Raw genomic sequence first — 55,622 nt, forward strand, 5'->3', positions numbered from 1 at the left:
GCGCCCCCGCGCGGGGGGGGGGGGGGGGCCCCCCCTCGGGCGCGCCGGGCGCGCGCCTCGCGCGGTGTCGGCGGGGGGGGCGGCGGGCCCCCCGCGCCCCCGGCCGCGCCCCCCGCCAGTAGCCTCTACGGCGCCTCGGGTCGCCGCCACTCACCCGAACTCGACACGTGCCCCACAACCCCCACGGCCCCCTCCGGCTCAACCGGCGACGCACCCAGGCGGGCCGTGATCACCAGGGTCCCCTCCTCGATCTGATAGTCGAGGGGGAGGCCCAGGGCGCGCATCGCGGCGACCATGCCGGTGTTGGACGACTGCGTCACGGCGTACACGCTCTCGCAGCCCGCCTCGACCGCCATCCCCACCAGCCTGCGCAGCAACTCGCTGCCGATGCCGCGCCGCTGCCAGGCGTCCTCGACGAGTAGCGCGACCTCCGTCTCGTCGCCGTCCCACAGCAGGTGACCGAGCCCGACGATGCGGCCCGACGCCGTCTGCACGGTGAGCGTGCGGCCGAAGCGGGGGCTGAGCAGGTGGTTGAGATACCGGTCCGCGTCACCGACCGGCCCGTGGTACCGCATCCCGAGCGTCCGCGTCGAGCACCGCTCGTGCATCTCCTTCGCGGCCCGAACGTCACCGGTGTCCGCCCGCCGCACCGTGATGTCGTTGCCCTCGGGCAGCGTCAGCACGTCCTGGCTGCCCGGCACGCGCGGCCCGAGCCGGGCATCCAGCTCCACGAGGGCCCGCGCCCGCGCGAACTCGGTCGGGGTGAACGGCAGATACGGCCGCTCCACGGTGATCACTCCGCCTTCCGGCGCCCGCAGCCGCATCACCGTGTCCTCGAGCGCACCCTCCACCGGGACCGGTTCGGGTCCCCTTGCGCCCACGGCAGGCACTGCGGGCAGGGAGCGGATGGTGCACCGTCCGAGCAACTGCCGCAGCGCCAAAGGCAGTTCGGCGGCGTCCAGGGCGGTACGGGTGGCCAGGCCCAGCACCCGCGTCGGCGCGTCCACCAGGTCGTGGGCGTCGGCCCGCTCGATCCAGGTCCCGGAACCGCCGGCCTCCGAGACCGCACGGGAGATGTCGGCCGCCGTGAGCCCGCCGGGCGCACGGAGCAGGAACTCGTCCACCGTGCCCTCGGCCAGCGGATGCGTCTGCAGGCTCAGTATGTCCACCCGCTGCCCGGCGAGGGCCGTGCACAGCGCGGCCAGCGACCCCGGCTCGTCCTGCACCGTCGTCCGCATCCGCCAGAGGGCGCCCTCATCGGACACCGTCACGGACGTCTCCGGCGACCGGTCCGGCAGCCCGGCCTGCGCGTCGGAGCGCGGCCGGGCACCGGTATCGCCCGTCGGAGGCGCGTGACCGTGGCGGCGTGACCACCATGAGTGGAACCCCGCCGTGAAGAGTTCCGCGACCTGGGCGACGTTCCTCCGCCAGGGGTGGCCAGAACGTCCGGACTGCGCGCGCGTCACATCAGATATGTCTCGACTCATGCACCCACTGTGAAGGAACGGTGTTGCGTGATCACGAACGCTTTGTGACCGGGCGGTAAAGAACCCTTTTGTATTGTTTTTTACCTTCTCGTCGGGTCAGGCGGCCGCCAACGCGCTGCGCAGGCGCCGGGCCTGGGTCACCAGCCGGGACGAGCCACGGCGGTCCGCTGCCCGCGCCAGGTGCGGCAGTTCCTCGCGTGCCCCCGTTCGCTCGGCGCACTCCGCGGCGACCGCAATGAGATCCGCGAGGCCGCGTGGAGGCGCGGTCGCCCCACCGGCAGCGCCGTCGGCCGCAGCCCCGGTCGCCCCACCGGTAGCTCCATCCGATGCGAGGTCCGCGAGCAGGACGGGCAGGGTGTGCCGGAGCATCTCCCAGATGGCGGCGTTCGCCCCCGTGGCCGCAGCCGTACGCGCCGACTCCACGAGCCGCGACGGCTTCACGGCCCCGCGTCGCACCAACTGCCCCAGATCCGCGCCCATCCGGGCCGCGTCGAGCTGCCCGCGCGCCGCCAGCACCAGCAGGGCGTCCACGGCGGCGAGCCGGTCCTCCGGGTGCCGCGCACCGAGCCCGTACGCCACGGCCAAGTGCACCGCATCACCGGCCTCCCCGCCCGACTCGGCCAGCGCGGGCAGGACCGCCGTGTCGCCCCGGGCGTCGTCGACGGCGACCGCCGACAGTTCGCGCAGCATTCTGACCGCCACCAGTTCACGCTGCTCGGGCAACAGGGCCAGCCAGTGCCGGCGCATGCCGTCGTCCCAATGCCAGCAGTACCGGCGATCCCGGTCGAAGCTCACCGGCCGTCCCAACGGACGGAACCCGGCCGGGAAGTCACCCTGAAACTCGGCGATCTCCCCGGACTCGACGAGTATGCGGTCCCCGGACGTCTTCCGGTGGCACGCCGGCGCGGCTGGAGCCCCGGTTGTCAGCCAGTCGGCGAGACGCGTCCCCTCGGCCGTGCCCAGCGCCGCCGCCCGCTCCGCGGCCGCCTCGGCCAACGCACGGTCAGCGCGTCGGACCCTCAGCAGCGCCTGCGCGAAGTCGGCCTTCGACACCCGGGCGCCGAGCCGCCGGTACTCGTCGAGACGCGCCACCAACTCGTCCGGCTCCAGCAGACCTGTGCCCCACGTGGGCGTGGACAGCAGGAACGGCAGAGGCTCGGTGCGCATCCGGTACGCCATCTCCCAGATGCGGGTTTCGAAGGCCCGGGCGAGCGGGCTGTGGCCGCAGTCGCTCGTGACGGTCCCGCGCTGGACGGCCTTGTGGAGCGTCGCCGTGAGCACCTTCCCGCACAGCGTCGCCAGCAGGAGCTCAAGACCGTGTGCCGCGTTGATCAGGCCGTGGTGCCTGGTGAAGTAGTCGTCCGCACTGTAGGAGTACGCCTGCTCCCGGCCGTCCCACCAGCGGCGCGCGACGACGGGGTCCAGCGCCTCCACCAGCCCGTCCCGCTCGCGGTACGCGTGCCGCACGAGTCCGTCCAGGGTCCTCTCGAATGCCGCCACATCACCGTCGGACGCGAGCAATGCCCCGACTTCTTCAGCTAGTTCCTCCGCGGACTCGGGCGCGGGCGGGAGTCGCACGGGCTCAGGTGCGGGCGGCAACACCTCCTCGTACGGCACCGGCTCCGACGCCTCGGAGGACGCCCCCAGGCTCTGGGCCGCACGCATCCGGAGCGTGGGGATCAACTGTGCGGCAGCGGAGGCGAGTTCGTCCCGTGTCTCGGCCGTACCGGTTTTCCCCGCATGTCGTTCCACCAGCTTCAGCGCCCGCTCCTGTACGTCCGAGTCCTCGTGTCCGAAGGCCTGGGCGGCGGCGGGCAGTAGCTCATCGGCGGTGGAAGCGTCGCGGGCGAGAACCTTGCCCAGCAGCACCAGCTGGGCACGCACGAGCTTCTTCTCGGGGCGGAAGAGGACTGCGCCCGACATCTCGCCGAGTTGACGGGTGGTCAGTTCGTCGTCCAGGGCCAACGACGCCAGCACCGACTGAGCGTGCGCGGCCACGACGGACGCGGCGTCGGAAGCCAGGGCCAGCCACCCGGCCGTGTGCTCCCGCTCCTCGTCCCGGGTCAGCGCGAATGCGCGCAGCATGCGCAGGAACACCCGGTGGTCGGCGGCCGAACCGCCCCGCAGCAGCCGGGCCAGGCATGCGTCGACCGTCGCCTTCCGGTCCAGGACGCCTTCGGTGGTGAGCGTCGCCAGCGCCTCGGTCCAGCTGTTCGGGCCCTCGTCCGCGGTCCATGCCAGGCGGCTGCCGATGTCGTTCGTCTCGAAGAGCGCGGCCGTGAGCTGCGCGAGGTGCGGGTCCTTGCGCAGCCGGTCCAGGACCGTGTCACCGCGCTGCCAGACGTGGCCGATGTGCTGAACCCACCCGTGGACGTAGGCCTCCGTGGTCGGCACCGGACAGCCGGAGAGCCGTACCAGGCCCGCCATCAGCTCATACGGCACACGTGAGCCGGTCGGCCGCTCGGCCAGCCGGTGGGCCACGTCGCCGAGCCAGCCGGGGGACCGGTCGCCCAGGAGGTCGATCAGCACCGCTGGTGGAGCGGGCCACCAGCGCATGTCGGAGGCCGCCAGCCAACTCGCCACGCCGGCCGCACCGGTCTGGCATGCGGTCCCCGCCACATGCAGGGTGGGATAGGCGCTGCGGGCCTGAGCGGTCCACTGGTCCGCCCTCAGCTCCTTGCGCAGGGCCTTCAACTCCGGGAAGAGCGCCCGCCGTTCGGCATCCGTCATCCCGTCCAGCAGGCTCACCACCTCGGCCGTCCGCCCGGCCCGTACCGCTTCCATCAGCGAACTCATCGCGCACCCCCGTCGACTCGTGCCATGTCCCGCTCCGCAGCGGCGATGCCCCGCCGCACCATCCGTACCGCCAGCGCGTGCTTGCACGGTCCGCGCCCGCCCCGGTACTTCGCCCACCAAAGACAGCTGCAGCTGAGCACGCCCGCCTCGTCGCGCACCCGGTGCACGTGCCCGTCCTCGGCCGTCACCGTCCCCACGGCGCCGTCCAGCGCGACCGCGCCCGCCGCCACCAGCGCCCGCGCTGAACGCAGCCGCGGGTTGTGGCGCTCCACGCGCCCGGCGTCGTACGGCAGCTCCCGGTGGAAGTAGGCCGCCTCCGCCGTGTCGTATCCGACCCGCCCCGACGTGCCCAGGCGGACCAGCGCCGCCCGGACGCGCTCGGGCGTGAGTCCCGAGGCGGCGGCCAGGTCGGCCACGTCGACGCGGGGCTCCCAGGCGAGGAGCACCGCGATCAGCTCCGCGTCCTCGGCGGCCTCGTCCGCCGCGAGGGCGTCCAGGACACCGCCCTCGCCGGAGAAGCCGCGCGAGGCGTCGGGTGACAGCGTCAGCGTCAGCCGCATGCCCGGCAGGACCACCTCCCAGGCACTGGCCGTCGACGCGGCGCCGCCCGTGACCGAGGGGCCGTACACCCGCAGGGCCGTGGCATGCCGCAGCACTCGCTGGAGCGCGACCAGCCGCTCGGGGCCGGGCAGGCACACCGCGCCGGGCACCGCGCGCGTGGTCGGCCGCAGCCCGCTCCCCGCGGGCACCACCCATCGCGCGCCGATCGATGCGCCCCGCGCCCCGCCGCGCGGCAGCGCCCGCAGGAACCGCACGGCCTCCGCGGCCGGAAGCTCGGCCCGCAGGTCGAAGCCGGCCGCTATCACGTGGGCCTCCGCGAAGCCCCGCAGCCAGCGGTCGGGGAGTGGCACCTTCTTCTCCACGACCGGCCCGTCCAGCGTGGTCACCGCCAACTCCTCCGGGCCCACCCGCAGATGGAGGGGATCGTCCGCGCCGATCCTCGACAGGGCCTCGCGCAAAGGGTTGTTGACGTCGACGTTCGTCGTGCCGTGCCCCACCTCGCCGCCGTCCAGGCCCGACTCCAGCACGTCCAGACGGGCGTACACCCCGCAGCAGCCGGAGAAGGACTCGAAGCGCAGCCGGTCACCGTTCCCCGTCACCACCGGGTCGAGGGAGGCGTGCAGCTGCCGCTGGTAGTACCGGGCGGCCGCCACGTCGGCCACCGCGAGCAGTCCGGCGGAGGCCACCTGAGGAGACGTCAGGAAGCCCGCGAAGAACCGCGGGTGGTCCTCGACGCCCGACGGCGTCGCACCTCGTGAGGTCTCGAGCCCCAGGCGCTGTCCGTCCGCGGCGGACTCCAGCACGGAGGGTTGGCAATAGGCCACGGCCTGCAAAGATCGCGTCATGGAAAAACCGTAGAGGCGACCACTGACAATCGACCCTGACCTGCGAAAACACCCTCTGGGGTGGGGAGTACGACCGTGCCGCGCCCCGGGGGATGACGCCGGTGCGCGGCACGGATTCCAGGCTAAGGCCTCCCGGCCACGGGAGTTACTGACCGACCTGGCCCGGCTGCAGGACCTGTGTGAACAGCACGGTGCCGTCGGACTCGCGCAGCCGTACCGTCAGCTCGCCGCTGCCGCCGTCGATGTCGACCTCGCCGAAGAACTGGTAGCCGCCGGCGGGCGAGACGTTCGCTGTCGTCGGCGCCTTGATGAACACCCGGTCCGGACCGAAGGTGTTGTCGAGAGTGTTCGCCGGGAACGCGCCCGCGTTGAGCGGGCCGGAGACGAACTCCCAGAACGGCTCGAAGTCGGTGAACGAGGCCCGCGCCGGCTGGTAGTGCTGGGCCGAGGTGTAGTGCACGTCGGCGGTCAGCCACACGGTGCCGGTGATCCTGCGGTGCTTGATGAACCGCAGCAGCTCGGCGATCTGCAGCTCCCGCCCCAGCGGAGCCCCCGGGTCGCCCTGTGCGACGGCCTCGATGTTCGGCTTGCCGTCACCGGTGTCCGGCACCACGAGCCCCAGCGGCATGTCGGAGGCGATCACCTTCCACACCGCCCGGGAGCGGGCCAGCTCGCGCTTGAGCCACCGCAGTTGCTCGGTGCCGAGGATGCCCTGCGCGTCGGTGGCCTGGTCGTCGGTCGAGTTGGCGTTGCGGTGGGTGCGCATGTCCAGCACGAACACGTCCAGCAGCGGACCGTGGTTGACCACCCGGTACACGCGGCCGTCGGGGCGGCGCAGGGTGGAGATGGGGAAGTACTCCGAGAACGCCTGCCGGGCGCGTGTGGCCAGGACGTCGACGTTCTTCTCGGTGTAGCGGGAGTCGGCGAGGATCTCGCCGGGGTACCAGTTGTTGGTGACCTCGTGGTCGTCCCACTGGATGATGGAGGGGACCTGGGCGTTGAACCGCTTGAGGTTGTCGTCGAGCAGGTTGTAGCGGAAGTTGCCGCGGAACTCGGCCAGGGTCTCGGCGACCTTGGACTTCTCCTCGGTGGTGATGTTCCTCCAGGTGCTGCCGTCGGGCAGGGCGACCGAGGCCGTGATGGGGCCGTCGGCGTAGATGTTGTCGCCGCTGCAGAGGAAGAAGTCCGGGTTCAGCTCGGCCATCGCGTTGTAGATCCGGTAGCCGCCGAAGTCCGGGTTGATGCCCCAGCCCTGCCCGGCGAGGTCGCCCGACCACACGAAGCGCACTCCGTCGCGCCGCCGCGCGGAGGCCGTACGGAACGTGCCGGTGACCGGCTCGCCGGTACGGCGCGGGTCGTCGGGGTCGGCGAGCAGCACGCGGTAGTGGATCTGCTCGCCGGACGGCAGGCCGCGCAGCCGTGTCGTGCCGGTGAAGTCGGTGTCCGCGCCGAGCAGCGGGCCGTGCCATCGGTGCGGTGTGCGGAACGACTCGGTCGCGGACGTCTCGACGATCATCCGGGCCGGCCGGTCGGACCGCACCCACACCAGCCCTGAGTCGCAGGTCACGTCGCCCGTCTGTACGCCCCAGCCCGCCTTGGGACGTCCCGACAGGGCGAACGCCGGCGCCGAGCCGAGCGCGGTGGGCATGGTGAGCGCCGCCGAAGCGGCGAGCGAGCCGCGCAGAACGCTGCGGCGGCCCGGGGACGGACGGTGTGACATGGAGGCCTCCAGGGGCGGGATCCGGCCAGTGTGCAGTGCCACAACTACTGGTGCGCCGCAGCGCACACGGAAACCACAAGTGAACAACTGACCGCATGGGCAGGGGAACCGGCGTGCAGAGCCAGTACCACTCAGCGCGGACCCGCGACGACCGCGTCGGCCATGAGCCGTACGCCCGCCCGGATCCGCGTCGGCGCCAGGTGCGCGTATCCCAGGACCAGCCGCACCCCCGGGCGCCCGCCCTCCCCGTTACGGACGTGCCCGTAGTCCGTCAGAGGGCGCACCGCCACCCCGGCCGCGGTCACGCGCGCGAGGAACCGCTCCTGGGGTCCGTACCGCTCCGGCAGCGCGGCGATGACGTGCAGGCCCGCGGCGATCCCGGACACCTCCGCGCCCGGGAAGTGCTCCTCCAGGGCGGATACGAGGGTGTCGCGGCGCTCCCGGTACGCGCGCTGGCACCGGCGCAGCTGGCGGTCGTAGTCACCGCGCTCCACGAAGCGGGCGAACAGTGCCTGATCGAGGGTGGGATGACCGAGGTCCATGGTCCGTTTCCGCTCGACGACATCCTCGGCCAGCACCTCCGGCACCAGCAGCCAGCCGAGCCGGAGCCCCGGTGCGAGGGACTTGCTGACCGACCCCGCGTACGCGACGCGCTCGGGGTCGAGCCCCTGGAGTGCGCCGACGGGCGCACGGTCGTACCGGAAGTCGCCGTCGTAGTCGTCCTCCAGGAGGAATCCGTCGACGGACCGCGCCCAGTCGAGCAGCGCGGCACGGCGGCGCGCGGAGTAGGCGATGCCGGTGGGGAACTGGTGGGCCGGGGTCGTGACGACGGACCGTACGCCCGACTCCCGCAACGGGCCGAGGGCGAGCCCCTCGTCGTCCAGCGGCAGCGGCACGGTGGTCACCCCCGCTGCCGCGTAGAGGGCGTCGTGCTGCGGGCTCCCGGGGTCCTCCACGCCCACTTCGCGCAGCCCGCGCGCGTGCAGCACGAACCCGAGGAGCGTCGTCGCCTGCGCCACCCCGGAGACGACCACGATGCGCTCGGGGTCCGCGACGACGCCCCGGCGCCGCGCCAGCAGCTCGGCCAGCGCCGTACGCAGCCGGGGGAGCCCGCGCGGGTCGGGATAGCCGAGCTCGTGGTGCGGCAGCTCGGCCAGCACCCCGCGCTGCGCGGCGGCCCACGCGGCGCGCGGAAACAGCGACATGTCCGGCGTCCCGGGTACGAAGTCGGCGTGGGCGCCGGTGGCGCGTGGAGCGAGATCACGCGCGCGTGGCCGTGCGGCCCGTACGGCACTGCCCACCCAGGTCCCGGCACCCCGGCCGCTGCGCAGATAGCCCTCCGCCGTCAGCTGCTCGTACGCCTCGGTGATCAGCCCGCGCGACACGCCGAGGTCGGCCGCGAGATCCCGGCTCGACGGCAGCCGTGTGTCCGGCGCCAGCCGTCCCGACCGCACCGCCTCACGCAGCGCCGCCTGCAGCGAACGCCCACGCGCGCGTGCGGGCGCCGAAGCGGCGGGCAGCAGCAACTCCCAGGCAGCGGAATTCAGATGAGGCTGAGGGGCACCCGCGTCCGGCGTCGCCGGGCCCCGCGCTCGACGGGTCGGCTCCGCCGGATCGCCCGCGGAAGGCGTCGCAGTGTGCCGCGCCTGCCCACCGGGGCCGCTCGCCCGGCCTGCCCCAGCGGATGCGGCCGACGCGGCCGACCCGGCCGGATCACCTGCGCGCGGCCCCGCAGTGCGCCCCTCCTGCCCTGCGGAATCCCCCGTCGAGGCCTCCGACGTCGAGGCATCCGAGGCGTGCGGGGCCGTCCTCCCGGCCGGATTGGTCTGCGATGGCGTCATGAGAGTGGACCTTAATCCGGACCGCTGCGCTTCCTAGCGTCGCTTCCATGAACGCCAACGCCACGCGCGGAGCCCTCCTCGCCGCGCTCGCCTGCATCCTCGTCGGGGGATCCTTCACCGCCAACAGCCTCCTCGGCGACTACCCGTACGCCGGCGGTCAGTTCCTGCGGTACACGCTCGCCTGCCTCCTGCTCGTCCCGTTGGCCGGGCGTGACGCTGCGGCCCGGCTGCGTGCGCTCGCGGCCCGTCAGTGGGCCCGACTCGTGGTGCTCGCCGCCGTGGGCATGGTCGGCTTCAACCTGGCTGTGATCGCCGCCGAGCGGACGGCCGAACCGGCGGTTCCCGGGGTCTTCGTCGGCTGCGCGCCGGTGGTCGTGGCCGTCGTCGTCCCGCTGCTGGACCAGCGCCGCCCCCAACGGACGGTCCTGTACGGGGCGTTGCTCGTCGCCGCGGGCGCGGTCACGGTCCAGGGCTGGGGGCGTACGGACGGCGCCGGCATCGCCTTCTCCGTGTGCGCGCTGGTCGGCGAGGTCGGTTTCGCCGTCCTGGCCGTGCCCGTGCTGCGCCCGCTGGGCCCGCGGCTGCTGTCGGCCACGGTGTGCGGTGTCGCGGCGGTCGAGTCGGCGGCGGCCGGACTGCTCCTGGACGGCACCGCGTGGCTGCGGCGGCCCGACACCACCGAGGCGGCCGCTCTGCTGTGGCAGGCGGTGGTCGTGACCGTGGTGGGCTTCGTGTGCTGGTACATGGGCATGCAGCGGATCGGCGCCGAGCGCGCCACGCTCTTCTCCGGCCTCATCCCGGTGGCCGCCGCCTGCACCGCCCCGCTCGTCGGGACGGGCTCCTACGGCGCCGTACAGGCGCTGGGGAGCGCCCTGGTCGGTGCCGGAGTCGCCCTGGGGTCGGGCGCGTTGACACGCGCCCCGCGTGGGTCAGCGGCTGCCGTCGAGGATGACGCGCGCGACCAGCGCCGGGTCGTCGTTCATGGGGCAGTGGCCGCAGCCGGGCAGCCTGACGAGGCGCGCCCGGGGGATGATCTGCTTGGCGCGCACCCCCTGGCGGCGCACGAGCAGCCGGTCCCTGGTGCCCCAGGCCACGGTGACCGGGATCCCGGGGATGTCGTCGGAGAACCGGATGGTCCGGCCGGCGTCGAGGGTCTGGTCGAAGCCCGTGGCCCGCGCCAGCGCCAGGGTCTCGGCGACCACGGCCTCGGGTGACCGGCGGCCGGGGCGGGCGTAGATCGTGCTCGTCAGGACCGTACGGCCGGCCGCCGACCGGGACAGCTGCTCCACCAGCGGCAGCGGCAGCCGGCGCGAGATGTGCCGCATCGCGAGCAGCACGCCGAAGGCGTAGCGCCGCTCGGCCTCCGACCAGAACCCGGCCGGGGAGAGGGCGGTGACGGACCGCACGAGCTTCTCGCGGCCGAGTTCGAGCGCGATCAGGCCGCCCAGCGAGTTGCCCACCACATGCGGCCGGTCGAGCTCCATGGCTTCGCAGAAGGCGCCGAACACAGCCGTCGTCGTCGCCAGGTCGTAGGAGAGGGTGCTCGGCAGGCCCGGGGATGTTCCGAAGCCGGGGAGGTCCACGGAGATCACATCGCGCTCGGTCGCGAGGATGTCCACCACCGGCTCCCAGACCTGCCGGTGGTGCCCGATCCCGTGCAGCAGGAGCAGGGGTTCGCCGCTCCCCACGCGCGTGTAGTCGACGCTCACGCTCTGCGGGCCGTGGGGAGAGGCGACCTGGAAGGAGACGGTGGCGGACATGGGGTGCTCCTCGACTGGGACATGCTGACGGACGGCCGTAGACAGCTTGTCAGCAATTGCTACCGACGGGTAGACCCTGACGGTCGCGGACACCGGGCACGCGTGCCCCCTCCAACCCGCCCTGCGCCCCCCGAGGTTGAACGCCACAGGGCCGAGGGCGACGATTTCGCCTGGACACGGCCGTACGTGTCGGCTGGGATGGAGCGGTGACCACCGACACCGAGACCGACGTCTTCGAAGAGCACCGCCCCGTCCTCCTGGGGGTCGCCTACCGCATGCTCGGGCGGGTGGCCGACGCGGAGGACGTGGTGCAGGAGGCCTGGCTGCGCTGGTCGGGCGCCGATCGGTCCGAGGTGCGCGAACCACGCGCCTACCTGGTGCGCATCACGACCCGACTCGCCATCGACCGACTGCGCCAGGTCAAGGCGCACGGCGAGACCTACGTCGGCCCCTGGCTGCCGGAGCCGTACGTCACCGACTTCGGGGACGCCGTCCCGGACACCGCCGAGCGGGCCGTCCTCGCCGACTCCGTCTCCCTCGCCGTCCTCGTCGTCCTGGAGTCACTGTCGCCGCTGGAGCGGGCGGTGTTCGTCCTCAGGGAGGCCTTCAGCTACCCGTACGCCGAGATCGCCGCCATGCTCGAGCGGGGCGAGGCGGCGGTGCGCCAGCTGGCCGGGCGGGCCCGCAAGCATGTCGACGAGCGGCGGCCGCGGTACGAGGTGGACCCGGCCCAGCGACGCGATCTCACCGAACGGTTCCTGGCCGCAGCGGCGGGGGGCGACCTGGAGGGGCTCATGTCGCTGCTGGCCCCGGACGTCCGTCTCATCGGCGACAGCGGCGGCAAGGCCAAGGCGCCGGTGCGGGTCCTGGAGACGGCCGACAAGGTCGGGCGCTTCCTCGTGGGCGCCACGCGGAACGCCGTTCCCGACGTCACCTTCCGGTTCCTGGAGATCAACGGCGGTCCCGCGGTGCTGGTGCGGTCCGGCGACAAGCCCGACAGCGTCTTCCAACTGGACGTCCTGGACGGGCGGATCCAGTCGGTCTACATCATCCGCAACCCCGACAAGCTGACGTCACTGGCGACGGCGTAGCTCCCACCGCCCCGTCCCGGCGGTGGCGGCACGCCGGTCCCGTGAACGTTCCCGGCGATTGGTATTGACCAAGGGTGGGGGCCGCCCTATGGTCGCAGATAAGTGCAACAACCTTTAATAAACAAGGGCGCTAAAACGCCGACGGGCCACGGCGATTGCGGAGGACAGGGTGGGGACCACGCAGCTGGAAACGGTGCCGGAACCGAAGTACTGGCATCTGAGGACCGTGCTCAGTGAGGCACTGGACTCCGAGTTCACCGTGGGCGAGATTCTGCCCAACGAACGCGACCTGGCAGCTCGTTTCGGCGTCGCCAGGGCCACGCTCCGTCAGGCCCTGGAACAGCTCGAGCTCGAAGGCAGGCTGCAGCGCCGCCGCGGTGTCGGTACGACGGTCGCGCCGCCGCGCGTGGGTGTGTCCGTCGGGGGCGAGCAGCACGCCTGGCCGGGGGCGACCGACGACGTCTGGCAGCCCGTGGACTGCGCACTGGCGGCTGCGCCCGCATCCGTCGCGGACGCCCTGGAGAGCGGCCGGGACGAGGCCGTGCACACCGTGCGCCGCTCGCGCGTGACCCACGGTCAGCCGGTCGCCGCCGAACTGCTGTACATCCCGCAGTCGTCGGTGCCCGACCTCTCCGCCATCGACGCCCCGTCCGGAGCGGCACGCGCGCGTGCCGTGCTGCGCGAGCTGCAGCGCCTGGAGCTGGAGGGCCAGGACAGCGCCGTCGAGCTGGGCTCGGCCCGCGCGGACGACGCCAAGGAGCTGGACCGCCTGCCGGGGGCGCCCGTCCTCGTCGTGACCACCCGCTACCTCGCCGAGGGCCGTACCGCCGCGCTCTCCGTCGCCACCTACCGTGCGGACACCTGCCGGTTGACGTTCGGCGACTCCGGCGGCGTGGAGATCCACCAGGGCCCGGAGCGCCAGGCTTCCTGACGTCGTACCTGCACATGCCTCGCGCCCCGGATCCACTCCGGGGCGCGTCGCCTGTTCAGGAGCACATCAGGAGCACAAAGGGGGCGTCACTGCCGCCAGTGGCGCGCCGTGCCGATGCTGACCGCCTGCCCGTCAGCGTCGCCCCGTCACAGTCCCCTCCACCGCGAACAGCTGCTCCTCCACATGGTCGAGAGCGAGCCGCAGTGCTCCGGTCGCCACGGCGGCCTCGCCGAGGAGGGACAGCGCGACCTTCGGCGGGCGCAGGCAGTAGCGGGCCAGCTCGCGGCGCAGCGGCTCCAGTACGCCGTCCAGGCCGGCCGCCCAGCCGCCGACGACGACCAGCTCGGGGTCGAGGGCGAGGACGAGGGCTGCCACGTCGTGGACGAGGCGCTGGATGAATCGTTCGACGGCTGCGAGGGCCTGCTGGTCGCCGTCGCGTGCCTGGGCGAAGACCTTGGCGACGGCGTGCTCGTCGAGCGGGCGCAGGGGCTCGTCCGTGGTGGACAGCAGCGTCTCCGGAGTCGCCTCCCGGCCCAGCAGATGCAGCGCGCCGATTTCACCGGCCGCGCCGCCGTAGCCCCGGTGCAGCTGACCGCCGATCAGTGAACCGGCGCCCGGGCTCAGCCCGGCCAGTACGAACACCACGTCGTCGGACTCGGTGGCGGAGCCCTTCCAATGCTCGGCAACGGCCGCCGCGTTGGCGTCGTTCTCCACCAGGACCGGGCACTTGAAGGAACGGCTCAGCCGCTCGCCCAGCCTGAGCCCCGTCCACTCGGGCAGCGCGGCGCCCAGCCGCACGGTCCCGTCCGCCTCGACGATGCCCGGCGTCGCGACCCCCACGGCACGCAGCGAGTTGCGTGCCACACCGGCCCGGCGCAAGAGCTCGGCCACGCCCGTCCGCACCCGGTCGAGGCGCTCGTCGGCCGGAGCCGTCTCGTCGACGTCCTTGGCGATGGCGCCGAGGATCCGGCCGTCCAGGTCGGCGAGGAGCGCCGCGACCCGATGCGACCCGATCTCCACGCCGAGCAGATGTCCGGCCTCGGCCCGGAACCGGAACCGGCGCGCGGGTCGGCCCTGGCGCCGCACGACACTCTCGTCGGCCGCCTTCTCGACGACGTACCCCGCCTCGATGAGCCCCTCGACGACACCCTCGACGGTCGGCCGGGACAGCCCGGTCACCCGGGTGATCTCCGTCAGCGTGGCGGCGTCCGTGGCACGCAGCGCGTGCAGCACCACCGCGGAGTTGATCCTTCGCAGCAGCGAGGGATCCCCGCCGGTCAGTGGCCCCAACGTCCGTCCTCCCAGCTTGTGCGCATGTTGGGCGGATGGTACTCGCAGTGGCGAACCCGGGCGAGTGCCAGGGCACCCCCGGACCTACCGGTCGGTCCGTCCGGCTGTCCTCGCTTGGCCCGGGGGAGGGTTCACCCCGGCGCCACGAACCCCGACTCGTACGCCGTGATCACCGCCTGCGTGCGGTCCCGCGCCCCCAGTTTGGCCAGGACGGCGCTCACGTGGGACTTCACCGTCTCCGTCCCGACCACCAGCCGGGCCGCGATCTCCGCGTTCGACAGTCCGCGTGCCATCAGCCGCAGCACCTCGGCCTCCCGCTCGGTCAGCCGGGCCCGCTCCAACACGGCGCGCGCCGCCCGGTTGCCGCCGTCGTCGCCGTAATGCGCGGCCAGTTGCCGCACCGACGCCGGGAACAGCAGCGACTCGCCCTCGGCGACCAGCCGTACGGCGTGCACGATCTCGGCAGGGCGGGCCCGCTTCAGCAGGAAGCCGTCGGCACCGGCCCGCAGTGCCTCGTACACGTACTCGTCGTTCTCGAAGGTCGTGACGACAAGGATCTTCGGCGGCTCGTCGACCGTGCGCAGCACCGCGCGCGTGGCCTCGATCCCGTCCAGCAGCGGCATCCGTACGTCCATGGCGATCACGTCGGGCCGCAGCTGCCGCACCAGCGGGATCACCGCCGCCCCGTCGGCGGCCTCTCCGACGACCTCGATGTCGGGCTGCGCCTCCAACACGGCCCGCAAACCCGCGCGTACGAGGGGTTCGTCGTCGACGAGGAGAACGGTGACCGGCATCCGGTCAGCCTAGATCAACTCAGCGGCAGCTCAACATGTACCTGCCAGTCACCTTCGTCGGGGCCGGTTCGCGCATGTCCGCCCAGCAGGGCGGCGCGCTCGCGTATGCCGCGCAGGCCGCTGCCCCGGCCGGGCCCGGGTATGTCGGCGGTGAGCGGATTGCGGACCTCGAGGGCGAGTGTGCCGTCCGCGACGGCGATGCGTGCCCGGACCGGCACCGCGCCCGCGTGCCGCAGCACATTGGTCAGTGATTCCTGGAGGATGCGGTAGCCCTCCCGGGAGACAGGGCCGGGCACGGTGTCCAACGGTCCCGTCAGCTCGATGTCGACCTTCGCGCCCGACGCCCGTGCGGACTCCAGCAGACGGTCCGCGTCCGCCAGCGTCGGCCGGCTGCTGACCGGCCGCTCCGACTCGCGCAGGATGCCGAGGACCCGCTCCAGGTCCTCCAGGGCGGCCCGGCCGGTCTCCTCGATGGCGTCCAGGGCCCGGTCGGTGAAGGCGGGGTCGCGGGCCGCGCGCGCCGCACCCGCCTGCACGACGGCCACGGTCAGGGCATGGCCGATGGAGTCGTGGAGTTCACGGGCGATGCGCGTGCGTTCCAGGAGCTGTTCGGTCCGCTCCTCCAAGGCCGCGAGGCGCTCGGCCGGCGTGGGGCCCAGGAGGCGGCGGGCGAGCGCGGTGATGAGATGGCCGGAGGCGACCACCGTCACCGCCAGTGCGACCAGCAGCAGCGGCACCAGCAGGACGTTCCACCAGCTGGGGCCATCGAGGGTGAACAGTCCGCCCTCCTCGAAGCCCCGGTCGAACGGCGCCGTCAGCAGGTGCACCGTGCCGAAGAGCAGTTGGGTGACGCATATCGCGGTCGCGTAGCCGAGCAGGAGCCGTGCCTCCAGCCACACGACGAGCCGCCCGCGGTCTCCCCACGAGGCGGACGGCGCGACCACGATGTCCGTGCTCCCCTGGTCGTGCCGGAGCCCGGTCAGCAGCAGCCTCGCCTGGAGCCCCTCCGCGGTCCGCATCGCGGGCACCAGCGCGGCGGGGGCGAGCGCGGCTGCCGCCACCGGCCAGATCCACCACGCTTCCCGGACGAACAGCCACATGCTCGGCCACACGATGCCGATGAACAGATGCAGCAGCCGTGTGTACGTCACCGCCCGACCGAACGGGCGCAGCAAGCGGACCATTTCGTCATCGTGCCAGCCGCCACTGACAACGGACCTCCCCCGCACGGGGGAGACGATCTCCACGCGCGGGGGAAGAGCCGCGCCACCCCGGCGGCGAGGCTTACTGCCATGACCAGCATCGAAGTCCAAGCCCTCACCAAGGAGTACGGCAACCGGCGAGCCGTGGACGAACTCACCTTCACCGTCCTCCCCGGCCGCGTCACCGGCTTCCTCGGGCCCAACGGCGCCGGGAAGTCCACCACCATGCGGCTCGTCCTCGGCCTCGACCGGCCGACGTCCGGAACCGCCACGATCGGCGGTCGCGCCTACGCCGCACTCGACGAACCCCTGCGGCAGGTGGGCGCGTTGCTCGACGCCCAGGCCGCGCACGGCTCCCGGACCGGCCGGGACCATCTGCGCGTCCTCGCCGCGACCAACCGCATCCCGCGCCGTCGCGTCGACGCGGCGCTGGAGGAGACGGGGCTGGCGCCGGTGGCGGACCGCAGGGTGAAGACGTACTCCCTGGGCATGCGCCAGCGGCTCGGCATCGCCGCGGCCCTCCTCGGTGACCCGGAGGTCGTCCTGCTGGACGAGCCGTCCAACGGCCTCGACCCCGAAGGCATCATCTGGATCCGTGAGTTGCTGCGCCGGCTCGCGGGGGAGGGGCGCACGGTCCTGGTCTCCAGCCATCTCATGAACGAGACCGCGTCCTTCGCGGACCACCTCGTGGTCCTCGGCCGGGGGCGCCTGCTGGCCGACACCCCCATGCGGGAGTTCATCCACGCACGCGTGGAACCCCGCGTCCGTATCCGTACCTCGGACGCCACCGCACTGAAGACCGCGCTCGCCCGGCACGGTCACGACACCGTCCAGCACGAGGACGGGCACTGGAGCGTGCGCCACGCACGCGTGGACGACATCGGCCGCCTCATGTCCGAGGCCGGCGTCCCCATCCTCGAACTCGCCACCGAGGAGGGCACCTTGGAGCAGGCCTACCTCGATCTGACCGCGACCGAGGCCGAGTTCACCGCACAGCCCCAGGAGGCCTGAGTCATGGCATTCGCGCCCGTACTCCACTCGGAGTGGCTCAAGATCCGTACGCTGCGCTCACTGCCGGGAGCGCTGCTGGCGCTGTTCGCCGTGACCACGGCGTTCTCCGCGCTGGCCGGCACCGACGGGAGCTCCGACCCGGAGTTCGACCCGCTGTTCACGGCCATGTCCGGGATTCTGCCGGGCCAGATCGCCGCCATCTCGTTCGGGGCGATGGCCGTGTCGTCGGAGTACCACGGGGGTGCCCTCCGGCTGTCGCTCGCGGCGGTCCCGCAGCGCGGACGCTGGTTCGCGGCGAAGGTGACGGCCATCGCCGTCCCGGCACTGCTCGTGGGACTCGGCACCGCCTTCACCGCGCTGGTGGTGGCACGCGCGGGACTCGGCTCCGCGGCGAGCGGGCTCACCACGGCCGAGCAGGTGCGCGGGGTCGTGGGCTGCGGTATCTACCTCATGTTGATGGCGTTGTTCGCGGCGGGTCTCACCGTGGTGCTGCGCAGCGGTGTCGCCACGCTCTCCATCCTGATCCCGTTCATCCTCGTCGTGTCGTTCGTGATCGGCGACGCCGCCGGCACCGTCGCGGACTTCCTGCCCGACAGGGCAGGCCAGATCGCCCTTCAGCAGACCTACGCCGGCACCCTCGGACCCTGGTCGGGACTCGCGGTGACCGCTGTGTGGACGGCGGCGTCGCTGCTGGCGGGGGCGTGGAGCGTACGGCGCCGGGACGCCTGACGGCACACCAACTGTCAGTGCGGCCGGGTTTACTGGACCCCATGAACATCGCACGGCACATCGCCCTCATCGACGAGCTGTGCTTCCGCCCCTCTCCGGCGGGGCACGGCCCGTCGGACGTCGGCGACGGGGGGCCCGGGTATCACCTCGCGGCGTTGGAGAGAAGCGGGGACGACTGCGGGACGCGCGCGGCGACGGTGGAGCGCCGACCGGGGCCCGGCCGACGACGTCCAACTCCTCGCCGTGGTCACGGACGTCGATCCACCGTGACGCGTCAGGTGACGTCGGCCCACCGTGACGTGGTCAGGCCTGCTCCGCCGCCACCCGCAACCTGGCGAACTCCTCCGCCATCGTCTGCGCCGTCCAATGCGCGTTCAGCCCGCTCGGGTTCGGCAGCACCCACACGCGCGTGCCCCCGATCACCCGCTCCTGCGGCCCCACCTGCGCCTTGCGGTCGTCGAAGGCCGCCCGGTAGGCGGTCACCCCGACGACGGCCAGCCAACGCGGCCGCAGCCGAGCCACCTTTGTTGCCAGCAGCCGCCCGCCGTCGCGGTACTCCTGCGCGCTCAGCTCGTCGGCTCGCGCGCTCGCCCGGGCCACGACGTTCGTGATGCCGAGCCCGTAGGACAGCAACTCCTCCTGCTCCGACGGCTTCAGGAGCCTCGGCGTGAACCCGGACAGGTGCAGGACCGGCCAGAATCGGTTGCCCGGGCGAGCGAAGTGATGGCCGGTCGCGGCCGTCATCAGACCGGGGTTGATGCCGCAGAACAGCACATGGAGACCGTCCGCGACGACGTCCGGCACCAGACGGTCGCGGGCGGCCTCCAACTGCTCGGCGGTGAAGCGCGTCATGCCGTGGGCGACGTCAGAGGATCGCCCCGGGCGTGTAACCGGCGGCTTCCGGGCGCTGCTTCACGATCTCCTCGATCCGGCCCACGACGACGCCGACCTGGTCGGCCGCGGCACCCGTGAAGGACAGCTTGTCGGCCATCAGGGCGTCCAGGCCGGCGCGGTCGAGCGGGATGCGCTCGTCGGCGGCCAGCTTGTCGAGCAGTTCGTTGCGCTCGGCGCCCTGCTCGCGCATCGCCAGCGCGGAGGCGACGGCGTTCTCCTTGATCGCCTCGTGCGCGACCTCACGGCCGACGCCGGCGCGCACCGCGCCCATCAGCACCTTGGTGGTGGCGAGGAACGGCAGGTAGCGGTCCAGCTCGCGGGCGACGACCGCCGGGAAGGCGCCGAACTCGTCGAGCACCGTCAGGAACGTCTCCAGCAGGCCGTCCAGTGCGAAGAACGCGTCCGGCAGCGCGACCCGGCGCACCACCGAGCAGGACACGTCACCCTCGTTCCACTGGTCGCCCGCCAGCTCGCCGGTCATCGAGGCGTAGCCGCGCAGGATGACCATCAGGCCGTTGACGCGCTCGCAGGAGCGGGTGTTCATCTTGTGCGGCATCGCGGAGGAGCCGACCTGGCCCGGCTTGAAGCCCTCGGTCACCAGCTCGTGCCCGGCCATCAGACGGATCGTCTTCGCCAGCGACGAAGGCGCCGCCGCCAGCTGCACCAGCGCGGTCACGACCTCGTAGTCCAGCGAGCGCGGGTAGACCTGGCCCACCGAGGTGAACGCCTGTGCGAAGCCGAGGTGCCCGGCGATCCGGTTCTCCAGCTCCGCCAGCTTCGCCGCGTCCCCGCCGAGCAGGTCCAGCATGTCCTGCGCCGTACCGACCGGGCCCTTGATCCCGCGCAGCGGGTAGCGGCCGAGGAGCTCCTCGACCCGGCCGTACCCGACGAGCAGCTCGTCGGCGGCGGTCGCGAAACGCTTGCCGAGGGTCGTGGCCTGGGCGGCGACGTTGTGGGAGCGGCCGGCCATGACCAGCTCGCCGTACTCGCCGGCCAGCTTGCCCAGGCGCGCCAGCACGGCCACCGTGCGATCGCGCATCAGCTCCAGCGAGAGCCGGATCTGCAACTGCTCCACGTTCTCGGTGAGGTCGCGCGAGGTCATGCCCTTGTGGACGTGCTCGTGTCCGGCGAGGTCGTTGAACTCCTCGATCCGCGCCTTCACGTCGTGCCGCGTGACCTTCTCGCGCTCGGCGATGGAGGCCAGGTCGACGGTGTCGAGGACACGCTCGTAGTCGGCGAGCGCCTCGTCCGGCACCTCGATGCCGAGGTCCTTCTGGGCGCGCAGCACGGCGAGCCAGAGCTGCCGCTCCAGCTTCACCTTCTGCTCGGGGGACCAGAGCGTGGCGAGCTCGGTGGAGGCGTAGCGTCCGGCGAGGACGTTCGGGATGCGGGGCTTGGCGGGCGCAGAAGTCACGTGTCCAGATTCTACTGGCGATTCGTGCAGGCCAGCGCCGCGGCCCGGTTGGGCGGAACGTACGAGACGTGTGTCACGTCGCGCTGCCGGCTCCGGCGCTACTCCGCCGCCTCCTCGTACGGCAGCAGATCCGGCCGCTTGGCCGGGAGGCCGTCGCCGGAGGAGCGGCCCGTCAGCCGGCGTCCGATCCAGGGCAGCAGGTGCTGCCGGGCGAACCGGGCGTCGGCGACCCGCCGCGAGGTCCACCCCGGCGGCAGCGTGGCCGGCATCGGCGTGCGCCACTCGGTGTCCTCGGGGTCGTACCCGAGCGTCTGCCACACGGCCTCCGCGACCCTGCGGTGCCCCTCCGCCGAGAGGTGCAGCCGGTCCACGTCCCACAGGCGCGGGTCACTGAGCGACGGGGCGCCGTACAGGTCGACGACGACGGCGCCGTGCCGCGCGGCCAGCTCGTCCACGTGGGCGAACAGCTCCTCCATGCGCGGCCGGAACCGCTCCAGCACCGGGCCCTGGCGGCCGGGGCTGCGCATCAGGACCAGCTGTTTGCAGGACGGGGCCAGCCGCTCCACGGCCTCGGTCAGCAGAGCGCGCACGCGCACCATGTCGCACTTGGGCCGCAGGGTGTCGTTGAGCCCGCCGACCAGCGTGATCACGTCGGCCTGCATGGCCGCCGCGACCTCGACCTGCTCGTCGACTATCTGGCGGATCAGCTTCCCGCGCACCGCGAGGTTGGCGTACCGGAAGCCGGGCGTACGGGCGGCCATCCGGCCGGCGAGGAGGTCGGCCCAGCCCCGGTAGGAGCCGTCCGGGAGGAGGTCCGACATGCCCTCGGTGAAGGAGTCGCCGACCGCGACCAGGCTGCTGTGGGTGGGATTCGTCTGCATGGCGACAGAAATAGTATCCCGTGCACATACCCGTCGGTCGGTCGGCCTGCGTCCCCTGACCGCACGCCCGCTGCCCGCAACCTCACGCCCGCTGCCCGAACAGCTCCCGCAGCACGTCCTCCATGGTCACCACCCCGCCCAGCCGCCCGTCGCTCCCCAGGACGGCCGCCAGGTGCGTCCGGCTGCCGCGCATGGCGGTGAGCACGTCGTCCAGCGGGGTGCTCTCCCGTACGCGCGCGATGGGCCGCATGTCGTCCACCTGGAACGGCACGTCCCGCGGGGAGGCGTCCAGCGCGTCCTTCACATGCAGATAGCCGACGATGTGGCGGCCGGAGTCGACGACCGGGAAGCGGGAGAAGCCCGACTCGGCCGACAGCCCCTCCAGCTCCTCCGGAGTGACGCCCACGCGCGCGTAGACGACGCGTTCCAGCGGAAGCACCACGTCACGCACCGGCCGACGACCCAGTTCCAGGGCGTCGTGCAACCGCTCCCGCGCGCGCTCGTCGATCAGGCCGGCCTCACCGGAGTCCCGCACCAGGCGGGCCAGCTCGGCGTCCGAGAACGTGGCGGTGACCTCGTCCTTGGTCTCGACGCGCATCAGCTTCAGGAGCGCGTTGGCGAAGGCGTTGATCGTGAAGATCACCGGCCGCAGCGCCCGCGACAGCGTGACCAGCGGCGGGCCGAGCACCAGGGCGCTGCGCACCGGCTCCGCAAGGGCGATGTTCTTCGGCACCATCTCGCCGAGCAGCATGTGCAGATACGTGGCCAGCGTCAGGGCGATCACGAAGGACACGACGTGCCCCGCGCCCTCCGGCACGCCCACCGCGTGGAACACCGGCTCCAGCAGATGCTCGATGGCGGGCTCCGCGACCACACCGAGCACCAGCGTGCACAGCGTGATGCCGAGCTGTGCCGCGGCCATCAGCGCGGACACGTGCTGCAGACCCCACAGCACGCTCTTGGCGCGCCGGTCGCCCCGGTCGGCGTACGGCTCGATCTGCGAGCGCCGAACCGAGATGAGCGCGAACTCGGCGCCCACGAAGAAGGCGTTCACGACCAGCGTCGCGAAACCGATGAGCAGCTGTACGGCGGTCATCGCTCGCCCTCCTTCTCGTCCTGCTCCGCCGCCTCGTCCAGCGGCGCGTGCATCAGCACCCGCGCGGCCCTGCGCCCCGCGGCGTCCACCACGTCGAGGCGCCAGCCGGCGACCTCGACACAGTCACCGACCGCGGGGATCCGGCCGAGCTCCGTCGCGACGAGACCGGCCAGGGTCTCGTACGGCCCGTCGGGCGCCCTCAGCCCCACGCGCGCGAGCTGGTCCATCCGCGCCGAGCCGTCGGCCGAGTACAGCGCCCGGCCCTCGTCGTCGCTGCCCGCGTGGGCGAGGTCGGGTGTCTCGTGCGGGTCGTGCTCGTCGCGCACCTCGCCGACGACCTCCTCGACGATGTCCTCCAGCGTCGCCACGCCCGCCGTACCGCCGTACTCGTCGATCACCACGGCCATGGTGCGCTTGCCGGAGAGCCGGTCCAGGAGCCGGTCGACGGTGAGTGTCTCGGGGACGAGGAGCGGCTCGCGCATGAGCTCGGCCACGGAGACGCGCGGACGCGCATCGGCGGGCACCGCCAGGATGTCCTTGATGTGTGCGGTCCCCACGACCGAGTCGAGGCTGCCGCGGTAGACGGGGAACCGGGACAGCCCGGTCGCCCGGGTCGCGTTCGCCACGTCCTCACACGTCGCCTGGGCGTCGAGGGCGACGACCTGGACGCGCGGGGTCATGACGTTCTCCGCGGTCAGGTCGGCCAGGTTGAGGGTTCGTACGAAGAGCTCGGCGGTGTCCGCCTCCAGCGCGCCCTCACGGGCGGAGTGCCGGGCGAGGGCGGCCAGCTCCTGGGGGCCGCGCGCGGCGGCCAGCTCCTCGGTGGGTTCCACGCCGAAGCGGCGGACGATGCGGTTCGCCGTGTTGTTGAGGTGGGTGATGAAGGGGCGGAAGATCGCGCTGAACCAGCGCTGCGCGTTGCCGACCCGCTTGGCCACGGCCAGCGGCGAGGAGATCGCCCAGTTCTTGGGCACCAGCTCGCCGACGACCATCAGGACGATGGTCGACAGCGCCGTGCCGATCACCAGCGCGATCGAGCCGGCCGCCGAGTGGGAGACGCCGAGCGACTCCAGCGGGCCCGCGATGAGCCTCGCGATCGACGGCTCGGCGAGCATGCCGACGACCAGGTTGGTGACCGTGATGCCGAGCTGTGCGCCGGAGAGCTGGAACGTCAGATTCCGTACGGCCTTGAGGGCGCCGGACGCGCCCCGCTCGCCGCGTTCCACGGCCCGCTCCAGCTCGCTGCGCTCGACCGTGGTCAGCGAGAACTCCGCCGCGACGAAGGCACCGCAGGCGAGCGACAGCAGGATCGCCACCAGCAGGAGGAGCACTTCGGTCATCGGGTCACCTCCGTCCCATGGTCGGACAGGGTGGGGAGGATCGCGCGATGTCGGGTACTGGGAGGCTCGCCCATGGGCGGACGCTCACACCTTTCCTAAGAGGGCCGAAGTGGTCCAGCAATAGTAAAGGACGGGCAAAGTGATTCGGTATGTGATCCGTGTGTGATCCCAGTCCGAGGTGATTCAGTCGTTCAGCGGCTTCACCCACCGCCGCCAGTGATCCTCCGGCGAGTACCCGGCCGCGCGCCAGGCATGGTGCGCGTTCTCGTTGCGCTGGAGCACCATCGCGTCACCACGGCGCCCTCCCAGCCGTACGAACCGCTCCTCCGCCGCGGCCAGCAGCGCCGAGCCGATGCCGCGGCGGCGGCGCTGCGGGTGCACCGCCAGCCGGTACAGATGACAGCGCCAGCCGTCGAAGCCCGCGATCACCGTGCCGACCAGCTCGCCGTCCAGCTCCGCCAGGATCAGCGCCTCGGGATCGCGGGCGACCAGCCGCTCCACGCCGTCCCGGTCGTCACTGATGCTCGTGCCCTCGGCGGCCGTCTTCCAGAAGGCCAGCACGCTGTCGAGGTCGCCGGCCGTCGCGGGCCGTATCCGCAGATCAGTCATGCCGTGATCCCATCACGGGCCGCGGAACGGGAAGCGGAATTCCATTATCCGGACGGCTACTTGCCGCGCAGCCGCGCCATCACCGGGGCGAACGCCTCCATGTACGGCTCGAGGACCGTCAGATACGAGAATCCGTACCGCTCGCGCTGGGCCAGCACCTGCGCGGTGATCTGGTCCAGGGTGCCGGTCATGATGATGGGCAGCGCCAGGGCCTGCTCCAGGGTCAGCTCCGGCACCCGGTCGAGGAGCGGCTGGATCACGGCCTCGCGGTCCTCCGTGACGGTCACCATCTGCAGGAGCAGGTTCAGCTCGGCCGGTTCCGGCCGATCCGCCGCGAACTTCCGGTAGCGGGCGACCCGTTCGTCGAGCTGTTCGGCCGTGACGGGGAGCAGCCGCCCGGTCGAGCTCTTCGGGTCCGGGTAGGCGCCTCCGAACGCCGCGATGTCGGCGTGCTCGGCGGTCAGCCGCAGGACGCGGTCGCCGTTGCCGCCGACCAGCAGCGGCACTCGGGGCTGCTGCGTCGGCTGCGGCCGGTACGACTCGGCGACGAGCAGCCGCCCGAGTTCCTCGACCGTGCGCCGCAGGTGGTCCACGCGCTCGCGAGGAGTGCCGAACGGCAGACCCGCCGTATCGTGCTCCGCCTGCACGTAACCCGCGCCCAGCCCCAGTTCCAGCCGACCGCCCGTCAGCGCGTCGGTCGTCGCCACCTCCCGGGCGAGCAGGGCCGGGTTCCAGAACCCCGCGTTGAGCACGAACGTGCCCAGGCGCGGCCGCTCGGTCGCCCCGGCCGCCGCGACCAGGGCCGGGAACGGAGCCGGCATGCCCAGATGGTCCGGGACCAGGATCACGTCGTAGCCGAGTTCCTCGGCCCGGCGGCACTTGGCGCGCCACTCGTCGGCAGGGGCGGCGGTCATCAGGTTGACGCCGAAACGGAACGGACGGGGGCCCACCGGTCGCGACATGAACTCTCCTCGCCTTGACGGGACTTGAGCGGCTGCCGTGATTCCATCACTCGTGCGCGATGGCCGCCAGCACATTCATGCGCGATGCACGCAACGCGGGCAGCAGCGCCGCCACCACGCCCACCACCGCCGAGCCGATCACCACGGCCACGATCGTGCCCCAGGGGATCGCCAGCGCCGTCATGCCCTGCAACGCCAGCACCTGCTGGGTGCACACGCCCCACACCAGCCCCAGCGCGAGCCCGAGGACCGCGCCGAACACGGCGATCACCACCGACTCCAGGCGGATCATGCGGCGCAGTTGACGGCGCGCGAGCCCGATGGCCCTGAGCAGCCCGATCTCCCGGGTGCGTTCGACGACCGACAGCGCGAGGGTGTTGACCACGCCGAGCACCGCGATGATGATCGCGAGGCCGAGCAGGGCGTACACGAGGTAGAGCAGCACGGCGATCTGGTTGTGCACCAGTTCCTTGTAGTCGGCGATGTCCCGGACCTGCACCTGGGGGTACGGGTCGAGCGTCTTCTCCAGGCCGGCCCGCAGGTCGTCCGCGCTCGTGCCGGAGGCGGCGTTGACGTACACGGCGGCGTCCTGACCGCCCGGCGCGTACTTCTCCAGCGTGGCCAGGCCGAAGTAGATGCCGCCCTGGGAGCCGAACCCGTCGGCGGACTCCTGGTCGGTGAGGGCACCGACCGTCAGCTCGGCCCGCCGGTCGCCCTGGAACTCGACGGGGAGGGTGCCGCCGACGCGTACGCCGTGGTCCGCGGCGAAGTCCTTGTCCATGGCGAGGTGCCCGTCCGCGAGGGCCGCCGCGCTGTCGCCCTGTGCGTAGGTGATGTTGGCGACCTCGTCGAGCTGCGGTTCATAGGCCGCGGCGGTCGTCTGCACGCGGTCGCCGTCCGGAAGGCGCACCGCGATCGTGGTGAACTGCGAGCGTACGACGAGGCCCACGCCCTCGGTGTCCCGGATCCGGTCGGTGATCTCCCGGGGGAACGGCACGAAGTTGCTGTTCTGCACCACGAAGTCGGCGCCCAGCGTCTTGTCGATCTGCTCGTCGAACGACTTGGTCATCGAGGCGCTCGCCACCGACATCCCGCCGACCAGCGCGAGGCCGACCATCAGGGCGGCGGCCGTGGCGCCGGTGCGGCGTGGATTGCGCAGGGCGTTGCGCTGGCTCATCCGGCCGATCGTGCCGAACAGTGCGGGGAAGGCCCCGCCGAGGACCCGGATCACCGGCCGTACGAGCAGCGGGCCGGCGATCACGGTCGCGATGAGCGTCAGGATGACGCCGAGGCCCAGCAGGGACGCCGCCGTCGATGTCTTCGACGACACGACACAGCCCACGAGCGCCGCCGCCCCGGCCGCCCCGACCACCGCGCCGACGACCGCCCGCAGCCGCAGCGGCCGTCCGATGTCGGCGATCTCGGCGTCCGCGAGGGCCGCCATCGGCGACACGCCCGCCGCGCGCCGGGCCGGGAGGTAGGCCGCGACGAAGGTGACACCGAGACCGACGACGTACGCGACGACCGGCGTCCCCCAGCCGATGACCATCTCGGCGGCCCTGATGTTCATGCCCAGCAGGCCCATCAGCTCGATGAGCGCGACGGCCAGCCCGATGCCGGCCGCGAGCCCCAGCGTCGAGCCGACCAGGCCGAGCAACAGCGCCTCGGCGAGGACCGAGCGCCGCACCTGGCGCCGGTCCGCGCCGAGGGCCCGCAGGAGGCCCAGCTCGCGGGTGCGCTGGGCGATCAGCATGGAGAAGGTGTTGACGATCAGGAAGACGCCGACGAGTACGGCGATCCCGGCGAAGCCGAGCATCACGTACTTGATGATGTCGAGGAACCCGCCCAGCTGTTCGACGTCCGACTCGGCCTGCTCGTCGGCGGTGCGCAGTTCGTAGGCGCCGCTGTCACCGCCGAGCTGCTCGGCCACGCGCCGCTTGAGGTCCGCGTCGCTGATGCCCTCGGCCGCGTCGATCGAGATGCTGGTGGCCGCCTTCGGGTCGCCCAGGAGCTTCGTCCGGGCGGCCTCGGTGTCGAAGAAGACCAGTGCGGCGCCGGGGTTGGTGGTGGTGAAGGTGGCGATGCCGACGACCTCGACCGGGAAGGAGCCCTCCTGCCCGATGACCGTCAGGCGGTCGCCGATCCGTACGTCCTTGCTGTCGGCGGTCTCCGCGTCGAGCAGCACCTGCGCGTCGCCCTCGGGGGCGTGCCCGGACGTGAGTTCCACGGGGCTGCGTTCGGTCGGGTTCCAGGCGGTCCCCAGCGTCGGGGCGCCGGTGGTCGGGCCCACCGACTCGCGGTCCTTGCCGACGACGGTGAGGCCCTCGACGTCCACCTCCGGCCGTGCCGCGGCCACACCGTCGACCCGGGCCAGCCGGTCGGCGAGCGAGGCCGGCAGGGTCAGGGTCTGCCCGGAGGGGATCGTCTCGTCGAAGGTCTCCTTCGGGGTGACGGTCACGTCGGCGGCGGTCGAGGCGAAGAGCCGGTCGAACGTGCGGCTGACGGTGTCGGAGAAGATCAGGCTGCCCGCGACGAAGGCCACGGACAGGATGACCGCCAGCGCGGAGAGCAGCAGCCGCCCCTTGTGGGCGAGGAAGCTCCTGAGCGTCGCCTTGAGCACCGGGTCAGCGCTCCTCGGGCGGGGCGGGCCGCTCGGACGGCGCGGGCGAGGCGGACACCGGCCCGTTGCCGGGGATCGCCCCCGGTGCGGGGCCGCCGCCGTCGAACGGGCCGCGGGTCACGTCGAAACGCTTCATGCGCTCCAGGACGGCATCCGCCGTCGGCCGTTGCATCTCGTCGACGATCCGTCCGTCGCCCAGGAAGAGAACCAGGTCGGAGTGGGCGGCGGCGCCCGGGTCATGGGTGACCATGACGACGGTCTGCCCCAGCTGGTCGACGGCCTCGCGCAGGAAGCCGAGCACCTCCAGACCGGCGCGCGAGTCCAGATTGCCGGTCGGCTCGTCGGCGAAGATCAGCTCCGGCCGGGAGGCCAGCGCGCGGGCGCAGGCGACGCGTTGCTGCTGGCCGCCGGAGAGCTGGGACGGCCGGTGCTTGAGGCGGTCCCGCAGCCCGAGTGTGTCGATGACCTGGTCCAGCCACTTCTCGTCGGGCTTCCTGCCCGCGATGTCCATGGGCAGGGTGATGTTCTCGGCCGCGTTCAGGGTCGGGATCAGGTTGAACGACTGGAACATGAACCCGATCCGGTCCCGCCGCAGCCGGGTCAGCTCGCGCTCCTTCAGCCCGGTGATCTCGGTGTCGCCGAGCCACACCTGCCCCGCCGAGACGTCGTCGAGGCCCGCCAGACAGTGCATCAGCGTGGACTTCCCGGAACCCGACGGCCCCATGACGGCGGTGAAACGCCCGCGCGCGATGTCCACGTCCACCGAGTCGAGGGCGAGCACCGTGGTCTCACCCGAGCCGTACGCCTTGGTCAGAGCGCGGGCGCGGGCCGCGATGCCGTCGGCCGGCGCGGGGCCCGGGGCGTAACGGGAAGCTGCTGTGGACAAGACCGCCTCCTCATGGACGGAACGACTCGTCGTCACCGCCGAGACTAATGTGATCCACCGCACACCCGGTATCCCTCCGAGGTCCCGGTCGGTCTCCGCCGCAGGTCGGGTCCCTGATACCGATGTAAGGGGCACCCGTCTGTCCGGGGTGGTCCCTTGATCTCCGGTGGGCTCCGGAGCGGGCCCTTGCCGTGCTAGCGCGGTCGCGCTAGCTTCGAAGTATGGCGAAGACCCAGTTGAACGTGAGGGTGGACGAGGGCACGGCCCGCGCCGCCCGCGAACGCGCGCTGGCCCGAGGTGTGAGCGTCAACCGCTACATCGAGGAGCTGGTCAAGCAGGACACCGGCGAGGTCGGCAACACGTTCGTGGAGGCCGCCGCCGATTTCATGAAGCAGTACGAGTCGGTGTTCGCCGAGGAGTTCGGCGCGGACCGTGAGGGCACGCGCGAAGGTCGCCACTGATCCGTTGAGCCATCTGAACATCGACCTTGCCTGGCTGCTGATGCTCGCCGAACAGAACACCCCGGGGGACCCCCAGGTCACCGACTGGGGAGCCCTCGTCGCGGCCGTCGCACGCCATGAGGCCGAGATATTCGACGTCCCCGTCTACGACAGCCCGCAGGCCCGAGCCGCATCCCTGCTCCAACTCCTCATCCACGTCCCCGCGTTGGAGCGCTCCAACGCCCTGTTCGCCTCCGCCGTCGCCTACGCCTATCTCGTCGCCAGCGGCCTCAAGGTCGTCACCTCGCCCGAGCAGGTGCGCGACCTGGCCCGGCTGGTGAAGAGCGGCGAGGCCACGGTGCACGACATCGCGCGGGAACTTCGGCAGTGGAGCCTGTGACTACTCGCTGACCGGCGGACGCCACGCCGTCCCGAGAGCGCAGTACGACGAGGGCAATGTCGGCCCCTGCTCCGGCATCATCACCCGCCGGACGGGGCCGAGTTCGAAGCCGGCCCCGCGCAGCGCCCCGACCGGGTCGCGGGAGACATGGCAGCCGCCGCTCACCAGCGGCCACACCGTCCGGTCCAGGGCGCGCTGAGTGAGGAGCATGGCGCGCCCGCCGCCCCGCCCGTGCTCGAAGAACCGCACGACACCGCCGGGCCGCAGCACCCGCCGTACCTCACCGAGCGCACGCGGCACGTCCCGCACGCTGCACAGCACCAGCGAGAGCACCACGGCGTCGAAGGCCTCGCTCTTGACCGGCAGCGCCTCCGCCGCGCCCGGCACGACATCCACGGGCACGCCCGCGCGCAGCGCCGACTCCACCGCCAACTGCCGCAGCAGGCGCTCCGGTTCGATGGCGACGACCTCCGAGACGGCACGCGGATAGTGCGCGAAGTTCAGGCCGTTGCCCGCGCCGATCTCGATCACCCGGCCGGACAGCCCGGCCAGCAGCCGGTCGCGGACACCGCCCATGCCCATCCGGGTCTCGGCGCTGACGCTGGTCCGGGCGTAGAAGCGGGCGAACAGCGGGTGGTGCACCGCATCCCGTGGCACCTTGCCGGAGACGGCGGACCGTGGGGACCGTAGGGCCATGGGGACCTCCCGGGCGGGACGTGACTCACCCTGATTGTCCCCCGTGAGGGGCCGACGCACCCCCCGCCGTTGCGGTGGCTGCCGTTCCGGGCCGGCTCAGCCGATGAAGTCCCGGACCTGCTCGTACACGCCGTGGTCGTTGTTCATGTCGGTGTGCGAGACACAGCCGACTTCGACGTTCGTCGCGCCGCTCAGGATCGCCGTGGTGTCGGGCGTGAGCGCCTCGTCGCAGTTCGACCAGTAGCTGGCGTACGACACGCCACCCGGGGTCTCGTCGCCGGAGTTCAGGGCGGTGAGGAACGGGCTGCCGGTGTTCATCTCCGCGCAGGAGGTGTACAGCCACGCGCACCACGAGGCGGTGGACGTGCCGTGGTTCACCCCTGCCGTGGAGACGAAGTCGTCGACGTACGACGTACCACCGAGGTTCTTGAGGTAGTAGCGGGAACTGAGCGCGCCCAGCGAGTGGACGACCAGGTCGACCTTCGAGGCGCCGGTCCGGGCGAGCACGTTTCTGATCTCGGTCGCGAGCTGCTGGGCGGTGGTGGCGTTCGACTGGGCCCAGTCGTACGACCAGGCGTCCAGCTCGGCCGCCGCGTAACCGTCGGCCTCGAAGTAGCCGGCCCAGTCGTCCCAGCTGCTCGCCGAGCTGCTCAGGCCGTGCACGAAGACGACGGGGTCGTGGGCCGCGGCGTGCGCGGGTGTGGGGGAGAGGGGCAGTGACAGAAGGAGCGATGCGGCCAGGGCCGAGGCGGCCGTGGCGATGCGACGCTTGTGGCGCTGCATGATGCCTCCTGAAACGTGTGGGGTTGTCAGGAGTGTCGAGCCGGTCTACGCGCGCCGCATCGGTGAAATCGCCGGTCTTTACGGTTCAAATAACTCGCCAGTAACGTCATTCGTGTGGTGACACCGGTGAACCCCCCACCTCTTGACCGCACTTCGCCACCGCAGCGCACGGACGCGTGGCGAGAACGGGCCGCCACCCTTCCCGAAGGGGTCCGGGTACGGGTGCTGCGTGCCGTGTACGGCGATCCGCGCGCCGCCGCCGAACTGGTCCCGCGTCTGACCGACCGCCAGGCGAGGGGCCTCGACCCGCTGCCCACGGACCCGGCCGAGCTGGCCCCGGCCCTGCTGCGCGAACGCCGATCGGAGATAAGGGCGTTGCCGGACGACACCCGCCTGCTCCTGCTCCTCGCCGCGGCCGACCAGTACCCGGTCCCCACCGACGCCTTTCTGCGCGCCGTCATGGCCGCCAGCCTCGACACCCGGTCCCTGGACGCGGCCGACGCTGCCGGGATCGCGCATGCGGGTGCCGGCGGAGTGGTGTTCCGCGACGCGTGGACGCGGATCGCGGCCTACGAGACGGGCTCCCCGGCCGACCGCCGCGACGTCCACCGCCTGCTGGCCCGTGTGCTGGGCGGCGCGGGCGAGACACCGTGGCGCTCCTGGCACCGGGGTGCCGGCGCGCCCGGCCCCAGTGGCCGACTCGCGGCGGAACTCGGCGCCGCCGCGCGCACGGCAGCGACCGCGGGGCGGCTCCCCTTGGCGCGGGCATTGGCGGAACGGGCCGCAGCCCTGTGCCCCGAACCGTCCGAGCAGGCCCGCCTGCTGACCCGGGCGGCCGGGTACGCCTGGCGATCGGGCGACGGCGAACGGGCACGGCTGTTGGCGGCTGCCGGCTCCGAGGACGCCCTGAGCGGGGTGCTCGACCTGCGGGCGGGGAATGCGGGCGAGGCGTTCGACGCGTTGGTGTCGGCGGCGGTTCGGACGGGGTGTGATGCCGGGGCGCGAGAGGGCTCGCGGTCCACGGCCCGCACCCCGGCCCCCGCCACCCACCTCCTTGCCCGCGCCACCGAAGCCGCCATCTACACCGGAGACCTACGTCGCCTGCGCGAGGCCTCGCGTGTGGCCGACCGACTCGGGATCGTCCCGCCAGGGACGCTGGGCGGGCTCGTGGCGGCACTCGACGGGCGGTACGAGGATGCGCGTGACCTGCTGGAGGCGGCGGCCGGGCGATGTGGACCGGGTGGTGACCCCACCGTGCTCCTCCACGCCGGGATCGCCGCCCTGCTCCTCGGCGACCACCCCCGCGCGGCCACCGCGACCGTCCGTGCGGCCGCCTCCGCCCGGGCGCGGGGCGCCCCCGTGACCGTGCCGCAGGCGATGGAATTCCGTGTGTACGCCGACTTCTGGACCGGACGCCCCCGTGCCGGCGAGGCCGCCGCGACGGACGCGCTGTGGCAGGCCCACGCCACCGGTCAGGACAACGGCGCCTGTCATCTGCAGGCGGCCCTGGCCATGTTCGCGGCGCTCACCGGAGACGCGGACCTCTGCCGCGAACGCGCCGCGAGCGCACGGTCGTACGCCCTCGCCCGTGGCCTGGGCCTGCCCGCCGCGCTCGCCCAGTGGGCGCTCGCTGTCCTCGACCTGAGCGGCGGCCGCTTCGCCGCCGCGGCCGCCCGGCTGCGCGCCCTGGCCGGGTTCGGACCCGGGCACGGTCACCGGGCCGTCCGCCACCTGGCCACCCCGCACTACGTCGAGGCCGCCGTCCGCACCGGCGACACCCGGGTCGCCCGCGTCGCCCACGCCGACTACCACCGCTGGGCGAACGCTGTGCGCAGCCCCGACGACCTGGCCCTCAGCGCCCGCTGCCGAGCCCTCCTCACGTCCGGCGCGGAAGCCGTGGACCACTACCGCGTGGCCCTCGACCTGCACTCCCACGGCACCCGCGACTTCGAACGCGCCCGTACGGAGCTGCTGTTCGGCAGCGCGCTGCGCCGACTGCGCCGCCGTACGGAGGCACGCGACCGCCTGCACAGCGCCTTGGAGGCGTTCGACTCCTTCGGCGCCCCGCACTGCGCGGCCCGGGCCCGCTGCGAACTCCGCGCCCTGGGCACGCCGGCCACCCCCACGCGAACCGGCCCCGACAATCCGACCGGCCGCCTCACGGCCCAGCAGTTCCTGGTCGCCCGTATGGCCGCCGAGGGAGCCACCAACCGGGAGATCGCCGATCGCCTCGCCCTCAGCCCGCGCACGATCGACCACCACCTGCGGGGCGTCTTCAGCCGCCTGGGGATTCGTTCCCGTATCGAGCTGGTGCGGCTCATCGCCGAGGTCGACGAGAGCGAGGGAGGCGGGACCGGCTAGGCGTCGGCGAAGGCGCGGGCGAACCCGGCGAGGTTCCGCGGGCAGGTCCAGATCGCCCGCGTCATCCGGTGTTCGAACAAGTCCTCCGGCTCGGCGTCGGGCCGGGGATCGACATGGGCCAGTATTTCCAGGACATCGCGAAGGTTGTCCAGCTCGTCGTCGAGCGGCATGTCGTCACACGGATGCTCGTCATGGGCGCAGGTGGCCCCTCCGAGAGCCTGCTCGACGGCGCCCATCGCCTTCAGCACACGGGCCTCGGCCGCCGGATCCGGACGGGCGTAGATCACGTAGGGCCCTGTCAGCACCAGTCCGAGGGTCCACAGAGCGGTGTCCGGACCGCCGGCTCGGACGCTCGCTTCGAGGTTCCTCGCGCAGTCCAGTACCGCCTCCGGCGCATCGCCGAGGTAGTAGCCCTGGCGGATCTCGTCCCACGTGTCGATCAATTCGCCCCACTCCGCGGGAACGGCGGGCTTCACGGCGCCTCCCTCCCTCGGAACCCCTCCGCATCCCACGTCCCGAACAACCGCGGCGCCAGCCAACCCGGCGCCGCAGCACGGAAGTCGGCCGGTGCCAGCGCCCCCGCGCCGGTCGGCACCGCACCCAGCAGCGGGGCCCCCGCCACCTCGGGCAGGTCGGCGACATTGCAGCGCGACGCCAGATCCGGTGCCGCGGGCCAGCTGCCGATCACCACACCCAGCAAGTCCACTCGGCGTGAGCGCAGTTCACGCGCCGTCAGCTCCGTCGTGTTCAACGTGCCCAGACCTGCCGACGCCACCACGAGCACCGGCGCCGCCATCAGCTCGGCCGCGTCCGCCAGCGTGCCGCCCGTCTCGTCGAAGCGGACGAGCAGCCCGCCCGCCCCCTCCACCAGCACCAGGTCGTGCTCGGCGGCCAACTTGGCGGCCGCCTCGGCGATCTCCTGCGGGCGGACGGCAGGCCGAGCGGCTCGCCGCGCCGCCGTCGCCGGGGCCAACGGGTCGGGGTAGCGGGCGAGTTCGGCGGTCGTCACCACGCCCGCGAGCCGTGCCGTCTCCTCCGCGTCCCCGCTCTCGTCCGGCCCTACGCCGGTCTGCGCGGCCTTGAGCACCGCCACCGACCGGCCGGCGCCCATCGCCGTCGCGGCGACCGCGGCGGTCGTGACCGTCTTGCCGACCTCCGTGCCCGTCCCCGTGATCACCAGGATCGGCATGTTCATCCCTCTCGTACTGCCGCGCGCACCGCACGGCCGATCCGTGCCACGTCCGCGTCGTCCGTGACGTACGGCGGCATCGTGTAGACGAGGTCGCGGAACGGCCGCAGCCATACGCCCTCGCGCACGGCGGCCGCCGTCGCCGCCTCCATGTCGACGGCGTGGTCGAGTTGCACGACCCCGATCGCACCGAGCACCCGTACGTCCTTGACGCCCGGAATGTCGGCCGCGGGGGCGAGCCCCTCACGCAGCCCAGCCTCGATCCGCTTGACCTCGGCCGGCCAGTCCTGACCGAGAAGCAGCTCGATCGAGGCGCAGGCGACCGCGGCGGCGAGCGGGTTGCCCATGAACGTCGGGCCGTGGGCCAGAACCGGCACATCGCCCCGCGAGATCCCGTCCGCCACGCGCGAGGTGCACAGCGTCGCGGCCATCGTCATGTAGCCGCCCGTCAGGGCCTTGCCCACGCACATCACATCCGGCGTCACCGCCGCGTGGTCCGCCGCGAACAGCGCGCCCGTGCGCCCGAAGCCGGTCGCGATCTCGTCGAACACCAGCAGCACGTCGTGCGCGTCGCACGCCTCCCGCAGCACCCGCAGATACCCGGGGGAGTGGAACCGCATCCCGCCCGCGCCCTGCACCACAGGCTCGACGATCACCGCCGCCAGTTCGTCGGCGTGCCGCTCGATGAGCGAGCGCAGTTGATCGGCGTACGACTCCTCGTACTCGGACGGCGGCGGGTCCGCGAACACCTGGCGCTGGAGCACCCCGGTCCACAGCTCGTGCATCCCGCCCTCGGGGTCGCACACCGACATCGGCTGCCAGGTGTCGCCGTGGTAGCCGCCGCGCCAGGTCAGCAGCCGCTGCTTGCCGGGGCGACCCAGCGAACGCCAGTACTGCAGGCACATCTTGACCGCGACCTCGACGGACACCGACCCGGAGTCCGCGAGGAAGACATGCTCCAGACCGTCGGGCGACATGTCGACAAGGAGCTTTGCCAGGCGTACGGCGGGCTCGTGGGTGAGCCCGCCGAACATCACATGGCTCATCCGCGACAGCTGCTCGCGCGCGGCCTCGTTGAGCACCGGGTGGTTGTAGCCGTGGATCGCCGACCACCAGGACGACATACCGTCGACCAGTTCGCCCGTGTCGTCCGCCAAGGTCAGCCGCACCCCGCTCGCCGATTCCACGACGAGCGGCTCGATACGGCCGGGCATCGGGCCGTACGGATGCCAGACGTGCCGCCGGTCCAGCTCCAGCAGCTCGGGCACGGTCAGGCCGGCCCCGTGACGCGGGTCAGGCATTGGGCGCGAGGTCCGTTCCGGCGCCCCGGCGGCGCACGGCGACGAGGTCGGTGCGCGGCTCGGTGACCAGGTCGGTGCGCGGCTCGCCGGACGCCGCGGCGGGGTCGGCCGTACCGCACACACCGCCGCCTTCGTGCGATCCGCACCCGGCGCTCTCGTCCGATCCGCACCCGGCACCGTCGTGCGATCCGCACCCGGCGCTCTCGTGCGAGCCGCACCCGCCCCCGGCCGTCGCCCGGTGCTCCGGCAGCGTCACCTGGTCGGTGCCCTCCACCTCGAACCCGGCGTCCGCGATCATCTCCAGGTCGGCCTTGCCGGCCTGGCCCTCGGTGGTCAGGTAGTCGCCGAGGAAGATCGAGTTGGCCAGGTTCAGGGCGAGGGGCTGCATGGTGCGCAGGTGGACCTCGCGGCCACCGGCGATCCGGACCTCGACGTCGGGGCAGACGAACCGCACCATCGCCAGGATGCGCAGGCACCGCTGCGGGGTGAGGTTCCACTCCTTGGCGAGCGGGGTGCCCTCGACCGGGATCAGGAAGTTGACCGGCACCGAGTCGGGGTCCAGCTCGCGCAGCGAGTAGACGACGTCGACCAGGTCCTCGTCGCTCTCACCCATGCCCGCGATCAGGCCCGAGCAGGCCGAGAGGCCCGCCGCGTGCGCCTTGTTCACGGTGTCGACACGGTCGGCGTAGGTGTGCGTGGTCGTGATGTCCGCGTACGTGCTCTCGGAGGTGTTGAGGTTGTGGTTGTAGGCGTCCGCGCCCGCCTCACGCAGCCGCTCGGCCTGGCCGTCGGAGAGCAGGCCGAGGCAGGCGCACACCTCGACGCCCTCGTTCTCGTCCTTGATCGCCTTGATGGTCTTGGAGACCCGGTCCACGTCCCGGTCGGTCGGGCCGCGCCCGGACGCCACCAGGCAGACGCGCTTGGCGCCTCCCGCCAAACCGGCGGCCGCGGCCTGGGAGGCCTCGTCCGGCTTAAGCCAGGTGTACTTCAGGATGCCGGTGGTCGAGCCGAGCCGCTGCGAACAGTAGTTGCAGTCCTCCGGACACAGGCCCGACTTGAGGTTGACGAGATAGTTGAGTTTCACCCGTCGGCCGAACCACTGCCGGCGCACCTTCCCGGCCGCGGCCACCACATCGAGCAGGTCGTCGTCGGAAGTGGCGAGGACGGCCAAGGCTTCCTCGCGGGTCGGCAGCTCGCGCCGAAGCCCCTTGTCCACCAGCGTGTTCAGCAGGTCCATGGGAGCTGATCCTGACGTACGGAGGGCCTCGGAGCCAAGGAGAGTTTGCACAACCCTGTCCATTGGATGTGTGGGTATTGCCACACCGTGGGGGCCCGTCGCTGCGGCTAGTGTCTGTCCACTGCCTACAAAAGCCCGGAGGAGTCATGGCGTTCGGCTGGATCGACGAGCAGGCGGAGCTGCGCCGCCGCGCCGGACTCGTGCGGACGCTGCGCCCCCGCCCCGCCGAATCGCCGCTCCTCGACCTCGCGAGCAACGACTACCTGGGCCTGGCCCGCCACCCCGAGGTCACCGAGGGCGCCGCGCGGGCCGCGCGGGCGTGGGGCGGCGGCGCGACCGGCTCCCGGCTCGTGACGGGCACGACCGAGCTGCACACCGAGCTGGAGCGCGAGCTGGCCGACTTCTGCGGCGTCGAGGCGGCCCTGGTCTTCTCGTCCGGCTACGCGGCCAACCTCGCCGCGGTCACCGCGCTGGCGCCGCACGGCTCGCTGATCGTCTCCGACGCGGGCAACCACGCCTCGCTGATCGACGGCTGCCGACTGGCGCGCGGCACGACACAGGTCGTGGCGCACTCCGATCCGGACGCGGTGCGCAAGACGCTCCAGACGCACGACGGGCCCGCCGTCGTCGTGTCCGACACCGTCTTCTCGGTCGACGGCGACGCGGCCCCGCTGGCCCGGTTCGCCGAAGCGTGCCGGGAGCACGGCGCCGGTCTGGTCGTCGACGACGCCCACGGCCTGGGTGTGCTCGGCGCCGGCGGCCGCGGCGCCCCGCACGCGGCGGGGCTCGCGGGCGCCGACGACGTCGTCGTCACGGTCACGCTGTCCAAGTCGCTCGGCAGCCAGGGCGGCGCCGTGCTCGGCCCCGCCCGGGTGATCGACCACCTGGTCAACGCGGCCCGGACCTTCATCTTCGACACCGGCCTCGCCCCCGCGGCGGCGGGCGCGGCCCTGGCGGCACTGAGACTGCTGCGCCGCGAGCCGGAGCGCGCGGCGCGGGCCCGCGAGGTGGCGAGCGAGCTGCACGCACGCCTGACCGCCGCGGGTCATCAAGCCGTACGGCCGGACGCGGCGGTCGTCTCCGTCCGCGCGCCGTCCCCGGAGGAGGCCGTGCGCTGGGCGGCCGAGTGCCGGGCGGCAGGCCTGGCCGTGGGCTGTTTCCGACCTCCTTCCGTCCCCGACGGCATCTCACGGCTGAGGCTGACCGCCCGCGCGGACCTCTCCGAGGGGCAGATCGAACGCGCTGTACGGGTCATCGGCGAGACACGGCCATGAGTCGGCGTGACACGGCCCTGCCGTCGCGCCCGGCGGAACCGACCGGAAATGATCGGAATCGGTCAGGCTGATCGGGAAACTGTCAGGACTGGAGCGCCGCCGTGAAGCCCGCCCAGCTCTCGGGGGAGAAGAGCAGTGCGGGTCCGGCCGGGTCCTTGGAGTCGCGCACGGCGAGCAGTCCGGTCCAGGGACCCGAGTGCGGCCGCGCCATCTCGACGCAATTGTTGGCTCCGGTGCTGTAGCTGCTGCGCAGCCATCGTGCACCATGCACTTCGGTGCTTGAACTCACCTTCCGAGGCAGGGCGGTCATGGTGCCTCCTTACGCGCCGCCAGCCAGTGCGGCGATGTAATCCATCGATTCCTCGGGCGAAAGGGCGTGGATCCGAAGGGCGTTGAAGGCCTCCGTGTAGGCCTGGAGGTCTTCTTTCCGTTCGAGGTAGAGGCTACTCGTCAAGTGGTCGAGAACAACCACATCCAGATCAGAAGTGCGCGAAAATGAGAAGATAACGAAAGGCCCGGTGATGCCGATATGCTCGCCGGCCGCGAACGGCAGGACCTGCAGCCGGACTTGCGGCAATCGCGCCGCCTCCACCAGCCGCCTCAACTGTTGTTCCATCACCTCGGGCCCGCCGATCTCCCGGTGCAGCACCGCCTCGTCGAGCACCGCGCTCAGCTCCAGCGGCGGCTCGGCGCGCAGCACGTCCTGCCTGGCCAGACGGACGGCGACCAGCGCGTCCAGACGGTCGTCGGCGTCGTCGTCGAGCCCGCCCACCGCGGCCCGGGTCACCGCACGGGCGTACTCCGGCGTCTGCAGCAGCCCGGGCACCACGGAGGTCTCCAGCGTGCGCATCGCGCTCGCCTGGGACTCCAGGCTGATGAAGTCGCGGTACGTCGGCGGCAGCACTCCGCGGTACGCGTGCCACCAGTGATCCCGGCCGCCGCCCTCGTCGGAGCCCGCCAACACCAGCAGCAACTGACGTAGTCGGGCATCCTGTACGCCGTAGACGTCGAGCAGTAACCGCACATCGGCCGGTTTCACCCCGCTGGCGCCCGTTTCGATCCGGCTCACCTTGGACTGGTGCCAGCCCACCAGCCGGGCCGCCTCACCACTGGTGAGTCCCGCCCCGGTGCGTAACGCACGCAGTTCCGCGCCCAGTTTCCGGCGGCGCACCGCGGGACCGTGCTGCATGGGCAACTCCTTACTCCAACCGAGCCGCCCAAATACGGTCTGCCGTCGCAGAGTTCACCGCTTCGAGCGACAGATATATGCATATCTTGGGGGATCGGCACCGTGACGGCCCTGGTAATGGCAGTCTGGCGACGAAGCACCAGTCCGGGACCGTACTCGAACCCTCCGCTCCGTGTCGGACTGCGGTCCCGTTGGGAAAGGGACGACATCGCCATGGCAGATCATTTGGAAGCATCCGTCACTCTGCCGAGCGATCCCGCCTCGGTCTCCGCGGCCCGGATCTTTGTGGTCACCACCCTCGCGGAGTGGGGACTGCCACCGGACACGGAAGTGGCCGACACCATCCGCCTGATCGTCTCCGAACTCACCACCAACGCCGTACAGCACACCCTCGGGCAGTCACCCACCTTCACGGTGGACCTCGTGCTCGACCGTGACGAACACCTGCGCATCGGGGTCACCGACAGCCACCCACGCTTCCCCAAGCGGCTGCCCGCCGCCGTCCAGCAGGACAACGGCCGTGGCCTGGTCATCATCCGCTGGCTGACCGCTGAATGCGGCGGCAAGCTGAGAGTGCGCCCGACCCGCGAAGGCGGCAAGACCATCTCCATCGAACTGCCGTGGACGGTGCCCGCCGAACCCGTGCCGACCGCCGGACCCCAGGAACCATAGCCGCGAGCCCGCCCCTCAGGTCTGCCTCGACCGGCCGAACGTGCCGCGCAGCAAGGCCCGGAAGGCGTCCGCGGCCGGAGCCGCCTCCTCGCTCCGGTGGGCGACCGAGATCGTACGGCGCAGTTGTCCGCCCTCCAGCGCGCGCACCCCCACCGGTGTGACCGACGTACGCGCCACCATCTCCGGGACGACCGCGACCCCGAGTCCCGCACTGGCCAGCGCGCACACCAGGAGATACCCCGGCGTCGGCACCAGGACCGAGGGCAGGGCGCCTGCCCGGGCCAGCACCGCCTCCACGCCACGCCGGGCCGGAGCGTCCGGCGCCATGCTGATCAGCGGCTGCCCGGCGAGCTCGGCCAGCGGCAGCCGTGCGGTCCCGCTGGTGAGGGCGTGGCCCGGAGCGGACACCAGGACCAGCTCCTCGACGAGGATCGGTTCGACGCGGACCGAGGAAGCGAGCGGGATCGGGTCGCCCGGCTCATACGCGTGCGTCAGGGCCAGATCCACCTCACCGGTCGCCACGGCGGCGACGCCGGCCGACGGTTCGTAGTCGGCGACCGTCAGCTCCACGTCCGGATGGGCCCGCCGGAAGGCGCTGAGGGCGGGCGGCAGCAGATGGATGCCCGCGGTCTGGAAGGTGCCGAGCCGGAGCGTGCCGCCCGACAGGCCGGTCAGCCGGGCCAGCTCGTGCCGTGCCCGCTCCAGCTCGTCGAGCACCCGCCGGGCCCGCGCCACCAGCAGCTCGCCCGCTCCCGTCAGCCGCGCCCCGCGGTGGTGCCGTACCAGAAGGGCCGTGCCCGCCTCGCGCTCCAGCTTGGCCAGCTGCTGGGAGAGCGCGGGCGTGGTGTAGCCGAGCCGCTCGGCCGCCCGGGTGATCGAACCCGCCTCGGCGACCGCCACCAGGGCGGCGAGCCTGGTCGGGTCGTACATGCCGGGCTCCTCGTCCGCCGTATCCAGTCTGCCTTAACGAATGCTTTAGGGCAGCCCAGGATATTCGACATACCTGCTGAAGGCTGACGCGCGGCACGCTGGGTGCCATGGACGCTCAGCTCATCGCCTTCACCGGGGTCTCCGCAGGCCTCGTCGCCATGCCCGGCGCCGACTTCACCGTCGTCGTGCGCAACGCCCTCGTCTCCCGCCGGGCCGGCATCGCCTGCGCGTTCGGGATCGGGGCCGGGCTGCTGGTGCATGTGACGCTGGCGGTGCTGGGGGTCGCCGCGGTCCTGGCCGCCGTACCGGCGCTGTTCCGTGCGCTCCAAGTGGTCGGCGGGGTCTATGTGTTGTATCTGGGCGTCCAGACGCTGCGACAGCGGCGCAGTGAAGTGGCGGACACGCGCGAGGACTCCACCGGGCGACCGCTGCGGCAGGGCTTCGTCACCAACGCCCTCAATCCGAAGGCGTCCCTCACCTTCCTCAGCGTGCTGCCCCAGTTCGTGCCCGCGGGCGCTCCGGCCCTGCCCAGGACGCTGCTGCTCGCCCTGATCGTGCTCGCGATCGCGATGGTGTGGTTCCAGGTGGTCGCTCTGCTGGTGGACCGGCTCGGGCGGTGGCTGCGCCGGCCGCGCGCCTCCCGTGCTGTCACGACCGTCACCGGCGTCGCGCTGACGGCCTTCGGCGTGGGACTCCTCGCCGGGCCGCTGACGGCCGTCTGACGGCCTTTCCGGTGCCCCGAGGGCGATGACGGCGTGTCAGGCCGCCGCCATCGCCCCCGGGAGGGTCACTTGACCCGGCCGTACCAGACGCTCCTGGTCCAGATCTTCTGCAGCTTCACCACGTCCCCGCTCTTGGGGGAGTGCCAGATCTTTCCCTTCCCGGCGTAGATGCCGACGTGGTAGACGTACGACCCCGAGTGGAAGAACACCAGGTCTCCGGCCTTGCGGCTCTTGGCCGAGATGTGGCGGGTCTTGTTGTACTGCTGGGCCGCCGTACGGGGCAGTTTCTTGCCCGCCTTCTTGAACGAGTACAGCGTCAGCCCGGAGCAGTCGAAACGGGTCGGCCCCGTGGCGCCCCACTTGTACGGGGAGCCCTTCTTGGAGGCCGCGACCTGGAGTGCCTTCGTCGCCGGTGTGGCCGCCTCTGCCTCGGAGGTGAAGCCGGGCGCCACTATCGAGCCGCCCACTGCGGCGATGGTGAGAGCCGAGGCCGTGCCGGCCCGGGCCATGAGCGACGGGACACGATTGAGCGCAGTCATGCGCAACCCTTCGTCAGCCGCCTGTGAAGGATGACCTGTCGGATTCGGGCTGGCGAAGTTGCCCGGCCGCGTTGCCGCGGCTTCACCCCAAGGGCTGCTCGGATCGAACGAACGTCCGCTCCGGCGACCCGTCTTGCTCGGGTCCTCCACTCCTGCCGATCCACTCCTGTCGACCGGTCATCCGGGCGGCGGCAGGACTCGGCGTCCGCCCGGACCGCCCCGCCGCTGTGGCGGGGGCTTGTCGTCAGACAGGGATCTTGGCGCACGGATGAGCGAAATACCCAACGGAACCGGGGATTTGTGGTGTTAGTCACCACTCACCCGTTCGGGTGGGTACCCGCGTGTTCGAGAGGGTGTCCAGAGGGCGAAGGAGTCCCGGACCAGCGATGGAGCGCCTCGTTCCACCCTGGGCTCCTGCCCGTGGCGCAACCCTGACGGGCCCGCAAAAGGAGCCGCGGCTACGCCGATTGGGGGTACGCCGTTTGGTCCGTTTCAGCCTTGCTCCGGACGCCTCGTCAGTGGCATCGAGACGTCCGGGACCGGTCTGTACACGTCGTCAACTGTCGGAGCGCGGCGGCACCGTGACACGAGCCGTGCGGCGCTCCCCGTCCAGCACGCGCAGCGCACGCGCGAGCGTGGGGGCGTGCAGCTCCGTCTCGCCCCGCTGATGCATCAGCGCCAGCGCGTCCCGCAGCTCGGCCGCCTTGCGGACGAGCGCCTGGGCGGCACGCAGTCCGCGGTAGGTGTCGCCGTCCTGCGCCGGGTTGATCCGGCCGAGCAGGTCCACCACATCGAGATAACGGTCGATCAACTCGCCCTCCGCACGGGTCAGTGCGGGCAGGGGCGGCAGCTCGGGTGGCAGCACCGGCCGATCACCGCCCCGTGGGCGGCGCGAGGGTCGCCTTGCGGCTGGGGATGATCCGGTCCACCAGCCCGTACTCCAGTGCCTCCTGAGCGTTGAGGATCTTGTCCCGCTCGATGTCCTCGGTCACCTGCTCGCGGCTGCGCCCGGTGTGCCGGGCGAGCATCTCCTCCAGCCGGGCCCGAATCCGCGTCAGTTCGTCGGCCTGGATGGCCAGATCACTGGCCTGGCCCTCGATCGGCTCGGGCAGCCCCGGCTGATGGATCACCACCCGGGCCCCCGGCAGCGCGAACCGCTTCCCCGGGGTGCCCGCGGCGAGCAGCACCGCACCGGACGCGCCGGCCTGGCCCAGGCAGATCGTCTCCACGTCGCAGGTGACGTACTGCATCGTGTCGTAGATCGCCGACATGGAGCTGAACGAGCCGCCGGGCGAATTGATGTACAGCGAGATGTCCTGGTCGGGGTCCTTGTGCTCCAGGTACATGAACTGGGCCATCACGTCGTTCGCCGAGGTGTCGTCGATCTGCGTGCCGAGAAAGACGATCCGCTCCTCCAGCAGCTTCGAGTACGGATCCTGCGTCCTGAGGCCTGAACTCGTGCGCTCGGTGAACTCGGGCAGTACATAGCGGGCTGACGGTCGGGTCATGGCTCACGCTCCGTTGTCGAGGTGCCTGTAAAAAATGTACAGGACGTACATGACGTAATGTGGGGAGCATGGCCTACGAGATTCCGGTGACGCAAGCCAGGGCTGAGCTCGCCGACCTGATCAATCGCGTGGTGTACGGCGGTGAGCGCGTCGTCGTGACGCGCCACGGAAAGCCTCTTGTCGCCCTTGTCTCCGCCTCTGACCTCGAACGACTCGAGAAGCTCGGGGAGCCGGCGGAGCTCACCGAGGAGCAGGTGATCAGCGCGGTCTCCAGCGTCCGAGAGGTCGGATCCGCTCCCCGCGAACGACAGCGCTTCGGTATCGCCGCGGAGCATCGGGGTTCGAGCTCCTCGTAGGGCCGCCCTTCCGGACGCCGCCCCGGCTTCCGGGCGTCCGTCCGCCGCACCCCGGAACGACAGGACCGTGCACCCCCGTCCGCTACAGCGGGGGTGCACGGTCGGTTCGGTGTGGCCGGGCGGCGGCTCAGCCGACGGGGGCGAGCTCCCTCTCGGCCGACGGCTCGGGGCTCGGCTTACGGGACCGCAGGGCGCTCCCGAGCAGTACGGCGCCCAGTCCCAGCGCGGCCCACCAGGACAGCGTCATGGCGGGACCGATCGCCGCCGCGCCGTCGAAGAAGGACACCGAGCGCAGCAGGGTCGTGCCCGCCCCCGGCGGCAGCCACTGGCCGATGACGCCGGCCGGCTCGGGCAGCATCTGCGGCGCCGAGGCCGCTCCCGAGAAGGGGTTGCCGAGGAACATCACCAGGAACGACACGACGCCGATGCCCGCGTTGCCGATCAGCGCGGCGAGCCCCGCGACGGCCGCGCTCACGGCCAGCGTCGTCAGCGCGAACACCCCGGCCTCCGCCCACCAGTCGCCGGTGAGGATCCCCAGCCAGCTGTGCGCGAGCGCGGCCGCGACCATGCCGATCAGGGTGGCGGCGCCGGCCAGAGCGCTCACGGCCCGGATGCCGCGCAGCCCGAGCAGGGTCACCGCCGCGCCCGCCGCCATGCCGGCCAGGGCAAGTGGCAGGACGCTCGCGCCGAGGGCGGCGCCACGCGGGTCGTTCGCTGCTGTGGGGACGACGTCGACGGTCTTGACCTGGGTGCCCTCGGCGGCTGCCTGGTGCGTCACCGCCTGCTGCAGCAGCTGGGCGACGGCCGGGCTCGCGGCCGAGGCGGTCAGGAGCTCGGGGCCCTGCGGGGTCACGACGACCGCGCCGTATACGGCCCGGTCCTCGATCGCGTCCCGCGCGGCGGCCGCGTCGGCGTAGCGGTGGATCTCGAACGCGCCCTCGTGCCGGCCGAGTTGCTTCTCCACCTGGGCCGTGGCGGCGGCCGGTCCGGCCACCCCGAGCGGCAGGTCGCGGGGGGCGGTGCGGGCGGCGGGCCAGGCGAAGGCCCACAGGGCGAGGGCGGCGAGGAGGGGGACGAGGACGACGACCGCGATCATGCGCCTGGGTGTGGCGGCCCTCGGTGGCGTAGCGGACGAGGTGGGCATGGGGACTCCCGGCTAAAAAGAAGGATCGTTCGTTTTTGCTGACGTCCCCACCGTCCTGCTGATGCCGCTCCTTGTCAAGAAGGAATGTTCGTTTTACTTTGTGACCATGGCCCGCGTATCCCAGGAACACCTCGACGCCCGCCGCCGGCAGATCCTCGACGGCGCCGCGATCTGCTTCGCCCGCAACGGCTTCCACGCCACCTCCATGCAGGACGTGCTGAAGGAGGTCGACCTCTCGGCGGGGGCGGTCTACCGCTACTTCAGCGGCAAGGAGGCCCTGATCGGCGCGATCGTCGCCGAAGTGCTCGGATCGGTCCGCGGGGCCTTCGAGGAGGCGGCGCGGCAGAGCCCGCCCCCGCCGCCGGACGAACTGGTCGCCTCGGTCCTCGGCAGGACCCTCGCCGCCCGCGAGTCCCTGGTCGTCGACGGCAGGCCCGCGTTTCCGCGGCTGGTCATCCAGGTGTGGACGGAGACACTGCGCAACGAGGAGCTGGCGGCGATCCTGCGGGAGGGCTACGGCTCGGTGCGCACGGCCTGGGCTCGGATCGTCGAGGGCTACCAGGAGGCGGGGATGATGCCGGCCGACGCGGCGCCGGACCATGTGGCCCGCACGATGATCGCCGCGGTCCTGGGATTCATCGCCCAGCAGTCCCTCTTCGGGCCCGCCCCGGTCGAGGTGCTCAGGGACGGGCTGCGGGCGCTGATGAGCATGCGGGACGAGCGGGGAACGGCCGGTGGACCACAGCTTGGTTAACGTGCCCGAAACTCGGTCCAACTAGCCTGCCGATCCACGCCACCTGGCACTTTGCCCCGTGGCGGCTGCGGCAACCGGACCCCGCACGGTCCGGAGCGAGGACTGTGAGGTGGGACGTGCAACTGACCCCGCACGAGCAAGAGCGGCTGCTCATCCACGTGGCGGCCGACGTCGCCGAGAAGCGCCGGAACCGCGGGCTGAAGCTCAACCACCCCGAGGCGGTCGCCCTCATCACGTCGCACATCCTCGAGGGCGCCCGCGACGGCCGTACGGTCGCCGAGCTCATGTCCTCCGGACGCAAGCTGCTCACGCGGGACGACGTCATGGAGGGCATCCCCGAGATGATCCACGACGTCCAGGTCGAGGCGACCTTCCCGGACGGCACCAAGCTCGTCACCGTCCATGACCCGATCGTGTGAAGGGGCTTCGATGATCCCCGGAGAGATCCTGTTCGCCGACGGCCCGATCGCATACAACGAGGGCCGTGAGGTCATCCGGCTGACCGTCCTCAACGCCGCCGACCGGCCGGTCCAGGTCGGCTCCCACTACCACTTCGCCGAGGCCAACCCCGGACTGGACTTCGACCGCGCCGCCGCCCGCGGCAAGCGGCTCAACGTCGCCGCAGGCACCGCCGTGCGCTTCGAGCCCGGCATCCCCGTCGACGTCGAACTCGTCCCGCTCACCGGCGCCCGTGTGGTGCCCGGCCTGCGCGGGGAGACCGGAGGTGCCCTCGATGCCTGAGATCTCCCGTGCCGCGTACGCCGACCTGTTCGGCCCGACCACCGGTGACCGCGTCCGGCTCGCCGACACCGATCTGCTGGTCGAGATCGAGGAGGACCGCTCCGGCGGTCCCGGACTCGCCGGTGACGAGGCGGTGTTCGGCGGCGGCAAGGTCATCCGCGAGTCCATGGGCCAGTCGCGGGCCACGCGCGCGGAGGGCACCCCGGACACGGTCATCACCGGCGTCGTGATCATCGACCATTGGGGCATCGTCAAGGCCGACGTCGGCATCCGCGACGGCCGGATCACCGGCATCGGCAAGGCGGGCAACCCCGACACGATGGACGGGGTGCACCCGGACCTCGTCATCGGCCCCGAGACCGAGATCATCGCGGGCAACGGGCGGATCCTGACGGCCGGCGCCATCGATGCGCACGTCCACTTCATCTGCCCGCAGATCGCCGACGAGGCGCTCGCGTCGGGGATCACGACCCTGGTGGGCGGCGGCACCGGGCCGGCCGAGGGTTCGAAGGCGACCACCGTGACGCCCGGCCCCTGGCATCTGGCCCGGATGCTGGAGGCGATGGAGGGCCACCCCGTCAACTTCGGCCTGCTGGGCAAGGGCAACACCGTCTCCCACGAGGCGATGCTGTCCCAGATCCGCGGCGGCGCGCTCGGCCTCAAACTCCACGAGGACTGGGGCACCACCCCGGCCGTCATCGACGCCTCGCTGACCGTCGCCGACCGGACCGGCATCCAGGTCGCCATCCACACGGACACGTTGAACGAGGCCGGCTTCGTCGGTGACACGCTTGCCGCCATCGCCGGCCGGGGCATCCACGCGTACCACACCGAGGGCGCGGGCGGCGGGCACGCGCCGGACATCATGACCGTCGTATCCGAACCGCACGTGCTGCCGAGCTCGACGAACCCGACGCGCCCGTTCACCGTCAACACCGCCGAGGAACACCTCGACATGCTGATGGTGTGCCATCACCTCAACCCGGCGGTGCCGGAGGACCTCGCCTTCGCCGAGTCGCGGATCCGGCCGTCGACCATCGGGGCGGAGGACATACTGCACGACCTCGGCGCGATCTCGATCATCTCCTCCGACTCGCAGGCCATGGGGAGGGTGGGCGAGGTCGTCATGCGGACCTGGCAGACCGCCCATGTGATGAAGCGGCGGCGGGGCGCGCTGCCGGGCGACGGGCGGGCCGACAACCGGCGGGTGAGGCGGTACGTGGCCAAGTACACGATCAACCCCGCGCTCGCGCAGGGCCTCGGCAGTGAGATCGGCTCCGTGGAGAGCGGCAAGCTCGCCGACCTGGTGCTGTGGGAGCCGGCGTTCTTCGGGGTCAAGCCCCAACTCGTCATCAAGGGCGGGCAGATCGCGTACGCGCAGATGGGCGACGCCAACGCCTCCATCCCGACGCCGCAGCCGATCCTGCCCCGCCCGATGTTCGGCGCGATCGGCCGGGCGCCGGCGGCGAACTCGGTCAACTTCGTCGCCCCGCTCGCGATCGAGGACGGGCTGCCGGAGCGGCTTCAGCTCGGGAAGCGGTTCGTGGCCATCGAGTCGACGCGTGGCGTCACCAAGGCCGACATGCGGGAGAACGACGCCCGGCCCGACGTGCGGGTCGATCCCGACAGCTTCGCCGTGCACATCGACGGGGAGCTGGTGGAGGCCACGGCGGCCACCGAACTGCCCATGGCTCAGCGGTACTTCCTGTTCTGAGGGTTGGGTGGCTGTTCTGATGTCACGAGCTGCACTCCTCGTCCTTGCCGACGGCCGCTTTCCCGCCGGGGGCCACGCGCACTCCGGCGGGGCCGAGGCAGCCGTCAAGGCGGGGCGGATCACCGGGGCCGCGAGCCTGGAGGACTTCTGCCGGGGGCGGTTGCACACGGCGGGCCTGGTCGCGGGCTCGCTCGCCGCGGCGGCTGCGCTCGGGGGTGATGCGGTCGCCCTCGACGCGGCGGCCGACGCGCGTACGCCTTCGCCCGCCTTGCGGCTCGCCGCGCGGAAGCTGGGGCGGCAGTTGATGCGGGCCGCTCGGGCCACTTGGCCGTCCGAGGAGCTGGACGAGCTGGCCCGGCGGTTTCCCAAAGGGGCTCATCAGCCGGTCGTGCTGGGGGTCGCGGCTCGGGCCGCGGGGTTGGGGGCCGTGGAGGCGGCTTACTGCGCGGCTTACGAGTGTGTGAGCGGGCCGGCGAGTGCGACGGTGCGGTTGCTGAGTCTTGATCCCTTTGACGCCACGGGGGTGCTGGCTCGGTTGGCGCCTGAGGTGGACCGGGTGGTGGATCGGGCGGTCGAGGCGGGGCGGTGTGCTGTCGGTGACGGGGTCGATGCGTTGCCTGCCGCTTCTGCTCCGCTGTTGGAGGTGGGGGCGGAGGTGCATGCGGCTTGGGGCGTGCGGTTGTTTGCGTCGTGAGTGTTTTTCGCCCCCGCCGCCCCTACCCGTCCCGTACCTGGGGGCTGCCGCCCCCAGACCCCCGCTTCGGCCTGAACGGCCTCGTCCTCAAACGCCGGACGGGCTGAATATCCCTCGCATCAGAAGGAGTCGCTCATGCATCTCGACCACTCCCACCACGGCCCCTCCGCCGTCAGTGCCGATGCCCACCGCCCCGACGGGTCGCGGCGTGCCCTGCGGATCGGGCTCGGTGGGCCCGTGGGGTCCGGTAAGACGGCCACGGTCGCCGCGCTCTGCCGTGCACTGCGGGACGAGCTGTCCCTGGCCGTCGTCACGAACGACATCTACACGCGCGAGGATGCCGAGTTCCTGTTGCGGGAGGCCGTGTTGCCGCCCGAGCGGATCACGGCCGTGGAGACGGGGGCATGTCCGCACACCGCGATCCGGGACGACATCTCCGCGAACCTCGAGGCCGTCGAGGACCTGGAGGACGCGGTCGGGCCGCTTCAGCTCATCCTCGTGGAGTCCGGTGGGGACAACCTCACCGCCACCTTCTCCAGGGGGCTCGTCGACGCCCAGATCTTCGTGATCGATGTCGCCGGTGGGGACGACATTCCGCGCAAGGGCGGTCCGGGGGTGACGACCGCCGATCTGCTCGTCGTCAACAAGACCGACCTCGCACCGTACGTCGGCTCCGATCTGGCACGGATGGCGGCCGACGCCAAGGCGCAGCGAGCCGAACTGCCGGTCGTGTTCCAGTCGCTGAGGAACGAGCCCGGAGTCAGGGACGTCGCCGACTGGGTGCGGGCTCAGCTCGTGGCGTGGACGGCGTGACCGCCACCGCCGGTGGGGTGCGGGCCCGTGCGCGGATCGTCGCCCGGGACGACGGGCGAGGCGGCACCTCACTGCCCGTGCTCGACGGTGACGGGCCACTGGCGCTCAGGCGGACGCGGGGGAGCGGCGCCGAGGCGCGGGTGGCGCTCGTCGGGGCGATGAGCGGGCCGCTCGGTGGTGACCAGTTCGCCATCGAGGCCGACGTGGAGGCCGGCGCCCGGCTGCGCGTCCAGTCGGCAGCGGCCACCATCGCGCTGCCGGGACAGAGCAAGGGCGAGGCGCGTTACGACGTACGGCTGTCCGTCGCCGACGGGGGTGAACTGCACTGGCTGCCCGAACAGTTGATCTCCGCCCGGGGCAGTGATCTGCGGGTGACCACCCGCGTCGATGTCGGTGCGACCGGGCGGCTCGTCCTGCGTGAGGAGCAGGTGCTCGGGCGGGTGGGAGAGGAGCCCGGGCGGCTCGGGAGCCGGATCCGGGTGGATGTCGCCGGGCGGGTCGTCCTTGATCAGGAGCTGGCCTGCGGACCCGGTGCGCCGGGTGGCTGGGACGGGCCCGCAGGGCTCGGCGGGTTTCGGGCGATCGGGCAACTCGTCGTCGTACGGCCCGAGTTCGCGGACGCTCCGGTGCCGACTCGGGTGCTGGGGGAGAACGCCGCCGTCATGCCCCTCGCCGGGCCCGCCGCCCTGGTGAGTGCCGTGGCGGCGGACGCGTTGCGGCTGCGCAGGCTGCTCGACGAGGCGCTCGACGCCCTCGGCTGAGTCCCCCGGGGCGTGTCAACTTATGGGCAGCCGCGGCAGCTTGCGTTCCTTCGCCGCCTTGGCCTGGGCCTTGGCTGCGGCTTCCTGCTCCGCCTTGGCGACGGCCGCGTACTGGTCGACGTACTCCTGCTCGGACAGCGCCAGGATCGCGTACATGATCTCGTCGGTCACGGCGCGCAGGATCGCCTTCTCGTTCTCCATGCCCTCGTAGCGGGAGAAGTCGAGGGGCTCACCGAAGCGGATCTTCACGGGGTGGACGTTCGGGATGACCTTGCCGGGCGGCTGCGCCTCGAAGGTGCCGATCATCGCGCAGGGGATGACCGGGACGCGCGCCTTGAGCGCCATCACCGCGACCCCGACCTTGCCCTTGTAGAGCCGGCCGTCGTGCGAGCGGGTGCCCTCCGGGTAGATGCCGAGGAGTTCGTCCTTGCTCAGGACCCCGAGTCCCTCGCGGATCGCGGCCTGGCCCGCCTCCTTGCCGGTGCGGTCGACCGGGATCTGGCCGGCGCTGCGGAAGAAGGCCGCGGTCAGCCGGCCCTTGATGCCGGGGCCCGTGAAGTACTCCTTCTTCGCGAGGAAGGTGATGCGCCGCTTGAGTATCGCCGGCATCAGGAAGTGGTCGGAGAACGACAGGTGGTTGCCCGCGACGATGGCCGCACCCGTGGCCGGTACGTGCTCGAGGCCCTCTATTCGGGGCCGGAAGACCAGTCTCAGCAGAGGTCCCAACAACACGTATTTCAGTACGTAGTAGAACAAGGGGGCGCTCCTCACTCCGGCGGATCAGCTTGGGCCGCCGCGTTCTGGCAGGTCAACCAGCGTGCCGTGGGGCTGCCAGTGTAGGCGCAGGGGTGACAGGCCGGAACCGGGCCGGGACGGGCGGATGCCGACCGACAGAGACCGTTCTGAGTGGATGTCAGGTAGTGGGTGTGCGGCTTTTGCGGATGGGGAGGACCGCCGGACCAGCCTGGTGTCCGGGGTCGTTGTGCGGCAACTCGATGGCGGGGTTTGGCGTGATCACGATTGCTGCGTGGCAGGTGGGCCGCCCTTGCGGGGAGTCCTCGGGTCTGCTCGTCCATCACAGCCGCACGATGATCAGCGCCGTGTCGTCCGTCGCCCCGCCGGGCGGCAGGAGCTGCAGCAGGACGGCGTCGGCGAGGGCCTCGGGGTCGAAGGTGCGATGTCGCACGAGCGCGTCGGCGAGACGGGCCAGGCCCGTGTCGATGTCCTCGCGGCGGCGCTCGACCAGGCCGTCGGTGTACAGCGCGAGCGTGGCGCCGTCGGAGTAGGTGGTGGCGGCCTGCGGTCTCGGCCTCGGGTCGGGGCGGGCGTCCAGGGGCGGATCCGTGGCCAGATCCAGGAACTCCACCCGGCCGTCGGCGTGCACCAGCACCGGCGGCGGATGGCCGGCGCTGCTGTAGGTGATGGTGCGGGCGTCGAAGTCGATGAACGTCGCGACCGCGGTGGCCGACTCGGCGCCGTCGACGACATGGGCGTACCGTCCCAGCACGTCGAGCGCCTGCGCCGGGCCGTCCGCGACCCTGGAGGTGGCGCTGAGCGCGCTGCGCAGCTGGCCCATCACGCCGGCCGCTTCGAGGCCGTGGCCGACCACGTCGCCCACGGAGACGCCGATGCGGTTGCCGCCCACCAGGTCGATCAGGTCGTACCAGTCGCCGCACACGTTCAGCGCGCCGACCGCGGGCCGGTAGCGCACTGCGGCCCGGTGGTTGCCCACCTGCCGGCGCGCGGGCAGCATCGCCTCCTGTAGGGCCAGCGCCACCTCCCGTTCACGGGCGTGGGACTGCCGCAGCCGTTCGTTGAGCTCCTGCAGCTCCCGGGCGCGGGTGTACAGCTCGGCCTCCAGGACTCTCACACGACTGTCACCGCTGGTGCCGCCACCGCGCAGGCGGATGAGTTCGGTGACCTCCTCGACCCGGTGTGCGACGAATGCCACCTGCCCGTCGGGGTCGAACACGGGCGCGTTGATCGGGCTCCAGTAGCGCTCCTCCCAGTGGCCGGGCAGGGAGGCGTCCTCGACGTCGTAGCGCTGCAGCGCCATCGTGTCGCGCTCACCGGTGGCCACCACGCGCAGCATCGACGCCCGGACGTCACGCATGCCGGTGGCGGCGGGGTCGTTGGGGTTGTCGGGGAAGACGTCGAAGATGTACCGGCCCACGAGCTCCGCGCGGCTGCGCCCGGACAGGCGCTGGAAGTCCTCGTTGGCGTCGGCGTAGACCAACTCCGGGGTCAGCAGGGCCACCATTCCGGGCAGGCCCTGGAACACCGCCTCGTAGTCGATCGCCTTCTCGTTCATGGCTCCCGCCTCACCACCGGGATCACACCAGTTTCCCATGCTGCGTGTTGTATGTACCGATGTACTACATCTGTCGAGATTCGTCAGTTCAGGGCGACGGATCCGTCAATGACTGCTCGGCCCAGATGATCTTCCCGTCGGGGACGAAGCGGGTGCCCCAGCGCTGGGTGACCTGGGAGACCAGCAGCAGCCCGCGGCCGCCCTCGTCGGTGGTGCGCGGATGGCGCAGATGCGGGGCCGTGGCGCCGCCGTCGAAGACCTCGCAGACCAGTGCGCGCTCCTTGATCAGACGCAGTCGGATGGGGCCGTCCGAGTACCGGATCGCGTTGGTGACCAGCTCGCTGACGACCAGTTCCGTCGTGAAGATCAGTTCCTCCAGGCCCCAGTCCGCCAGCATGCGCGAGGCCGTCTTGCGGGCGTCGGCGACGGCGGCGGGGTCGGAGGGCAGGTCCCAGTCGGCGACCTGCTCGGAGCCCAGGAGCCGGGTACGGGCCATCAGCAGGGCCACGTCGTCGTGCGGGCGGTCCGGGGTCAGGGCGTCGACCACGGTCCGGCAGTGCAGCTCGATCGAGGTCGCGCGCTGCTCCAGGGCCTGCCGCAGCCGGTCCCGGTCGGTGTCCAGGGCCCAGTCGTCCCCGCGCGCCAGCAGTCCGTCGGTGTGCAACGCGAGCGTGCTGCCCTCCGCCAGCGCCAGCTCGACCGACTCGAAGGGGAGACCGCCCACGCCGAGCGGAGGGCCCTGCGGAAGGTCGACGAAGGCCACGGAGCCGTCGGGCATGACGACGGCGGGCGCCGGATGGCCCGCGGCGGCCATGGTGCACTGCCCGTCGACCGGGTCGTAGACGACGTACACGCACCCGGACCCCACGGACTGGGCGACGGCGGCCTCCTCCTCGCCCACCTGGACGCCCTCCTCGCGAGCCGACCTCGCGACCAGGTCGTCGAGATGGGCCAGCACCTCCTCGGGAGGCAGATCCAGCAGGGCGAGGGTGCGTACGGCGGTCCGCAGCCGCCCCATCGCCGCGGCGGCGTCGATGCCGTGGCCCGGCACCTCGCCCACCACCAGGGCGACGCGGGCGCCCGACAGTGGGATGACGTCGTACCAGTCGCCGCCGAGGCCGGTCAGCTCGTCGGCCGGCCGGTAGCAGGCGGACACCTCCAGTGCGGCCTGCTCGGGCAGGACGTGCGGCAGCAGGCTGCGCTGCAGGACCAGCGCCGCGTCGCGTTCGCGGGTGTAGCGCCGGGCGTTGTCGACACAGACGGCCGCCCGTGAGACGAGGTCCTCGGCCAGGTTCAGGTCGTCCTTTTCGAAGGCCTCCTGGCGGTGGCGCCGGAAGAAGGAGGTGACGCCCAGGGTGACGCCCCGCGCGCGGATCGGCACGATCATCACGCTGTGCAGGCCCAGTTCGAGAAAGATGGCGGCCTCTCCACCGCGCGCGTGCTCGGCCCATGCCTCGCCGAGCGGATCGAGTCTCTCCTCGCGCCAGGACTCGGCCGTCCTGAGGGAGCGGATGGGAGGTGAGCCCGCCGGGTAGACGACCAGGTCGCCGATCCCCACGACGGCCTCCGGCACCCGCTCGGCCGAACGATGTCCCGCCCGGCGCAGCGTCACCGGCTCCGTGTCGCCGAACGGCCCGGCTGCGGGCTCGCCGCCCCGCAGCACCGACTCCAGCAGGTCCACGGTGACGAGGTCGGCCAGTCCCGGTACGGCCACGTCCGCCAGCTCCTGGGCGGTGCGGTTGACGTCCAGGGTCCGGCCGATGCGCTCACCGGCCCGGTCCAGCAGCGCCAGCCGCTGGCGGGCCCGGTGCCGGTCGGAGATGTCCTCCACGGTGTAGTACACGCCCATGGGGTGGCCGTGGCCGTCGTCGAGCCGGGTGAACGACATCATGTGCGCGGTCTCGCGCAGCGGCTGGGAGCGGGCGTGGCCCACGTGTTCGTAGCCGACGATCGGTTCGCCGGTCGTCAGCGCACGGCGCATCTGCGCCTCGATGGACTCGGAGTCCAGTCCGGGCTGTATGTCGGCGAGCCGCAGGCCGAGCCGACGGCTGGGCGGGCCGCCCCCGTACCGGGCGAGGGCGTCGTTCGACCAGACGAAGCGCAGATCCGTGTCGACGATCGCTATCCCGACGGGGGAGCGGGCGACCATCTGCTCCAGCACGGCCCGGCTCATGTCCCAGCCGGGTGCCTCGTCCAGCTCCGACAGGAGGGCGAGCCACCGCGAGGAGCCCTCGGTGTCGAGGGCCGCGGTGATCCGCACCATGATCCCGGCGGTCCGCCCATCCCCGCGCAGGCCGGTCAGCAGCCCCACCCACCCGCCGTCCGCGCGGCAC

52 protein-coding genes, 1 pseudogene and 1 riboswitch (1 of these 54 running past the window's edge) are annotated in these 55,622 nt (G+C 72.1%); of the genes and pseudogenes, 19 read left to right on the forward strand and 34 right to left on the reverse strand.

Translation table 11 applies throughout. The annotated features are described in order from the left end of the window. Nucleotides 1–125: 125 nt before the first annotated feature. The 5 genes from ACWGDB_RS21945 to pdxR form a co-directional block, all read right to left on the reverse strand. Nucleotides 126–1,487, reverse strand: coding sequence for a GNAT family N-acetyltransferase (locus tag ACWGDB_RS21945; protein WP_453823938.1), 1,362 nt, complete (start codon nt 1,485–1,487; stop codon nt 126–128). Between the two features lie 96 nt (nt 1,488–1,583). Beyond that, entirely contained in the window at nt 1,584–4,283 is a 2,700-nt protein-coding gene (locus ACWGDB_RS21950) for a DUF7824 domain-containing protein (RefSeq protein WP_453823939.1), read from the reverse strand. Next, on the reverse strand, nt 4,280–5,689 hold the full coding sequence (locus ACWGDB_RS21955; RefSeq protein WP_453823940.1) for an SWIM zinc finger family protein: 1,410 nt from the start codon (nt 5,687–5,689) through the stop codon (nt 4,280–4,282). The genes ACWGDB_RS21950 and ACWGDB_RS21955 overlap by 4 nt, the downstream gene beginning before the upstream one ends. 145 nt (nt 5,690–5,834) lie before the next feature. Beyond that, complete coding sequence (locus ACWGDB_RS21960) at nt 5,835–7,409, reverse strand: alkaline phosphatase D family protein (protein ID WP_453823941.1); 1,575 nt, start codon at nt 7,407–7,409, stop codon at nt 5,835–5,837. Nucleotides 7,410–7,540: 131 nt separating this feature from the next. Continuing rightward, nucleotides 7,541–8,956, reverse strand: a complete 1,416-nt coding sequence (pdxR, locus tag ACWGDB_RS21965) for a MocR-like pyridoxine biosynthesis transcription factor PdxR (protein WP_453824044.1) — start codon at nt 8,954–8,956, stop codon at nt 7,541–7,543. Between the two features lie 341 nt (nt 8,957–9,297). Between pdxR and ACWGDB_RS21970 the strand changes: the two are divergent. Further along, a pseudogene (locus ACWGDB_RS21970) lies at nt 9,298–10,086 on the forward strand (EamA family transporter); the annotation flags it as partial. Between the two features lie 93 nt (nt 10,087–10,179). Here the strand turns inward: ACWGDB_RS21970 and ACWGDB_RS21975 are convergent. Next, entirely contained in the window at nt 10,180–11,010 is an 831-nt protein-coding gene (locus tag ACWGDB_RS21975; protein WP_383629331.1) for an alpha/beta fold hydrolase, read from the reverse strand. Nucleotides 11,011–11,216: 206 nt separating this feature from the next. On the opposite strand from ACWGDB_RS21975, the gene ACWGDB_RS21980 reads away from it, so the two are divergent. Further along, nucleotides 11,217–12,101, forward strand: a complete 885-nt coding sequence (locus ACWGDB_RS21980; RefSeq protein ID WP_453823942.1) for an RNA polymerase sigma-70 factor — start codon at nt 11,217–11,219, stop codon at nt 12,099–12,101. A gap of 169 nt (nt 12,102–12,270) precedes the next feature. Then, entirely contained in the window at nt 12,271–13,032 is a 762-nt protein-coding gene (locus tag ACWGDB_RS21985) for a GntR family transcriptional regulator (RefSeq protein WP_453823943.1), read from the forward strand. A 132-nt stretch (nt 13,033–13,164) separates the two neighbouring features. Here ACWGDB_RS21985 and ACWGDB_RS21990 read toward each other — a convergent pair whose 3' ends face one another. The 3 genes from ACWGDB_RS21990 to ACWGDB_RS22000 all read right to left on the reverse strand — a co-directional run bounded on the left by ACWGDB_RS21990 (nt 13,165) and on the right by ACWGDB_RS22000 (nt 16,300). Continuing rightward, complete coding sequence (locus tag ACWGDB_RS21990; protein WP_383599409.1) at nt 13,165–14,322, reverse strand: ROK family protein; 1,158 nt, start codon at nt 14,320–14,322, stop codon at nt 13,165–13,167. Nucleotides 14,323–14,453: 131 nt separating this feature from the next. After that, a complete protein-coding gene (locus ACWGDB_RS21995) occupies nt 14,454–15,116 on the reverse strand; it encodes a response regulator (protein WP_453823944.1) in 663 nt (220 codons plus the stop codon). Nucleotides 15,117–15,130: 14 nt separating this feature from the next. Further along, nucleotides 15,131–16,300: a sensor histidine kinase gene (locus ACWGDB_RS22000; protein ID WP_453823945.1), complete on the reverse strand. Its 1,170-nt coding sequence runs from the start codon at nt 16,298–16,300 to the stop codon at nt 15,131–15,133. 108 nt (nt 16,301–16,408) lie between these two features. Between ACWGDB_RS22000 and ACWGDB_RS22005 the strand changes: the two genes are divergently transcribed. After that, nucleotides 16,409–17,329 (forward strand): ABC transporter ATP-binding protein, encoded by a 921-nt coding sequence (locus tag ACWGDB_RS22005; protein WP_453823946.1) that lies wholly within the window; start codon nt 16,409–16,411, stop codon nt 17,327–17,329. Nucleotides 17,330–17,332: 3 nt separating this feature from the next. Continuing rightward, entirely contained in the window at nt 17,333–18,058 is a 726-nt protein-coding gene (locus ACWGDB_RS22010) for an ABC transporter permease (RefSeq protein ID WP_453823947.1), read from the forward strand. Between the two features lie 303 nt (nt 18,059–18,361). Here ACWGDB_RS22010 and mug read toward each other — a convergent pair whose 3' ends face one another. From mug to ACWGDB_RS22055, 9 genes are all read right to left on the reverse strand, one after another. After that, nucleotides 18,362–18,910 (reverse strand): G/U mismatch-specific DNA glycosylase, encoded by a 549-nt coding sequence (mug, locus tag ACWGDB_RS22015; RefSeq protein WP_369269659.1) that lies wholly within the window; start codon nt 18,908–18,910, stop codon nt 18,362–18,364. Nucleotides 18,911–18,923: 13 nt separating this feature from the next. Then, nucleotides 18,924–20,366, reverse strand: a complete 1,443-nt coding sequence (gene purB / locus ACWGDB_RS22020) for an adenylosuccinate lyase (protein WP_383629337.1) — start codon at nt 20,364–20,366, stop codon at nt 18,924–18,926. 98 nt (nt 20,367–20,464) lie between these two features. After that, nucleotides 20,465–21,247, reverse strand: coding sequence for an SGNH/GDSL hydrolase family protein (locus ACWGDB_RS22025; RefSeq protein WP_453823948.1), 783 nt, complete (start codon nt 21,245–21,247; stop codon nt 20,465–20,467). 82 nt (nt 21,248–21,329) lie between these two features. Then, nucleotides 21,330–22,343: a hemolysin family protein gene (locus tag ACWGDB_RS22030; protein ID WP_453823949.1), complete on the reverse strand. Its 1,014-nt coding sequence runs from the start codon at nt 22,341–22,343 to the stop codon at nt 21,330–21,332. After that, the gene (locus tag ACWGDB_RS22035) at nt 22,340–23,683 is read right to left on the reverse strand and encodes a hemolysin family protein (RefSeq protein WP_453823950.1); all 1,344 of its coding nucleotides are present in this window, start codon (nt 23,681–23,683) and stop codon (nt 22,340–22,342) included. Before ACWGDB_RS22035 ends, ACWGDB_RS22030 begins: the two co-directional genes overlap by 4 nt. A 183-nt stretch (nt 23,684–23,866) precedes the next feature. Continuing rightward, the gene (locus tag ACWGDB_RS22040; RefSeq protein ID WP_453823951.1) at nt 23,867–24,292 is read right to left on the reverse strand and encodes a GNAT family N-acetyltransferase; all 426 of its coding nucleotides are present in this window, start codon (nt 24,290–24,292) and stop codon (nt 23,867–23,869) included. A gap of 56 nt (nt 24,293–24,348) precedes the next feature. Continuing rightward, nucleotides 24,349–25,254 carry an LLM class F420-dependent oxidoreductase gene (locus ACWGDB_RS22045; protein ID WP_453823952.1) on the reverse strand — a complete coding sequence of 302 codons (906 nt, stop codon included), beginning with the start codon at nt 25,252–25,254 and terminating at the stop codon, nt 24,349–24,351. A gap of 46 nt (nt 25,255–25,300) precedes the next feature. Beyond that, complete coding sequence (locus tag ACWGDB_RS22050) at nt 25,301–27,874, reverse strand: ABC transporter permease (RefSeq protein ID WP_453823953.1); 2,574 nt, start codon at nt 27,872–27,874, stop codon at nt 25,301–25,303. Nucleotides 27,875–27,878: 4 nt separating this feature from the next. Beyond that, a complete protein-coding gene (locus tag ACWGDB_RS22055; RefSeq protein ID WP_453823954.1) occupies nt 27,879–28,760 on the reverse strand; it encodes an ABC transporter ATP-binding protein in 882 nt (293 codons plus the stop codon). Nucleotides 28,761–28,981: 221 nt separating this feature from the next. On the opposite strand from ACWGDB_RS22055, the gene ACWGDB_RS22060 reads away from it, so the two are divergent. Together ACWGDB_RS22060 and ACWGDB_RS22065 are read left to right on the forward strand one after the other, a co-directional pair. Continuing rightward, entirely contained in the window at nt 28,982–29,221 is a 240-nt protein-coding gene (locus tag ACWGDB_RS22060) for a toxin-antitoxin system HicB family antitoxin (protein ID WP_383599366.1), read from the forward strand. Between the two features lie 4 nt (nt 29,222–29,225). Then, on the forward strand, nt 29,226–29,600 hold the full coding sequence (locus ACWGDB_RS22065) for a fic family toxin-antitoxin system, toxin component (protein WP_453824045.1): 375 nt from the start codon (nt 29,226–29,228) through the stop codon (nt 29,598–29,600). Here the strand turns inward: ACWGDB_RS22065 and ACWGDB_RS22070 are convergent, their stop codons facing one another. Both ACWGDB_RS22070 and ACWGDB_RS22075 read right to left on the reverse strand, forming a co-directional pair. Beyond that, nucleotides 29,601–30,296: a class I SAM-dependent methyltransferase gene (locus ACWGDB_RS22070; RefSeq protein ID WP_453823955.1), complete on the reverse strand. Its 696-nt coding sequence runs from the start codon at nt 30,294–30,296 to the stop codon at nt 29,601–29,603. Nucleotides 30,297–30,392: 96 nt separating this feature from the next. Beyond that, nucleotides 30,393–31,079: an esterase/lipase family protein gene (locus ACWGDB_RS22075; RefSeq protein WP_453823956.1), complete on the reverse strand. Its 687-nt coding sequence runs from the start codon at nt 31,077–31,079 to the stop codon at nt 30,393–30,395. Between the two features lie 114 nt (nt 31,080–31,193). Between ACWGDB_RS22075 and ACWGDB_RS22080 the strand changes: the two genes are divergently transcribed. Next, entirely contained in the window at nt 31,194–33,440 is a 2,247-nt protein-coding gene (locus ACWGDB_RS22080; RefSeq protein WP_453823957.1) for a LuxR C-terminal-related transcriptional regulator, read from the forward strand. Here the strand turns inward: ACWGDB_RS22080 and ACWGDB_RS22085 are convergent. From ACWGDB_RS22085 to bioB, 4 genes are read right to left on the reverse strand one after another with little or no spacing between them, the layout of a single operon-like run. Then, a complete protein-coding gene (locus ACWGDB_RS22085; protein WP_453823958.1) occupies nt 33,437–33,916 on the reverse strand; it encodes a hypothetical protein in 480 nt (159 codons plus the stop codon). The two genes, ACWGDB_RS22080 and ACWGDB_RS22085, sit on opposite strands and share 4 nt — an antisense overlap. After that, on the reverse strand, nt 33,913–34,629 hold the full coding sequence (gene bioD, locus ACWGDB_RS22090; RefSeq protein ID WP_453823959.1) for a dethiobiotin synthase: 717 nt from the start codon (nt 34,627–34,629) through the stop codon (nt 33,913–33,915). The genes ACWGDB_RS22085 and bioD overlap by 4 nt, the downstream gene beginning before the upstream one ends. A gap of 2 nt (nt 34,630–34,631) precedes the next feature. Next, nucleotides 34,632–35,930: an adenosylmethionine--8-amino-7-oxononanoate transaminase gene (locus ACWGDB_RS22095; RefSeq protein ID WP_453823960.1), complete on the reverse strand. Its 1,299-nt coding sequence runs from the start codon at nt 35,928–35,930 to the stop codon at nt 34,632–34,634. Continuing rightward, nucleotides 35,923–37,167: a biotin synthase BioB gene (gene bioB, locus ACWGDB_RS22100; protein ID WP_453823961.1), complete on the reverse strand. Its 1,245-nt coding sequence runs from the start codon at nt 37,165–37,167 to the stop codon at nt 35,923–35,925. The genes ACWGDB_RS22095 and bioB overlap by 8 nt, the downstream gene beginning before the upstream one ends. Before the next feature lie 146 nt (nt 37,168–37,313). Between bioB and ACWGDB_RS22105 the strand changes: the two genes are divergently transcribed. Further along, nucleotides 37,314–38,441, forward strand: a complete 1,128-nt coding sequence (locus ACWGDB_RS22105) for an 8-amino-7-oxononanoate synthase (RefSeq protein WP_453823962.1) — start codon at nt 37,314–37,316, stop codon at nt 38,439–38,441. A gap of 82 nt (nt 38,442–38,523) precedes the next feature. On the opposite strand, the gene ACWGDB_RS22110 is transcribed toward ACWGDB_RS22105, so the two are convergent. Together ACWGDB_RS22110 and ACWGDB_RS22115 are read right to left on the reverse strand one after the other, a co-directional pair. Continuing rightward, a complete protein-coding gene (locus ACWGDB_RS22110; protein WP_453823963.1) occupies nt 38,524–38,751 on the reverse strand; it encodes a DUF397 domain-containing protein in 228 nt (75 codons plus the stop codon). Between the two features lie 9 nt (nt 38,752–38,760). After that, a complete protein-coding gene (locus ACWGDB_RS22115) occupies nt 38,761–39,630 on the reverse strand; it encodes a helix-turn-helix domain-containing protein (protein WP_453823964.1) in 870 nt (289 codons plus the stop codon). A 213-nt stretch (nt 39,631–39,843) separates the two neighbouring features. Between ACWGDB_RS22115 and ACWGDB_RS22120 the strand changes: the two genes are divergently transcribed. Then, the gene (locus ACWGDB_RS22120; protein ID WP_453823965.1) at nt 39,844–40,302 is read left to right on the forward strand and encodes an ATP-binding protein; all 459 of its coding nucleotides are present in this window, start codon (nt 39,844–39,846) and stop codon (nt 40,300–40,302) included. Between the two features lie 15 nt (nt 40,303–40,317). On the opposite strand, the gene ACWGDB_RS22125 is transcribed toward ACWGDB_RS22120, so the two are convergent. Then, a complete protein-coding gene (locus tag ACWGDB_RS22125; RefSeq protein ID WP_383599334.1) occupies nt 40,318–41,232 on the reverse strand; it encodes a LysR family transcriptional regulator in 915 nt (304 codons plus the stop codon). Between the two features lie 107 nt (nt 41,233–41,339). On the opposite strand from ACWGDB_RS22125, the gene ACWGDB_RS22130 reads away from it, so the two are divergent. Beyond that, on the forward strand, nt 41,340–41,954 hold the full coding sequence (locus ACWGDB_RS22130) for a LysE family translocator (RefSeq protein ID WP_453823966.1): 615 nt from the start codon (nt 41,340–41,342) through the stop codon (nt 41,952–41,954). Between the two features lie 65 nt (nt 41,955–42,019). Here the strand turns inward: ACWGDB_RS22130 and ACWGDB_RS22135 are convergent, their stop codons facing one another. The 3 genes from ACWGDB_RS22135 to ACWGDB_RS22145 form a co-directional block, all read right to left on the reverse strand. Beyond that, nucleotides 42,020–42,493, reverse strand: a complete 474-nt coding sequence (locus ACWGDB_RS22135; RefSeq protein ID WP_383599328.1) for a C40 family peptidase — start codon at nt 42,491–42,493, stop codon at nt 42,020–42,022. A 3-nt stretch (nt 42,494–42,496) separates the two neighbouring features. Further along, nucleotides 42,497–42,629, reverse strand: a riboswitch (cyclic di-AMP (ydaO/yuaA leader). A 420-nt stretch (nt 42,630–43,049) separates the two neighbouring features. Next, the gene (locus ACWGDB_RS22140; RefSeq protein ID WP_369269637.1) at nt 43,050–43,358 is read right to left on the reverse strand and encodes a hypothetical protein; all 309 of its coding nucleotides are present in this window, start codon (nt 43,356–43,358) and stop codon (nt 43,050–43,052) included. Between the two features lie 7 nt (nt 43,359–43,365). After that, nucleotides 43,366–44,001, reverse strand: a complete 636-nt coding sequence (locus ACWGDB_RS22145; RefSeq protein ID WP_453823967.1) for an ATP-dependent Clp protease proteolytic subunit — start codon at nt 43,999–44,001, stop codon at nt 43,366–43,368. A 68-nt stretch (nt 44,002–44,069) separates the two neighbouring features. Here ACWGDB_RS22145 and ACWGDB_RS22150 point away from each other — a divergent pair, with 68 nt between their 5' ends. Next, a complete protein-coding gene (locus tag ACWGDB_RS22150) occupies nt 44,070–44,357 on the forward strand; it encodes a type II toxin-antitoxin system Phd/YefM family antitoxin (protein WP_453823968.1) in 288 nt (95 codons plus the stop codon). A gap of 127 nt (nt 44,358–44,484) precedes the next feature. On the opposite strand, the gene ACWGDB_RS22155 is transcribed toward ACWGDB_RS22150, so the two are convergent. Beyond that, nucleotides 44,485–45,501: an ABC transporter permease gene (locus ACWGDB_RS22155; RefSeq protein ID WP_453823969.1), complete on the reverse strand. Its 1,017-nt coding sequence runs from the start codon at nt 45,499–45,501 to the stop codon at nt 44,485–44,487. A gap of 106 nt (nt 45,502–45,607) precedes the next feature. Between ACWGDB_RS22155 and ACWGDB_RS22160 the strand changes: the two genes are divergently transcribed. From ACWGDB_RS22160 to ACWGDB_RS22190, 7 genes are all read left to right on the forward strand, one after another. Next, entirely contained in the window at nt 45,608–46,255 is a 648-nt protein-coding gene (locus ACWGDB_RS22160) for a TetR/AcrR family transcriptional regulator (RefSeq protein WP_453823970.1), read from the forward strand. Nucleotides 46,256–46,371: 116 nt separating this feature from the next. Further along, complete coding sequence (locus ACWGDB_RS22165; protein ID WP_453823971.1) at nt 46,372–46,674, forward strand: urease subunit gamma; 303 nt, start codon at nt 46,372–46,374, stop codon at nt 46,672–46,674. Nucleotides 46,675–46,684: 10 nt separating this feature from the next. Then, on the forward strand, nt 46,685–46,996 hold the full coding sequence (locus ACWGDB_RS22170; RefSeq protein ID WP_453823972.1) for an urease subunit beta: 312 nt from the start codon (nt 46,685–46,687) through the stop codon (nt 46,994–46,996). Beyond that, a complete protein-coding gene (locus tag ACWGDB_RS22175; RefSeq protein ID WP_453823973.1) occupies nt 46,989–48,710 on the forward strand; it encodes an urease subunit alpha in 1,722 nt (573 codons plus the stop codon). The genes ACWGDB_RS22170 and ACWGDB_RS22175 overlap by 8 nt, the downstream gene beginning before the upstream one ends. A 19-nt stretch (nt 48,711–48,729) precedes the next feature. Then, entirely contained in the window at nt 48,730–49,404 is a 675-nt protein-coding gene (locus tag ACWGDB_RS22180) for an urease accessory protein UreF (RefSeq protein ID WP_453823974.1), read from the forward strand. Between the two features lie 135 nt (nt 49,405–49,539). Further along, the gene (gene ureG, locus ACWGDB_RS22185) at nt 49,540–50,217 is read left to right on the forward strand and encodes an urease accessory protein UreG (RefSeq protein WP_453823975.1); all 678 of its coding nucleotides are present in this window, start codon (nt 49,540–49,542) and stop codon (nt 50,215–50,217) included. Then, entirely contained in the window at nt 50,205–50,978 is a 774-nt protein-coding gene (locus ACWGDB_RS22190) for an urease accessory protein UreD (protein ID WP_453823976.1), read from the forward strand. Before ureG ends, ACWGDB_RS22190 begins: the two co-directional genes overlap by 13 nt. A 15-nt stretch (nt 50,979–50,993) precedes the next feature. On the opposite strand, the gene ACWGDB_RS22195 is transcribed toward ACWGDB_RS22190, so the two are convergent. The 3 genes from ACWGDB_RS22195 to ACWGDB_RS22205 form a co-directional block, all read right to left on the reverse strand. Further along, on the reverse strand, nt 50,994–51,734 hold the full coding sequence (locus tag ACWGDB_RS22195) for a lysophospholipid acyltransferase family protein (protein WP_453823977.1): 741 nt from the start codon (nt 51,732–51,734) through the stop codon (nt 50,994–50,996). A gap of 319 nt (nt 51,735–52,053) precedes the next feature. After that, entirely contained in the window at nt 52,054–53,289 is a 1,236-nt protein-coding gene (locus tag ACWGDB_RS22200) for a PP2C family protein-serine/threonine phosphatase (RefSeq protein WP_453823978.1), read from the reverse strand. Between the two features lie 88 nt (nt 53,290–53,377). Further along, nucleotides 53,378–55,622: the 3' portion of a SpoIIE family protein phosphatase gene (locus ACWGDB_RS22205; RefSeq protein WP_453823979.1), read on the reverse strand. 212 nt of this gene lie beyond the right edge of the window; 2,245 of the gene's 2,457 nt are visible here — the last part of the coding sequence; its start codon lies beyond the right edge, outside the window; the stop codon is at nt 53,378–53,380.

The organism is Streptomyces sp. NPDC055013 (assembly GCF_053608645.1).

What these genes read in the sequence shown, in the direction of transcription:
- ACWGDB_RS22200 (WP_453823978.1), bottom strand. Translation starts at nt 53,289, where the DNA reads ATGAACGAGAAGGCGATCGACTACGAGGCGGTGTTCCAGGGCCTGCCC.
- ACWGDB_RS21955 (WP_453823940.1), bottom strand. Translation starts at nt 5,689, where the DNA reads ATGACGCGATCTTTGCAGGCCGTGGCCTATTGCCAACCCTCCGTGCTG.
- ACWGDB_RS22170 (WP_453823972.1), top strand. Translation starts at nt 46,685, where the DNA reads ATGATCCCCGGAGAGATCCTGTTCGCCGACGGCCCGATCGCATACAAC.
- ACWGDB_RS22005 (WP_453823946.1), top strand. Translation starts at nt 16,409, where the DNA reads ATGACCAGCATCGAAGTCCAAGCCCTCACCAAGGAGTACGGCAACCGG.
- ACWGDB_RS22120 (WP_453823965.1), top strand. Translation starts at nt 39,844, where the DNA reads ATGGCAGATCATTTGGAAGCATCCGTCACTCTGCCGAGCGATCCCGCC.
- bioD (WP_453823959.1), bottom strand. Translation starts at nt 34,629, where the DNA reads ATGCCGATCCTGGTGATCACGGGGACGGGCACGGAGGTCGGCAAGACG.
- ACWGDB_RS22150 (WP_453823968.1), top strand. Translation starts at nt 44,070, where the DNA reads ATGGCCTACGAGATTCCGGTGACGCAAGCCAGGGCTGAGCTCGCCGAC.
- ACWGDB_RS22095 (WP_453823960.1), bottom strand. Translation starts at nt 35,930, where the DNA reads ATGCCTGACCCGCGTCACGGGGCCGGCCTGACCGTGCCCGAGCTGCTG.
- ACWGDB_RS22125 (WP_383599334.1), bottom strand. Translation starts at nt 41,232, where the DNA reads ATGTACGACCCGACCAGGCTCGCCGCCCTGGTGGCGGTCGCCGAGGCG.
- ACWGDB_RS22160 (WP_453823970.1), top strand. Translation starts at nt 45,608, where the DNA reads ATGGCCCGCGTATCCCAGGAACACCTCGACGCCCGCCGCCGGCAGATC.
- ACWGDB_RS22115 (WP_453823964.1), bottom strand. Translation starts at nt 39,630, where the DNA reads ATGCAGCACGGTCCCGCGGTGCGCCGCCGGAAACTGGGCGCGGAACTG.
- mug (WP_369269659.1), bottom strand. Translation starts at nt 18,910, where the DNA reads ATGACGCGCTTCACCGCCGAGCAGTTGGAGGCCGCCCGCGACCGTCTG.
- ACWGDB_RS21960 (WP_453823941.1), bottom strand. Translation starts at nt 7,409, where the DNA reads ATGTCACACCGTCCGTCCCCGGGCCGCCGCAGCGTTCTGCGCGGCTCG.
- ACWGDB_RS22030 (WP_453823949.1), bottom strand. Translation starts at nt 22,343, where the DNA reads ATGACCGCCGTACAGCTGCTCATCGGTTTCGCGACGCTGGTCGTGAAC.
- ACWGDB_RS22000 (WP_453823945.1), bottom strand. Translation starts at nt 16,300, where the DNA reads ATGGTCCGCTTGCTGCGCCCGTTCGGTCGGGCGGTGACGTACACACGG.
- ACWGDB_RS22060 (WP_383599366.1), top strand. Translation starts at nt 28,982, where the DNA reads ATGGCGAAGACCCAGTTGAACGTGAGGGTGGACGAGGGCACGGCCCGC.
- ACWGDB_RS22070 (WP_453823955.1), bottom strand. Translation starts at nt 30,296, where the DNA reads ATGGCCCTACGGTCCCCACGGTCCGCCGTCTCCGGCAAGGTGCCACGG.
- bioB (WP_453823961.1), bottom strand. Translation starts at nt 37,167, where the DNA reads ATGGACCTGCTGAACACGCTGGTGGACAAGGGGCTTCGGCGCGAGCTG.
- ACWGDB_RS22145 (WP_453823967.1), bottom strand. Translation starts at nt 44,001, where the DNA reads ATGACCCGACCGTCAGCCCGCTATGTACTGCCCGAGTTCACCGAGCGC.
- ACWGDB_RS22040 (WP_453823951.1), bottom strand. Translation starts at nt 24,292, where the DNA reads ATGACTGATCTGCGGATACGGCCCGCGACGGCCGGCGACCTCGACAGC.
- ACWGDB_RS22010 (WP_453823947.1), top strand. Translation starts at nt 17,333, where the DNA reads ATGGCATTCGCGCCCGTACTCCACTCGGAGTGGCTCAAGATCCGTACG.
- ACWGDB_RS22155 (WP_453823969.1), bottom strand. Translation starts at nt 45,501, where the DNA reads ATGCCCACCTCGTCCGCTACGCCACCGAGGGCCGCCACACCCAGGCGC.
- ACWGDB_RS22110 (WP_453823963.1), bottom strand. Translation starts at nt 38,751, where the DNA reads ATGACCGCCCTGCCTCGGAAGGTGAGTTCAAGCACCGAAGTGCATGGT.
- ACWGDB_RS21995 (WP_453823944.1), bottom strand. Translation starts at nt 15,116, where the DNA reads ATGCCGGTCACCGTTCTCCTCGTCGACGACGAACCCCTCGTACGCGCG.
- ACWGDB_RS22135 (WP_383599328.1), bottom strand. Translation starts at nt 42,493, where the DNA reads ATGACTGCGCTCAATCGTGTCCCGTCGCTCATGGCCCGGGCCGGCACG.
- ACWGDB_RS22045 (WP_453823952.1), bottom strand. Translation starts at nt 25,254, where the DNA reads ATGTCGCGACCGGTGGGCCCCCGTCCGTTCCGTTTCGGCGTCAACCTG.
- ACWGDB_RS22075 (WP_453823956.1), bottom strand. Translation starts at nt 31,079, where the DNA reads ATGCAGCGCCACAAGCGTCGCATCGCCACGGCCGCCTCGGCCCTGGCC.
- ACWGDB_RS21975 (WP_383629331.1), bottom strand. Translation starts at nt 11,010, where the DNA reads ATGTCCGCCACCGTCTCCTTCCAGGTCGCCTCTCCCCACGGCCCGCAG.
- ACWGDB_RS22035 (WP_453823950.1), bottom strand. Translation starts at nt 23,683, where the DNA reads ATGACCGAAGTGCTCCTCCTGCTGGTGGCGATCCTGCTGTCGCTCGCC.
- ACWGDB_RS21950 (WP_453823939.1), bottom strand. Translation starts at nt 4,283, where the DNA reads ATGAGTTCGCTGATGGAAGCGGTACGGGCCGGGCGGACGGCCGAGGTG.
- ACWGDB_RS21945 (WP_453823938.1), bottom strand. Translation starts at nt 1,487, where the DNA reads ATGAGTCGAGACATATCTGATGTGACGCGCGCGCAGTCCGGACGTTCT.
- ACWGDB_RS22025 (WP_453823948.1), bottom strand. Translation starts at nt 21,247, where the DNA reads ATGCAGACGAATCCCACCCACAGCAGCCTGGTCGCGGTCGGCGACTCC.
- ureG (WP_453823975.1), top strand. Translation starts at nt 49,540, where the DNA reads ATGCATCTCGACCACTCCCACCACGGCCCCTCCGCCGTCAGTGCCGAT.
- ACWGDB_RS22180 (WP_453823974.1), top strand. Translation starts at nt 48,730, where the DNA reads ATGTCACGAGCTGCACTCCTCGTCCTTGCCGACGGCCGCTTTCCCGCC.
- ACWGDB_RS22175 (WP_453823973.1), top strand. Translation starts at nt 46,989, where the DNA reads ATGCCTGAGATCTCCCGTGCCGCGTACGCCGACCTGTTCGGCCCGACC.
- ACWGDB_RS22105 (WP_453823962.1), top strand. Translation starts at nt 37,314, where the DNA reads ATGGCGTTCGGCTGGATCGACGAGCAGGCGGAGCTGCGCCGCCGCGCC.
- ACWGDB_RS22130 (WP_453823966.1), top strand. Translation starts at nt 41,340, where the DNA reads ATGGACGCTCAGCTCATCGCCTTCACCGGGGTCTCCGCAGGCCTCGTC.